The following is a 57671-nucleotide window of genomic DNA, read 5'->3' as shown; positions in this document are numbered from 1 at the left end:
TACGTTGTTATCAGCATGTTCTCCACCGTTTAATATGTTCATCATTGGAACTGGTAATTGTTTAGCATTTACTCCACCTAAGTATTGGAATAAAGGTAGTCCAACTTCTTCAGCAGCAGCTCTAGCTACAGCCATAGAAACACCTAATATAGCATTAGCTCCTAATTTACCTTTGTTTTTAGTTCCATCTAATTCTATTAATAATCGATCTATTCCTGGTTGGTCAGTTGCATCCATACCTTCTAATTCAGGTGCTATTATTTCGTTTACATTATCAACTGCTTTTTCAACACCTTTTCCTAAAAATCTATCTTTATCTCCATCTCTTAACTCAACTGCTTCGAAAGCTCCTGTTGATGCTCCTGATGGAACTATAGCTCTACCAGTTGCTCCACTTTCTAATACTACTTCAACCTCTACAGTTGGGTTTCCTCTTGAATCTAATACTTCTCTAGCGTATACTAAATCGATTAATGACATAATTATGTCTCCTTTCAAGTTTACTATCAAATTTTTAAATTTATTTATATTATATTATATATTTTGGTAAATTATAGTTAATTTAGGCTAAATTTGCCGTATATAATTATTTTTCTATTAATGAAGTTCCAGTCATTTCTTCTGGTTTTTCTAAGTTCATTAAATCAAGTACTGTAGGTGCTATATCAGATAATCTTCCACCTTCTCTTAGTTTAACTGATTTATAATCATCACCTACTACTATAAATGGCACAGGGTTAGTTGAGTGAGCAGTTACAGTAGTTTTAGTTTCAGGGTCTTGCATAAGTTCTGCATTACCGTGGTCTGCAGTTATTAAAGAAACTCCACCTTTTTCTAATATTTTAGCTGTCACTTGACCAACACATTTATCTACTTCCTCTACAGCTTTAACTGCTGCTCCTATAACTCCAGTATGTCCTACCATATCAGGGTTAGCATAGTTAAGTACTATAAAGTCGTATTTATCTTCATCTATAGCTTTTAATATTTTTTCTGTTAATTCATCAGCACTCATTTCTGGTTGAAGGTCATATGTTGCAACTTTTGGAGATGGCACTAATAATCTATCTTCATCTTTATTTGGTTCTTCTACTCCACCATTAAAGAAGAAAGTAACATGAGCGTATTTTTCTGTTTCAGCAGCCCTTAATTGAGTTTTGCCCTTTTCAGCTAAATACTCTCCTAATGTATTTTTTAAACTTTGTGGTTTAAATGCTACATTGACATTTTTTATAGTTATGTCATATGTAGTTAAACAAACAAAGTAAGTTTTCATACAAGGCCTTTCAAATCCAGTAAAGTCATCACATACTAATGCTCTAGTTATTTGTCTTGCTCTATCTGGTCTAAAGTTTCCAAATACTATAGAATCATTTTCTTTTATAAGACCAACTGGCTTATCATTTTCAACTATTACAGTTGGTAATACGAATTCATCTGTTTTATCATCGGCATAAGCTTTTTCTATCGCTTCTTTTGCAGAAGTAGCAGTTTCGCCCTTACCGTCAACCATAGCTTCATAAGCTAATTGAATTCTTTCCCATCTTTTATCTCTATCCATAGCATAGTATCTTCCTGATACTGATGCAAATTTACCCACGCCTACTTCTTTCATGTATTTTTCTACATCTTCGATATAAGTTAAAGCACTTTTTGGTTCAGTGTCTCTACCATCTGTAAATGCATGAACATATACATTTTCAACACCATTTTCTTTAGCCATTTTTATTACAGCTTTTAAATGGTCTATGTGTGAGTGAACTCCACCATCAGATAATAATCCCATTAAATGAAGTGCATGTTCTTTTCCATTTTCCATAGCTTTTAGTAAGACTTCATTTTTAAAGAACTCACCATCTTCTATTGCTTTACTAACTCTAGTTAAATCTTGATATACTATTCTTCCTGCACCAATGTTAGTGTGTCCCACTTCTGAGTTACCCATTTGTCCATCTGGAAGACCTACATCAAGTCCACTAGCTTTTATTAAAGTATGAGGATAGTTTTCATGTAATTTATCTAAGTTAGGAGTCTTTGCACTTGCTACTGCATTTCCTACCTTTATATCACTACATCCAAAACCGTCCATTATTATTAATGCCACTGGTTTTTTCATGTTTTTCACTCCTTAGAAATTAACAAGCTCTACAAAGTCAGCAGGTTTTAAACTAGCTCCACCAACTAAAGCTCCATCTATATCAGTTTGATTCATTATTTCAGATACATTAGCAGGTTTAACACTTCCACCATATTGTATTCTTACTTCTTCAGATATTTCTTCTCCATATAATCCCTTAACTACATCTCTAACGTATGCTATTACATCGTTAGCTTGCTCAGCAGTTGCAGTTTTACCAGTTCCTATAGCCCATATTGGTTCATAAGCTATAACAACTTTTTTCATATCATCTTTAGATACGTTTTCTAAAGCTTTTTCAACTTGTACTTTACATACATCTTTAGTTTTATCAGCTTCTCTTTCTTCTAATGTTTCACCTATACATAATATTGGGTCTATTCCTGATTTTAAAGCTTTTAATACTTTTTTGTTTACTGTTTCATTAGTTTCATTAAAGTATTGTCTTCTTTCAGAATGTCCAAGTACTACATAATCTATGTTTAATTCATTTAACATAGGAGCAGATACTTCTCCTGTGAATGCTCCATTATCTTCATAGTGCATATTTTGAGCACCTATTTTTATATCAGTTCCTTTTGTAGCTTCTTTTAAATCCTTTAGTAAAGTAAAAGGTGCGCATATAACTGCTTCCACATCTGTATTATTTACTTTTCCTTTTATTTCATTAACAAATTCTACAGCTTCAGCTATAGTTTTGTGCATTTTCCAGTTTCCTGCTATTATAGGTTTTCTCATTTTGATTCCTCCATTACTATAAAATCTATATAGTACTTTTTTTAACTATGGTAGTGGTGGTAGTTTTATCACTACCATAGTCATATATTTTAAATTATTGGTAAATACTAATTTTTCTTATTTGTTATCTAAAGCTACTATACCTGGTAATTCTTTACCTTCTAAGAATTCAAGAGAAGCTCCTCCACCAGTTGAAACGTGAGTCATTTTATCTCCAAATCCTAATTGGTTAACAGCTGCAGCAGAGTCTCCTCCACCTATAACTGTTGTAGCATCAGTTAATGCTGCCATAGCTTTAGCAACAGCTAATGTTCCTTTTGCGAAGTTTTCAAATTCGAATACTCCCATTGGTCCATTCCATACTATTGTTTTAGAAGCTTTTACTGTATTTACATATTCTTCTATTGTTTTAGGTCCTATATCTAGTCCCATATATCCAGCTGGTATATTTGCATCTTCAGTTATAACTGGTTTAATATCAGCAAATTTATCAGCTACAGCATTGTCTATTGGTAATAATAATTTAACACCTTTAGCTTTTGCTTTTTCCATCATTTCTTTAGCATATTCAACTTTATCTTCTTCTACTAAAGAAGTTCCTATTTCATATCCTTGAGCTTTTAAGAATGTATAAGCCATTCCTCCACCTATTATTAGGTTGTCTACTTTTTCTAATAATTCATTTATAACAGCTATCTTATCAGAAACTTTAGCTCCACCTAATATAGCAGTAAAAGGTCTTACAGGATTAGCTACTGCTTCTCCTAAGAATTTTAATTCTTTTTGAATTAAGTATCCACAAGCTCTCTCAGCTAAAAATTCTCCAGCACCAACTGTTGAACAGTGAGCTCTATGTGCAGTTCCGAATGCATCATTTACGAATATTTCAGCTAAAGAAGCTAATTCTTTAGAAAAGTTTTCTTCATTTTTAGTTTCTTCTTTTCTATATCTAGTATTTTCAAGTAATACTACATCACCATTTTCCATTTTATCTACAGCAGCTTTTGCATTTTCTCCTACAACGTTTTCGTCAGCTGCAAATATAACTTCTTTACCTAACATTTCAGATAATCTTTTAGCTACTGGTGCTAAAGACAACTCTGGTTTAGCTTCTCCTTTAGGCTTTCCTAAGTGAGAACATAATATTACTTTTGCTCCGTTATCTACTAAGTATTTTATAGTAGGCATTGCCCCGTTTAATCTATTTTCATCAGTTATAACCCCATCTTTTAATGGTACGTTAAAGTCACATCTAACTAAAACTTTCTTACCACACACATCTATATCTTCTATTGTTTTCTTATTAAGCATTGACATAGTCATATCTCCTCTCAAAATAGTTCACACTATTTAGTATATCACATTTGTTGATTTTTGTATAAAAGTATATCACATTGATAGAGATTTGCTTCGCCTAAGCGACGTGTCGACGAAACATTTCATATCATCAATGACTTTATACGTTGCTAAAAAAGTCCGGAGCCCGTAGCGTTAAACTACAAACCCGGACTTTTTTGAAGCCTTTTACTTTTTATTTAAATTACTTAGCTAAATTAGCGAAGTATCCTAAAGTTCTTATTAATTGAGAAGTGTAAGACATTTCATTGTCATACCAAGAAGTAACTTTAACTAATTGTTTTCCATCTACTTCCATAACTCTTGTTTGAGTTGCATCAAATAATGATCCGTATTCTATTCCTATTATATCTGTAGATACTAATGGTTCTTCAGTGTATCCGAAAGATTCATTAGATGCTTCTTTCATTGCATCATTTATTTCTTCTACAGTTACATTTTTATCTAATGTACAAACTAATTCAGTTAAAGAACCAGTTACAACTGGAACTCTTTGAGCTCCTCCGTCTAATTTACCTTTTAATTCTGGTATAACTAAACCTATAGCTTTTGCAGCTCCTGTAGTGTTAGGAACTATATTAGCAGCAGCAGCTCTAGCTCTTCTTAAATCACCCTTAGCATGAGGACCATCTAAAGTATTTTGGTCATTAGTATATGCATGTATAGTAGTCATGAACCCTTTTTGTAATCCGAATTTATCATTTAAAGTTTTAGCCATTGGTGCTAAACAGTTAGTTGTACAAGAAGCCCCTGATATAACTGTTTCGCTACCATCTAATATATCATGGTTAACGTTAAATACTACTGTCTTTAAGTCTCCTTTTGCAGGTGCAGATATAACAACTTTCTTAGCACCAGCTTCTAAGTGAAGACCAGCTTTTTCTTGAGATGTGAAGAATCCAGTACACTCTAATACTATATCAACATTTAATTCTTTCCATGGTAAGTCTTGTGGGTTTCTTTCTGCAGTAACTTTTATTTCTTGACCGTTAACTACGAAAGCTCCTTCTTTAACTTCTATTTCACCGTTGAATCTTCCTTGAGCTGAATCGTATTTGAATAAGTGAGCTAATGTCTTAGCGTCTGTTAAGTCATTTATTGCTACTACTTCAAATTTATCAGTTTGCTCCATTAATCTTCTTAGAGCTAATCTACCTATTCTACCAAATCCATTTATTGCTACTTTAACCATTTTATTTGCCTCCCTAAAATAAATGTGTGTATATTTAGCTAGCTTTAGCTAGTTATTAACTAATTTATTTCTAATATTTTATAAGCACTTTCCTCATCTGTAACAATTACCATATTATCATTTACCTTTGAAATCGCAGTAACTGCTTCTGCTTTACTTGCTCCTGCAAATATAGCTATATTATTTTTTACAGATTTAAATGTTTCTAAATTAATTCCTACAGTATTTAATTCATATACTATTTCACCATCTTTATTAAAATAGTATCCAAAAGCCTCTCCAACTGCTCCCTTAGATAATATTTCTTCTACTTGTTTTTTTGGTAATTTTCTTCTTGTAGCCATTTCATCTGCTCTTCCGATTCCAAACACAAGTATGTCTGTATCTACTATGTAATTTAAAGTTTTCTTTATCTCTGGTTCCAAACTAAGCGTTTTCATAGCCTCTACACCTAGCTCATCTGGTATATGAAGTAACTTATAGTGTGCTCCTAATTTTTTACCTACAATTGCTACAATATTATTTGCTTGAGTTTCTACATCTTTTCCGACTCCTCCTCTAGCAGGAACTATAGTCGTTTGATTGTATTTTTTATCGCCTCTTAAACTATTTGCAAATTCTAACATGGTACTTCCACCAGTTATTGATACAATATTTGTATCCTTTAATATACTTAAAAAATACTCTGCACCTTGTTTTGCAACATCTTTTAGTAAGCTTTCATTTTTTTCATAGTTACCAGGAATTATTATAACTTTCTTTATTCCCAGCTTTTCTTTAACTCTATTTTGTAGCTTAGAAAGACCCATAACCTCATTCATAAGATCTTTTAATTGGTCTAAAAGCTCTAATCCTTCTTGCGTAACTGTCATTCCTGATACAGCTACGTTTATTAGATTTTGTTCTTTTAAAACTTCTGTTTCAGATCTTATTATTCTTTCGCTAATTTCTAGCATATTTGATAATGTACGTCTCCCTATTGGTTCAGTTAAAGATATTTGTCTTAAAATTAAATATCTTCTTTCCATAAGTTCTATTACTTGTGGAATTAATTTTTTTTGTATATTAATTAAATCATTCATTAAAATCTTGCTCCTTCAATATTAATTAATGTTAACGGGACATTTAGTGTCCCTTGTTTAATTTTTAGTCCCACAAGTTAATTTTATTTTATAGGAAATCCTTACTAATTTCAATAGTTTTTAAAATTTTTTTTATAATTTTATTATTAATATTCCCTTCTTTTACTAGATGAAGGTATCTGAAGCTCTTCCCTATACTTGGCTACAGTTCTTCTAGCCACTGAAATTCCACTATCTTTTAATATTTTAGATAATTGTTCATCACTTAAAGGTTTTTTCTTATTTTCCCCTTTTATTGTTTCCTTTATTATCTTTTTTATACTTGTACTAGAGGCCATCTCATTTGAAGTAGTTTCTATGGCGCTACTAAAGAAGTATTTAAATTCATATACTCCAAAAGGTGTTAACATATATTTACCGTTTACCCCTCTGCTTACTGTCGATTCATGACATTCTATCATGTATGCTATATCCTTTAACTTTAGTGGCTTTATAAATTGTGGTCCTTTATTAAAAAACTCTTCTTGGCATGAAACTATAGATTCTGCTATTTTAAGTATAGTATGATTTCTACTTTGTATATTTTTAGCTAAATTTGTTGCAGAATTTAGCTTTGATTTTATAAAATCTTTAGCTTCATTGTCTGTAGAAGAATTTTTCAAAACTTCTTTATAGAAGTTATTTATTTTTAGAACATACGAATCTCTTTCATTTATGTAAATAACAAATTCATTTTCTATTTTTTCAACTATAACATCTGGTTGCACGTATACCGTTTTTTCACTAGAACATAATCTACCTGGTTTTGGATCTAATTTTTTTATCTTATTAACTAAAGTTATACACTTGTCCATAGGCAACTTATGTTTTTTACTAATTTCCTTTATTTTGTTTGATGCTATTAAATATAAATCTTCCTTTATTATTTGTATTAAATCTTCATCATAAATCCCTTGATTTTTAATTTGTATTATTAAACATTCAACTAAATTTCTTGCTCCAACCCCTACAGGATCTAATTGCTGAATCTTTGTTAAACAATTTTCAAACGTAAATTTATCTATCCCTAAATCTCCTAATATATATTGCTCTTCTATTCTTAAATATCCATCTTCATCTAAACTATCTATTATATAATTGCAAATTTCTTTTTCTAATTCTGTAAGTTTATATAATCCAATTTGAAGATTTAAATATTCATATAAGTTAGTTTCTTCCCTAATAATGTTTTCTAAGTTTAAATCATTGTCTGGATTATAAGTTTTTTCTCCTTTATATCCATTATCAATATTATTTATATAAGCTTCCCAATTTATCTCTTCCTTACGCTCAATATCTAATAATGGATTTTCTTCTGATTCTTTTCTTATTTCTTCTTCTAATTCAACCTTACTCATATTAAGGATTGCTAAGGATTGTTTCAACTGAGTTGTCATAACTAGCTTTTGTGATTGAACTAATTCCAACCTATTATTAAAGTTCATAAATTTATTCACCTCGCTTTATATCTATTGTCATATACTAAAAAACCCTTTTGCATTAATATATTCTACCACTTGGTACAACACTTATGCAAAAGGGTTTTATCCAATCTTTTATTATTTATTCATTTTATCTAATATAGCTTTTAATTCATCTTCATTAAATAAATATTTTGTATTACAGAATTGACATCCTATTTCTGCTTGTTTATCTTCTTCTATTATTTCAGATAATTGTTCTTTTCCTATAGATATTAAAACACCTTCAACTCTTTCTTTAGAACATTCACATTCAAATCCTACTTCGCATTTATCTAGTATTTGAGGATTTAAACCTTTAAGTACTATTTCAAGTATATCTTCAGGAGTTTTTCCATCCTTTAGCATGTTAGTTATAGAATCTAATCCTTTAACATTTTCTTCTAATGTTGCTATAGTTTCTTCAACAGCATCTGGCATTAATTGAACTATAAATCCTCCAGCATGCTCTACTTCTTCTTCTTTAGTTAATACACCTAAAGCTACTACTGATGGAGTTTGCTCTGATACTGCAAAGTAATAAGTTAAATCTTGTGCTATTTCTCCACTAACTATAGGATATGATCCATTATATGGCTCTCTTAATCCTAAATCCTTAGTAACTCTAACTGTTCCTTCTGTACCAACAGCAGCTGCAACATTTAATTTTCCATTTGGATAATCTTCAACTACAACATTTGGATTGTCTACATATCCTTTTACCATTCCTTTAGAATTAGCTGTTGCTAATATGCTTCCTATAGGTCCTCCACCTTTTATTATAACTGTTATTTTATCTCCATCATTTTTCATCATAAGACCCATCATAGATGTAGCTGTTAGAGTTCTTCCTAATGCTGCAGTTGCAACTTTAGTAGTTTTATGCATTTCTCTAGCTGTTTCTACCATATTTTTAGTTGTCGCAACAAAAGCTCTTACTTGACCGTCTCCAGCTGTTGCTCTTATTACATAATCTTTCATACGTATTCCTCCAATCAATTTAAGCTAATTAATATCTATTTTTTGCAAACAAAGAATATTCTCTCTGATTCTTCATTTGGTTTGTTAAATGTAAAGTCTCCATATACTTTTATATTCCCAAATCCAGATTCTTGAAGCATCTCTATTATTTCTTCTTCTGTATAGGCTCTTTGTTGATGAACTTCTTCGAATTTATCATATCTTTCATCTTCACCCTTTATAAAGAATGCTAATTCCATTTCTAATAAATTCTCTTCATCATCAAAATAGTTTTGCCATAGATATGAAACATCTTCTCTATTTTCTCCATATATATTTCCACCTAATATATTGGCAAGTTTATAATATGAACTTATATCAAATATGAATATTCCATCATCTTTTAATAGTTCATAAGTTGTATCAAATACATTTTGTAAATCATCATCATAAGTTATATAGTTAAATCCATCGCAAGCACATAATACACAGTCAAGCCCTGTTATATCAAAGTCTAGCTCTGCTATGTCTTGTTGTAGTAAAACTAATTCTATTCCTTGCTTTTCAGCTTTTTCTTTAGCTACACTTAGCATTTCCTCTGATATATCTATACCTGCTATATCATATTCTTTTTTAGCTAAAGGTATAGTTATATTTCCTGTACCACATGCTAGTTCAAGTATATTTTTAACTTTAGCATCTTCATTTTTTATTATATCTTCTATATATTTAACCCATTTGTCATAATCAACATCGTTCATAAGTTCATCATAAACAAATGCAAAATCTTTATACTGATCCATCGCCTTCGTCCTTCTCTATTTTTTTCTTTTTCTTTTTACGGGACGTTAACATACCTCCAATACGCCCTGCTTCCTTGGCAGTTAATCCTCCCCAACCAAGCTCAGAAACCTTGTCCATTAAGCCAAGTTCTGATGCTATCTCATATTTCATTATATCATCATCTGTCAATATTCTTTTTTTCTTTCTAGAAGTTTTAGTTCTTGGTTTATTTATATCAATTTTTTTATCGTTCACAAAAATCACTCCTTCATTTTGTATTCTTATCATATAAGTAAAATTTATACAAAGTAAGGAGTGATTTAGTATTATAGTAAAGACTTTTTATATTTTAGTAGTTTTATATATATATCTAGTGCATTTCCTAAAATGCTTTCATCAAAATTAAAGTTTAAGCTATGAAGTCCATTTACAAATCCTTTTTCTTCATTTCTTGCACCTAACATAAAGAATAATCCTGGTATCACTTGTTGATAATATGAAAAATCTTCAGATATCATTATAGGTTCTAGTTTTATTAACTTATCTTGCCCTATAGCTTTTTCAAATTCTTCATATAAAGCTTCATTATTATTGACAGCTGGATAATCATCTCTTATTTCAACATCTATTTTACAGTTATATGCTACTTCATATCCTTTAGCAAGTTCTCTAATTCTTTCTTTAATAGTTTCATATACTTCTGGTTTAAAAGCTCTTATAGTTCCCTCTATTCTTATATTTTCAGCTATTATATTTCTTCTAGTACCTCCATGCATCTTACCTATTGTAAGTACTGCATTATCTAGGGGACTTATGTTTCTAGATACTATTGTTTGTAAACTTCCTATAAAGCTAGAAGCTAACACTATTCCATCTATACCATTTTGAGGCATAGCTCCATGACCACTTTTTGCTTTTATGTCTATATCTAATTCTCCAACTTGAGCTAAGAAATAATTAGGTCTTGTACCTACATAACCTTCAGGTATTTCTGGATATATGTGAAGCCCATAAATTTCATCTATATTATATTTTTCAACTATCCCTGCTTTTATTAAAGGCTTGGCTCCTCCTGGACCTTCTTCAGCAGGTTGGAATATAAATACTATATTATCTACTAAATTTTCTCTTTGTTCATTTAAGTAAGTTACAAGTCCTAATAAAACACTCATATGACCATCATGCCCACATAAATGCATAGCTGTATCTCCCATAGTAAGAGCATCCATATCAGATCTAAATGCTATAGTTTTTGAAGGATTTTTACCTTTTATTATACCTACTACTGCTGTATCTAAATATTCCTCAAATTCAACACCTATATTTTTTAAATAGTTTTTTATATAATTACTAGTCTTAAATTCTTGGTTTCCAATTTCAGCTAGTACATGTAATTCTTTTCTATTATTTTTCATTGATTCTTTTATATTACATATATTGTTCATATAATTCTCCTTTACAACAATTTATCTTTTTTTAATTATACCCAATATATATTAGCTTTGTATTGCTATTAATGCTTAACTTTATTAAATTTATTGTTTTTAGTGCTATTTTTTTAATTATTATAAAAAAAGAGATTGGATATATCCAATCTCTTTTTATTATCTATCTTCGTTAGTAACATTAAATACGTAAGGTACGTTTCTATAGTAATCTCCGTAATTTAATCCGTATCCAACAACAAATTTGTCTTCTATTTCAAATCCACAGTAGTTAGGTACTAATTCTACCTTTCTTCTACTTGGCTTATCTAAAAGTACACAACATTTTATACTAGCAGGGTTTTTAGTTTTTAAGTGACCCATAACAAAATTCATAGTAAGAGCTGTATCAGTTATATCATCTACAACTAAAACATCATATCCTTCTATATCATCACTTATATCTGCTACCATATTAACTTTACCAGTACTGCTTTCTTCATGACCATAACTTGAAGTAGTCATAAATCCTATCTTAACAGGTACTGTTATGTGTCTTACTAAATCTGCACAGAATATAAAACTCCCTTTTAATAAAGATATAACCATTAGTTTTTTACCTTCATAATCTTTAGATATTTGTGCACCTAATTCTTTTAGTCTTTCTTGTATTTGTTCTTCTGAACATAATACTTCCCATTTCTTAGTTTCTATATCCATGTTACAACCTCCGGTATATAATATTATATCCATTTTATAGGAGTTTTCTTAATTTTGCAACGTATTCAACAAATATTAGTTAGCTTTATTCATATCATCCATTACATTTATTATAACCTTATCAGTTGTAGTCATTCCTTTATCACTTACTCTACCTAAGTTTTGTATACTTTGCTCTGCTCCAGTTCCAACTATTCCGTTCATTGGAGGTACTATACAATCTTGTTTAGCTATTATAGCACTTTGTAATGCTGCTGATGCTGCTGATGCAAGTTTTAAAGCACATCCTGCTTTAGCTCCATCACATATCATACCACTTAAGTTAGCAACCATGTTTTCTATTGCACCTTCTATTTGAGTTTCATTACATCCCATTAACCAAGCTAATCCTGCTGTAGCTCCTATACTTGCTGCTACTCCACATCCACATACTGCAGATAATCTTCCTGTATAGTTTTTAACGTATGCAGTTAATAAGTGAGATATTGCTAATGATCTAGCTAATTTTTCTTCTGTTTGAGGGAACTTATCATTGTATGCAACTATTGGAAGTATAGCTGTTATACCATGGTTACCACTTCCATTTGAACTCATAACTGGTAGTTTTACCCCTGCCATTCTAGCATCTGATGCTGCAGCAGTTATCATCATTGTGTAGTTCATTAAGTCATCACCTAATAATCCTGACTCTATAGATTTTTTGATTCCGTAACCTACACCTACTCCAACTTTTTCATTTAATCCGTACTTAGCTATCTCTTCATTCATAGTTATTCCGTCTAATAAGAATTTTATTTCTTCGAAATCTACAGTTTCCATAGCTTCTACTATCTCTTTTATAGTTATAGTATCTAATATATTTTCTTTAGGCTCAGTTGATGTTGCAGCAACTTCAACTACTTCTTCGTTTACTAAAACATCTTCATTTTTTTGTACAAATACTATATTGTCATGTTTAGTTCTTATAACAACCTTAGCAGTATTATTCTTTCCTTCTAATTCAACTTCTATATAAACTTTTTCAGTTGTATCTATTGGTGATATGTTTATATCATTGTTATCCATGAAATTTTCTGCAACTTTAACATCATCTTTAGTTAATGTTTCTAATACTCTTAATCCATTTTCTGATTTTCCACCTATAAGACCCATAGCAGCAGATATTTTTAATCCTAATCTATCAGTACCTGGTATACCTACACACATACCATTTTTATATACATTTGGGCTAAGTTTTATTGTGCATTTTACAACATCTTCTCCTAATGTTTCTTTAGCTTTTGCACATGCTAATGCTACTGCAACTGGTTCTGTACATCCTAATGCTGGTTTAACCTCAGCTTTTAATATATTAACTAATTTAGTTTGTAAATTTTTCATTTTTGATCTCCTCCTAGATAGCTATAAAATATTTATGTATTTTATTAAAAGCAAGAACCATGCCAAATGAAAATGTTTTTTCAAAGCTTGGAATCACTATATTTAAAATTAAATTTCGACACTTTTTTGTCATTTAATCTCATTTAGAAAAAAAATAGTCTCAAAATGATACTTAATATCATTTTGAGACTATTTTATATTTATCTATTTTCCTATATAATGTAGCTCTAGATATCCCTAAAGCTTTTGCTGCTAAATCTTTATCTTTCTTATAATTTTTATACTTTTCTAAAGCCTTTATTATTTCATTTTTTTCTAACTCATCTAATGTGATAATTTGTTCAGTTGTATTTAAAGTTAATTCATTATTTGAATGACCATATTTTATTCTATTTGGTATATTATCAAGATTTATTGTAATACCTTCACACCTATTAACACTATACTCTATAACATTTTGTAACTCTCTAATGTTACCTGGCCAACTATAATCACAAAGATATTCCATCGCCTGAATATCTATACCTTCTACATTTTTACTTAACTTATTTGAGTATTCTCTTATCATATATTCTATAAGAAGATGTATATCATTTTTTCTTTGTCTTAAGGTTGGCAAAACTACAGGTATTACATTTAATCTATAATATAAATCTTCTCTAAATGTTCCTTTTTTAACCATATCCTCTAAATCCTTATTAGTTGCTGCAATTATTCTAACATCTATAGTTACATTATGTTTAGCACCTATCTTGTCCACTTCTTTTTCTTGCAATACTCTAAGTAATTTAGCTTGTAGATGTAAACTCATATCTCCTATTTCATCTAAAAATATAGTTCCTTTATCAGCTAATTCAAATTTACCTAAACTTCCACCTTTTTTAGCTCCAGTAAATGCTCCTTCTTCATACCCAAATAGTTCACTTTCAAGTAAATTATCAGGAATTGCTGCACAGTTTATTGCTATAAAAGGGTTTCCCGATCTATAACTATGATTGTGTATAGCTCTTGCAAATAGTTCTTTACCTGTACCACTTTCTCCTGTTATTAAAACTGTAGAACTTGTTTTTGATGCCATTAAAGCTTCTTCTTTAGCCTTATTTATTGCATAACTATTTCCAATTATATTATCTAAAAATATTCTATGGTCGTTACTCATTTTATTATAGTTTTTTATAGCATCTACCCTGTCTATAAAGTCTAGGACATATCCTTTAAGTTCATAATTTAATATTATAGGCTTTATATTATAAATCCCCTTAAATTCTTTACTATCTCCTCTATAAATAAAGTTATAAGTTTTATCATTATTTATACTATTAAAGTTATTAAGTTTTATAAATTTTAATACATCTCCTATAGAGCTACCTATTATATCACTTTTTATATCAAATACTTCTTTAAACTTTAAATTATATTTTTCTATATTAGCATTTACATCTAAAGATACTACCGCCTTATCCATATTATCTAATAAGGTTTCTAGTTTTTTCTTTTCTAACTCCACTTCATAAGTCTTTATTTCTGCTTTTAATTTACTAGATATTAAGTCTGCCATTTTATGTAGGAAATTCATTAAATCTTTTTTTCTAAATTTAATTACATCTGCTTGTTCTTTTGTAAATGCAATTAAACCTATTACTCCATAAGACTTATTATCATAAACTATAGGGCAACATACTTCAGCAAATTCTTTACATATTCCACTACTATAACATTCATTACATATTTTATTACTTTTAGGGTCTTCTATTATTAATTCTTTTTTGGTTGTTAATGAATACTTAAATGCTGAATATGCTCTTAACTGTTGACCTATTTTCTTAAAATATGTTCCTGTTCCTGCTATTCTTACTAAGTTTGAATCTACTATAGTTACATCAATTTCTAAAACAGATGATATGGCTTCTGCTATATTTTGTATATCTCTTTTTATAAAGTTTAAATTAATCATATTTTCCATCCCTTAGTCTATCTTTGTACATTAGTAATTTCATTTCATTAAGTGTTTTGTATATCTTATTTAAAGTATACTGTATTGATACTAATATTACAAATAACATAACTACAATTATCATACTATAATGTATTTTCATTAAATTTCCTCCTATAACAAAAGACCAGGTATAACCTAGTCTTTAATAATTTTTCTTCCTATATAAATATATTTATCACTATTTAAATTTTCTAAAACACCTTTAAAGTTTGAATGTTCAAGTTTTTTTACAATCTCTTTAGGAGAATAATATTTTATACGTTCTCCGAATAATCTATGCTTAATACATTTTAATTTTATCTTAAATTTTTCTAAGTTGGGATCTTGCAGTATAACTTCTCCATCTTGGTTTAAAACTCTATGGATTTCTTTTAAAGCTTTATTTTGATTATTAGTGTAGTTAAATTGACTTAATACAATCACTTTATCAAAGAACTGGTCTGAAAAAGGTAATAATTCTAAGCAGCCCTTAACTACGCTACAATTCTCATTGTGCACTAAAGAGTAGCATATATCATGATATGCACTATCTTCAAGTATAGTAACATGGACTCCCATCATCCTTAATCTCTTACCTAAGGTACCTATGTTTCCCACCAGAAGGATTTTTTCTCCTATAGTATATCTTATCGTGTTTAATATGTCTTCTTCGGCATCCTCTGCAGAGTAATTTGATTCGTAACTCCATTGTACTACGCTTTTCACAGTGCTCCCCCTTCTACTTTTCAGTGTTTGTTTTTTACATCATAGAATAGATTATAATAAATCACGAGCAACTATTCAATAACCATTTTTAAATAATTTTTTTAATATGGTTTTCCTAAACGTAATATATTTAGTTTATATTATTTTCATCTAATCTTTTTATTTTTGATATAGAAACTTCATAAGCAACTCTCTTTTCAACATCTCCATTATCAAGTTTCTTTTCATAATCTCTGCTTTGAACCCTACCCCACATTTGTATTCTATCTCCAACTTTTAAATTTTTGGCAAACTTAGCATTTCTTCCCCATACTATAGATGGTATATAGTCAGATTTGTTATATGGTCTATTTATGGCTACAAGTAAATCTGTTATTTCTCTTCCTAAAGGAGTTTTTCTGTAAATAGGATTTTTACATATATATCCATCTAAGAAAATACTATTTGGGTCTTTAGTATCTTCCTCTACAGCTTTTATTTCTCTAGCAAAAACAGTTAATACTAATTTATTTTTACTATCTATGTTTTTATTATATGATCTTAATTGACCAACTACATCAATTAAGTTATTTTCATTTAAATTGATTTCTTGTAATAACCTTTCTGATATAGTTATAGGCAAAATATCATATGTATCACTTAATCTATGTATCTTAATTTTTGTACTATAAAATTTTTCCCCAAATATTTCATGACTAAATGTTAATTCTTCTTCAAGTTCTCCTCTTAAATTTACTATGTTAGTATCTTCCTTTAAATTTATCATATTATTCCCCCCAAAATTGTTAATTACCATATTTTATCTTGAATCTATATAATAAATATATTTATATGTACTTAATTTTATTACTGCTTTGTAAAAAGAAAATACAACAAAACTCCTTTTATATGGCAAAAAATAAAAAATATACCGCATCTTAAAATACGGTACATTTTTTATTTTATCTAATTGTCTTATCTAAGCTCGTTTGCTAGTTAATGCTTTTTTTAACATAGTTATTGAAGTGTATGCTATTACAATTATAACTAACCATCTTAAGATTTCCATAGGCATTGATTTAACAAAGTAAACAGCTATTATTACCCCTATAACCCCACCTATAGATATAAGTAAAGAAGTTTTCTTAGCATATGCTTCTTCTTTTATGAACTTAACACTTGCTATTGGCATTAATAACGCACAAGATCCCATCATTATAGGGAATGCTACTTTAGGAGACATTCCTAAGAAATAAACCATAGCCATACATGGAGAATATAATCCAACTCCAGCAGTCATTAACGCTCCAAATATAAAGTTACCAACAATACCTATAACAAGCTTGTAGCCAGTTAATCCAGTATCATTTCCTCCTCCAGGCATTAATCCTAACTGAGCTAATAACATTAATATTGCTGTTACAGCTAATGCAAGTCCCATAACCATTTGTATTTTTCTTTCATCCATCTTAGCTATTATACCAGCTCCTATATAAGACCCTGCTACTGCAGCTGCTAGTAAACTTATTAAAGTTATTGCATCTACATCTATAACAGTAGTAAATATAAAAGCCTCAACAACAACTGGTATAGTATGACATACATTTAATGTTCCTGGTAATAGTCTATCATGTATATTTACTTTTAACACATTCATCATTGCCACTGTAGGCGCAAAAGAACCTATACCTAAGGCATCAAAAAAATCTGTTACAAATCCTGTTAAAAGAGCTTTCCATGCTGCTACGTTTTCAAACTTGTTTGATGCCTTAGCTTTTAATAAATCTCTAAAGAAATTAAAACTAAATAGAGATATAAAAGCTGCTAATAGAAATCTTACTAAATTTAACATCCTATAATTCCTCCTACTGATATTAATTAAAAATGTCTTGCACAATAAATATGATTAAATACTATAAAAGCATTTAATCATATTTATTATAAGTTAATTTTTAACACTATACTACTTTAATATGAATCCATATTTTACCGGGTCTTCATCGTCAATAACAAAATGGTTAAATCCTGTTATATATGCAGCTCCTGTTATCTCAGGTATTATAGCATCATAATCAGCTACTTTATCAGTTCCTACTACCCTTCCTTTAAATAGCGTTCCTAATATACTTTCATATACAAATAATTCGCCTTCTTTTAATTCCCCTTTTGCATGTAGTGTTGCAAGTTTTGCACTTGTTCCTGTTCCACATGGAGATCTATCCACTTGTCCTTGTCCAAATATAACTACATTTTTATAAGTAGCTTCTGGATGAGTTGGCTCATCATATATTTCAACTAAATCTACAGTTTTTATATGAGATAATTCTGGATGTTGTATTTCTATAGTTTCATTTATTATATCTCTCATTTTTAAACCTATTTCAGTTAATTTTTGAGCATTTTTAGGTTCAACTTTTAATCCTAATTCACTAGCTTTAACTATTGCAAAGAAACTTCCACCGAAAGATATGTCAAAAGTTACTGTTCCTATTTCAGGCATTTCTATTTGAACATCTCTTTTATATAAAAATGCTGGTACGTTTACTATAGAAACTCCTTTAACTTTTCCATTTTCTACTTTAGCTTCACCTTTTACTATACCTGCTGGAGTATCCATTACAACGTGAGTTACAGGCTCTTTCATTTCTACCATACCAGTTTCTACAGCAGCAGTTATAGCTCCTATTGAACCATGTCCACACATGTTTAGATATCCTCCACCATCCATGAAGATTATTCCAAAGTCTGCTTCTTCATGGCAAGGTTGAGTTATTATAGAACCAAACATATCATTATGTCCTCTTGGCTCTAACATTATAGCAGTTCTTAAATGGTCTAGATTGTTTTCTAAGTAAGCTTTTTTCTCAGCCATTGTTTTTCCTTTTATGTTAGGAATTCCACCTGTTACTATTCTTGTTGGTTCGCCCATTGTATGAGAATCTATCGCTTGTATGCTTCTTGAAAATTTCATTGTACAGCCCCCTATGTATTAATTTTTTTTTTCTTATTTTTCATTTTTAATTTTAGAAAAGCTAGTGCTTTTTTTGCATCTAACTCATTTACTGTGTTTTCGCCGACAACTTCAGTTTCTATCCCCTCATCTGATTTATTAAAATCTACTATTGTATCCATATATTTATTAGTAACAACAAACTTAGCTTGTGTTCCATTAAATGTAAGTCCAACTAGTGGGATATCTCTTTTTCCAATTTCCTCAATAGTATTAGCATAATCTACGTGTGAGTTTCCCCACCCATCACAAGAAATTATAACTCCATCAGCTCTCATAGCTTCTAGCCATGCAGCTGTTCTTTGTCCCACAAATTCTTTATCTTTATTATCTTGTGGTGTTCCTACTACTACTATTCCTAAAAGATCTATGTCTTTATCATTCCCTACAATATCTAAAAGTGGATCTCTAAAATGATGTAGAGATGTTTCTTTAGTTGATGGTCCTATTCCCATAATCTCACCTCATTAAGTCATAGCTCTCAAGGCACCATCTCTATATTCATTAGGTGATATTATCATTGGTACATTTTTTATATCTATTATTGATGTACCACTCTCAAAACCACTAGGTTCTTGAGAAAATAGCTGATTATCATACATTGCACCTTGTCCTGCAATTTGTTTTACTATGACAACTTTTTTAGCATTCGGTCTTATTCTGTCAAAATATTCACGAACTTGCGTAGCATCTCTTCCATCTTGTTGTTTTAAATCTTCTCTTATAGTTTGTATAAATTTATCACAAGCTCTAAAAGCTGCTAATGGAAGCTTTCTTTCGTATGGTAAACCGCCTTTAACAGTTACATCAAAATGTATTATATAATCGTTAACAGAAGGGGTTCCTGCTCGTCCAAATATCATCTGTTGTGATAATATTCCTTCAGAAGAACCAAATTCATGCATCTGTCTTCCATCTTCATCTACTCCTGTAAGCATTACATATACACCTGTCAAAGTATGTGTTATACCTTCTCCAAGTCTTCCTAAAACCTTGGTAGATATAGGGATTATGTCCATGATAGTATTAATTTTTCTATCATAATCTCCAGGTTTGATTATATCTACTTTTATATTTGTTATTAATTCTTCCTGTTTAAGAATTTCTTTTATGTAATTGTTATTTATAGATAGAGTACCTTTTTTAATTGAGATTTTATCATTGAATTCAACATTATTTATATGAAATGGTTTAATGACTAATCGTCTAAGTATTTTCTCTTCCACGTATATCACCTTTTATATAAGCCCTCCTCTAATTATAGAGAAGGGCTATGTTATCTATTATACTTGAGCTACGTACTCGTACGGTAATTGTACTATTTTACCAGCAGATGGTATTTTAACTAATTGCTCTAAAGTATCTCTTAATATATGTGTTTGCATTTCTACGTTATTTGGTTCACCAGCGTTAGCACCCATTGGAACTAATGGAGCAACTGCTCTTGGAGTTCCGTTTTGTCTAACTACTGGAGGAAGAGCTGCTATTATTATAGTTGGTATACCAGCTTCTTCTATTGCTCTCTGCACGATCACGGCAGTTCTATGGCAAGTACCTCAGCCAGCTGTTAGAACTACAGCGTCTACTCCCTCTTCTTTTAATCTTTTAGCTATAGCAGGACCAGTTTCTTCAGTGAATTTAGTTTGGTCTCCACCACCACCCATAAATCCTATATGAACTGGAGCTACAGATTTTATGAAACCTTCTTTAGCTAATTCATGTAATCTATCTATAGGGAACATACAGTTTATATCTTTGTTAACGTCAGCGTTATCGTATCCACCATGAGATACCATCATCTCATCAGTAGTTGCTGTATCTGGTATTTCTCTATAAGTAAAGTCACCTGCTAAGTTAAATCTCTTATCAGATTTTAAGTGTACACCTGCTGCTGTAGCTAAAGCTATAGTCATATCCTTTAATTCTTTAGTTACAGGAGTCCAAACTGGAGGAGGTGTTATCGGAACATATATTTCAGATTGAAGTCCTTTTATTGTTGTAAGGCTCATATTTTTCCTCTCCCTTCTATTTATCTAAATCCTCTTGGTTTATTTTTTTATTTCTTTCTATTATGTCAACATATTTTTGATTAGGTTCTGGACTTAATACTTCTGGATAACTTAACATAAATCCAACCTCAAGACCAAGCTTAAGTTCATAGTCAGTTATAAGCATTCTTTTCGGTATTTTAAATTGGCCTAATCTGCCTTTTAAGTCTATAGTGACCCCACCGTCAGTTATCTCTACTATTACTCCTTCATACATTCTTTCAGTTGATATATATTTTAATCTATCCATTTTCATTCATCCTTCCATAATCAATTAACGTCTTTTACTATTTAGCGTCTTTTTCGTATATATTTTTTCTTTTTTCACTCATTGGTAATATTTGCTCGTTTTCAACAAGATCTATTTTCTTACCAGTTTCTTTTTCTATTAATTCAACGTTGTTTAATTTAACGTTAGCATTCCATTTTCTTTCAGGAGCTTTAACTTCTTCTCCACCCATTACTGTTTTTAACATTGCTAAAGATCTTATTGCATCTTCTGGGCATAATGTATTGTTTGATAATATTTCATTTTCAATACCTTGTTTAGATTTATTGTTATCTATCATGTATTTCATGTATTCATTACCAACAACTAGAGCACCTTGAACAGCTGAGAAACTTACACCTACTACAGCTACTCCTCTTTTCCCTATTTGTTCTATGTGAGAAGCAAAGTCTATATGGTTGTTTCCGAATCCTTCAGTTGTTACTATAGCACCATCAACACCCATAGCCTCTATCATCATACCTAATCTCTTAGATACATAGAATTTCTCAGCATTAACTTGAGGAGATCCTACAAATATAACACCTACTAAATCTATTTCTTCATCATGCATAGCTTCTATTACTAATGGTTCTCTCCAATAATGTCTAGAGTTTTCTTTAGATGCAGGTCCTATACAAGTTAATGCATGTATACCACCATCTAATACTTCAAGTGGAGATAACACAACTGGTACGTTTCCTAAGTCAACGTTTGGCTTAGCTCCTAATGTTCCAACTGGCTCTACAGGTAATATTAAGTTATCATGCATTGCCCCTTGTCCCATTATCTCTTTAACTACAACAACTTTTTTCTTACCAGGTCTTCTATATTGAGTTAATTCTTCAGTATCAACTACTAAAGATTCATCAGCTTGTTTTAAAGCTTCTCTTATTTCTTGAGTTATATAATCAGATGCACAGTGAGCAGCTAAAGGTCCTGGTCTTTCCATGTTAGTTCCTGCTTTAACTGTTACTTGAGTTTTGATGAATATATCACCTTTATCAGGAGCACCTGGTCTTCCCCACATTATATTAGTTTCTAGTACACCTTCTGAAGAACCGAATTCACCTATTTGAACTCCATTCTCATCTGTACCAGTTACCATCATTATAACCCCATCTATCACTCTAGTTACACCTTCACCTATTTCTCCTTCTTCTTTAGCAGCTATAGGTTGAACGTCCATTATAGTTTCGCTATATTTGTTATATTCAGCTGGAGTTATTATTTCAAGTTTCATATCAACAACTAATTCTTCTGAATCTACAGCTTCCTTAGTTAACTCTTCTGGTTTTCTTAAATATAAAGTAGTTCCTTCTATTTTAGTTTCTTCAGCAAAAACTACTTTATCTATTTTAAAATGCTTTTTAGTTAAGCTTCTTACTGCTTTAGCTTCTTGAACAGGTTCAGCTTTAACTTCTACAGCTTCTACAGTTTCAGCTACAACTGGTGCTGCTTGTTGTGCTACACCCATACCTTGAGCTACTGATAGAGGTATTTCTAAGTTTATATCTCTACCTTCACCTATATGTATTTTTATAGTTTGTCCACTTGCTGCTACTGGAGCTACAGGTGCTACAGAAGCAACTGGTGCTACTTCCTTAACTTCTTCAACTTCAACTTCTTCTTTAGCTTCTTCAGCTACAACTATACCTTCTACACAATCAGGTGTTAATGGAGTTAAAGCATCAACAGTTTTAGTTAATTTAGCTCCTAAAACTTGTTCTATTTTTAAACAATCATCAGTTATTGTTAATAATCCTGAATCCTCTAAGTCAGCAAATATTGCTGGATCTTCTAAATTTGATGGTTCTAGCACAGTCCCTGCTTCAAATCTACAGCAACAAACCGCTGGATCTTTAGCATGAGCTTTAGCTGTTTCTACAGTTATTGACATTTCTAATACCTCCTAGCATTATTTTTTTCTTCTATATAATCTATGTCCCGAAGCTCTTAATACATGGTCTGTACTATGGTATACAGGCAAACCTAACCTAGGCGCCACTTGCATAACTGTGTTTGTTCAGTCTTCGCAGTTACCTATTAGTACAGCTTCAGCTCCTTGACTCTTTAACTTAAGAACTTTTTCTGCTTGACCTGGGCATATACCTGGTAAATCACATCTAAATCTACCATTTACCTCTGTCATTCTCTTACATTTTTCTTCAGCTACAACTTCAGCACCCATTAATGATGCTATTTGTTTTAGTCTGTCTTCTTGTGCTCCACATTCGCATGCTATTATTCCTAACTTTCTGCTTTCTTGTGGAAGTGGCATTGATACTAAAATTCCTCCTAGGGTCTTAGTGATAGGACTTTCCTCTTCACCATGTCTTCCTGTGAAAGGTCCTCCTAAAACTATTTCTCCATAAGGTTTTATAAATCCACCACATTTTTCTATATATGTTATTACAGGCATTCCTATTGGAACATCCATAAATACCTTGCCATGATTTTCTGCTCCTACAACTCTTCCTCCAACAGTTATATCCTTAGTTATAAAAGGTTTTCTTTCTTCTATTGCTTCTACTATACGCTTTATTGTTTCAACGTTAGAAACTACAGTTTTAGCTTCTATTGGAAGTTGTCCTGGTACAAGAGTTATTCCTAATAATTCTCTTATTATAACTCTTTCATCACCAGCTGGGTACATATCTGGTAAATATTTTAATTCTATATTTGGTTCATCCTTACAAGCTTTTCCTAAAGCTAATATTGCTTTTTTATACTTAGGCTTTACAGCTATATATGCTTTATCTGCTTTAGTTATATCAAGCATATACTTTAATCCTTTTACTATTATTTCAGGATTATTTTCCATAAGTTCTACATTGTGTCCAAGTACTGGTTCACATTCAGCTGCATTTGCTATTATGCAACCTCCTGTAAGATCTACATTAAGTTTTATATGTGTAGGAAAACCAGCTCCTCCTGCACCAACTATACCTGCTTCTTTTATGGCTTCAAGATTATTTTCAGTTTCTTTAATCTTTACAAATTCTTCTGGTTGATTTTCATCAGCTTCTATTAATATAGCAGAGTCTGTTATATCAACTACTTTACCATAAACACTAGAGTGTATGTTAGCACCTAATCCTTGAGGTTCAGCAACAAGTTGTCCTTTTTTAACTTCACTTCCTACCTCAACTATCGGTTTACACGGAGCCCCTACATGTTGTCTTAATTCTATCTTAAGCATCATGGATTCCACCCCCTGACTATTTTATTTAACACCTTTTTATATTAGCAATTACCATGCCAACTTTTTAAAATTATTTATTTTTTTGATAATGAATAATTTATTTGTTTATAAAATAACATTTTTCGACATATTTTTCACTTCTATGTTCATATAAAACATCTATTTCATCTTATTTATCATCAAAAAATTCCAATAAATTACGTTTTCCCATTCATACTGTCTAATTTCTGACACTTTTATAAAATTATTTGCAATAATATTTAGTTATTTTTATCACAGACCTCTATATAACTGTCCCTTAAGTTAACTTTAAATAATGTCAATTTTTCGTCTACTGTCTATTTTTAGACATATTTATGTTGTATTGTTCTATTTTATAATATAAAGTTGTTCTTGGTATATTTAATATTTTAGCAGCTTTAGCTTTGTTTCCATTTGCCATTTCCAATGCTTTTTTTATAGTTTTCGTCTCTAGTTTACTTATCGCTTGATTTAAATCCAGAGGATATTCTTCATTTATATTATTTTCATTGCTTGATTCTACAATGTACATAGGTATATCATCTTTCTCAATTATATCCCCTCTAGATAATACAACTATATTCTCTATAGTATTTTTTAACTCTCTTATATTACCTTTCCAACTATATCTTTGAAGGATGTCCATAGATTCTTTACTTATTTTTAATTTTTTTCTATTATTAGATTTGCAAATTTCTTCTATAAATTCATCTACTAATAATAAGATATCTTCTTTTCTTTCTCTTAGTGGAGGTAAATCTATTTCTACTACATTTAATCTATAGTATAAATCTTCTCTAAATTTACCATCTTCAACTAATTCTTGTAAGTTTTTATTCGTTGCAGATATAATTCTAGCATCTATTTTTATATTTTTTTCTCCACCAATTCTTCTAACTTCTTTTTCTTGTAATACTCTAAGTAGTTTAGCTTGCATACTTAATGGCAAATCTGCTATCTCATCTAAAAATACAGTACCATCTTTAGCAAGTTCAAATATCCCCATCTTACCTTTTTTATTAGCTCCAGTAAAAGCGCCAGCTTCATAACCAAAAAATTCACTTTCAAATAATTCTGATGGTATAGCACTACAGTTTACTGGTATAAATTGGCCTTTTCTTTCACTATAATCATGTATTGCTCTTGCAAAAACTTCTTTTCCTGTTCCACTTTCTCCATATATAAATATACTACTAGTTGTCTTTGATACCCTCTTTGCAACTTCTTTTGCTCTTTCTAACTTATAACTTCTTCCTAAAATATTATCAAAACTTCCTTTTGATAAATTTTTTACTTCATCTTCTAAATATTTTAATCTATCATTTGCTTTATCTAATTTTTGAGAAAGTTTCTTTGCTTCAGTTATATCAACTTCTGTACATACAACTCCTACAAATTCAGAGTTTATAAATATAGGATTTGCATCTACCAATCCGTAAACATCACTATCTTCAATTTTATATATACCACTTTCTCTAGTTTTAGTTTTTAAAACTTTAGATGATACAGTTCCTCTAAGATATTTTTCTATACTCTTACCAACTACACACTCGGATTTTATTTTATATCTATTTTCCATAAACTTATTCCAAAGAACTATTTTTCCATCTGTATTAATAGCACATATACCTTCTTTTATCTCACCTATAATATGCCTAACTGTTATTCCATAATCTTCTAGTTCCATATATAAAAAATCTCTTATATGTCTTTGATTAATTACTCCTATTAATTTTTTATTTTCTAAAACAGGTAATACACCTATATTATTTTTCATCATTATGTTTCTACACTCATCTAATTTTTCATTCATATCTACAAATATTAGATCTTTACTCATAATATTTTTAACTAATTCATTTTTATAATCTTTGTATTTTGCAGACGAATTACATATATCTGTTAAAGATATTATTCCTTTGATGCCCCCATTTCCATCATCAACCATAATCTCTCTTTCGTTTTCTTTTACAATCAAATCTATAGCTTGCCCTAAAGTAATATTCTCATCTACCAATACGAATTTCTTACTCATTACGTCTTTTACAATTTTGGTTTCTGGTACAGAAAACATCATAACCTCCCTAAAAACACTTATTTATAAAGTATATTATACTATATAGATGATATTAAAAAATATTTAAAACCCAAATTTTTACATTTATTTAAGTGTCTAAAAAATCCACATTATCCATGCTTAAAATAAAATTTTTTATTTCTAACTACTTTATTACAAATTTAATTTTTCAAAAAATTACTACTAAATTAATTTTATTAATTGGGAAAATTAATTGTAATACATTATAAAGGTGGTGTTTATATTGAATAATCTAAGAAGTGAATTTGGCGTATTAAAAGGTAAATCTGAAAATAATGAACAAAGAAGTGTAAAGTTAAATAGTACACATTTTAGAAGAGAAGCACATGGTATACAAGAGGGTATAAGAAAAGATAGAAAGATAAAAATCGATACAAAATTTAAATAAAATTTTAAAAATATGAATATAATTTTTATTACTGGTTAAATTAATATCAACGATAACAACACACTTGTTATCGTAAGACATCTAACATTTAAGGAGGAAATTTACTATGTCATCATCATCTAGAAAAGCCGTTCCAGAAGCTAGAGCAGCATTAAATCAAATGAAGTTAGAAATAGCTAATGAGTTAGGTTTATCAAACTATGATTCAATAGACAAAGGTAACTTAACTGCTAGACAAAATGGTTATGTAGGTGGATACATGACTAAAAAGCTAGTAGAAATGGCAGAAAGACAAATGTCTGGAAAGTAAGTAGTAAATTTGACATCAAGGAAAAAGGCTACCTTTATAGGTAGCCTTTTTGAATGATTGCACATAAAAGCCAATTATATACGCTTATGTAATTCTCAATTTTTACTTTTATTTTTATATGTTTTAGTTTAATATAATTATATAGAAACATTACACGGAGGATGATATTATGTTTGAAAACTCATCTGAAGAATTAGCTTACCATAAGTTATTAATTTTATATGTTTTACAAAAAATAAATATGGATTTAACTAATTCTCAAATTACTCAAGTTATTCTTGAGACAGAGGTAATGAATTATTTCTCATTACAACAATTTCTATCACAACTTATGGATTCTAACTTCTTAAAAATATATGAAGATTCAAATAAGGAGTATTATACTTTAACGCAAAAGGGTATCGAAGCTCTAGAATATTTTTTATCTAGAATTCCTACTCAAATTACGGAAAAGATAGATGAATACATTAAATTAAACAAAGAAAACTTATTAGCTGATACTCAAGTTAAATCTAGTTTTGTTAGACAAAGTGATAATGAATACATAGTAAATCTAAGAGTTATTGAAAATCAATCCAACCTAATAGATTTAAATTTAAACGTGTCTTCCGAAAAACAAGCTAAACTAATATGTGATAATTGGAAAAAGAACGCATCTTATATGTATGCTGAAGTAATAGACTTGCTTATTACAAGTAAAAAAGAGCCTACACAAATATAATAGTAGTAGGCTCTTTTCCTACCTTAATTTCATCAATTAATTTATTCTCATTGGTTTTATATACTTTTATGCTATTGTTAGTAGTATCTGTTACAAATAGATATTTGTTATCTTTAGATAACTCTAATCCCTGTGGATTTCCATCAATTTTTATACAGTTTACGTACTTATATGTATTATAATCTAAAATTCTTATAGCTTTATATCCTAAATCTGCTATATATATAAGTTCATTTTCATAGTCTATACAAATTTCAACAGGTATTAATAAGTCATCTATAATATCCACTATATTTAATTCATACTTATCTAAAACTACTATTTTACCTTCTAAAGTGGAAGTATATATTAAATCCTTTTTATTATCTATTCTTATATGCCATGCTTTACAATCTATATTTATCTTTTTTTCTATACACTTTTTTACTATATCTATACATAGTATAGAATCTATACATGGTACATATAATTTATTTGATTTATCATCAAACGCAAACCCATGAGGCATATTATCTACACTAATAACACCTATAGGTTCTAATGTATTTTTATTTAAAACGTATATACTATTAGAATCCTCATTTGCTATAAATAGCTCGTTTTCACAAAGAGATACTTGACTAAGATTTCCACCTATAGATACAGAATCTATAATCTTATCACTTTTCATATCAAAAACATATAATACTCCATCAAAAGAACTAGGTATATATATTATATCCTTTTCTCTATCTATACAAAAATGATGAGGATATATATCTGGCCCTAAGTTTATTTCTTTATCTAAACTAAGAGTTTTATAATCTATGACACTTATGCTTTGTGATAAATAATTAGATGTATATAGCTTCAAAATAAAACCTCCTTACTAATAAGTTGTACTACCATAGTATATTGCTTTAAATACTTGTCTTATTACTAATTTTGTTCTTGAAATACATTGTAATTCTTTGATATTATTTATTTAACACAACTTGGGAGGATATTATAATGAAAGTAAATTTTAAACCATCAGGGGTTTGTTGTAAAGAAATAGAATTTGATATTGATGAGAATAACATCGTGAAAAGTGTTAATTTTGTAGGTGGATGTCCTGGTAATTTAATAGGACTTAAACATTTAATTGAAGGAAGACCAGCAGATGAGATAGCTGAAAAATTAGCAGGAATACCTTGCGGAGGTAAATCTACATCTTGTCCTGATCAATTATCCAAGGCTTTACGCGAGCAATTATCTAAATAATAATAAAAGAGTTTGAAATTGAGGTATTAATTCATTTTCAAACTCTTTTTTGTTACATACTATTAATTATTGTTCTAATAGTTCCTATCATATATAAAGATCCCGCACTTATTATTACATCGTCTTCATTAGAATTATCTAAAGCGTAAATAACTGCATCTTTTATATTTGGTTTACAAATTACTTCTATATTAAATTTATTTATTTTTTCTTTAAGTTTATTAGCATCTATTGCTCTTGGATTATCTGGTATAGTTGTTATAACCTTATTAAATCTAGGTATTAATATCTCTAATACTGAATCTATATCTTTATCTTCAAGCATACCTATTACTAAAATTTTATTTTTACCTTCAAAATATTTATCTATAGATTTTGCTAAAGACATAGCTCCTTCTTCATTATGAGCTCCATCTATTATAAACATAGGGTTTTCTTTAATTTTCTCTATTCGTCCTGGCCACTTAGTTTCAATTAACCCTTTTCTTATACTTTCTTCTGATATATTAATATTTTCATTTTCTTTAATATAATCTATAACATTAAGAGCTAATACAGAATTTTTTATTTGGTGCTCTCCAATTAATTTTATCTCTAGACTTTCATACTTTCTTCCATTTACAACACAATCATATTTTTGATAATTAACATTTGACTCTTTTATATTTATATCATCAAAATTACATTCTATATATTTAGATTGTTTTTCACTACATATATCTTTTATAACTAATTTTGCCTCTTCCTTTTGTGTATATGATATAGTTGTACAATTTTCTTTTATAATTCCACCCTTTTCATAAGCTATTTTTCCTAGGGTGTCTCCTAAAATTCCTGTATGGTCTAAGCTTATCGATGCTATAACACTTACTAATGGTTTATCAATGACATTAGTAGCATCATATCTTCCTCCAAGCCCTACCTCTAAAGCTACAAAATCTACTTTTTCTTGATTATAGTAATAAAATGCCATTGCTGTTACTATTTCAAACTCAGTAGGATACGAATATCCTTCGCTGACCATAACTTCTATCTTTTCTTTTATTATTTTCACTATCTTAGCTACTTCATTTTCAGGGATATTTTCTCCATTAACTCTTATTCTTTCTGTAAAAGTTTCTAAAAATGGAGATGTATATAATCCAACCTTGTATCCACTTTCTTTTAATATCGTTGATATGAATGAGCATGTTGATCCTTTACCATTAGTTCCAGCTACATGTATTATTTTAAGGTTATCTTGAGGATTTCCTAATAGCTCTAATAATTTTTTTATATTGTCTAGACCCAATCTCATTCCAAACTTATGACTTTCATGTATATATTTTAATGCTTCATTATAGTTCATATCATTCCTCCATACTGCGTTAATTAAGTACTTTTATTTATATGATACTTAATTTCGTCAAAACACTTAATTAATCCTCTACAAATACATTGTTTTCACACACTAATTAATAATTTATTCTAAGTCCTTTTGGATAATGATTTTTTAATACTCCATTCGATTCTTTTCCCCATCCAATAGGAACTCCTTCTACTGATACTAAGACCCAACCTCTACTTTTTCCTGTATTTATTGTATTTCCTCTTAAATAGTCTAAAATTTGATTATCATCAACTTTGAATTCTTCTACATTCTTTACATCTTCTAATTTTAGATAATGAGATAGTGCATGAGATGGTTCAAATCTATTTTTCTTTAATACTCCTAAGTGAAGTCCATATCTTAATACTTTCAATTTTTTTGTATCTGGAGATTCTTCTGGAATTAGATATAAGTTTTCTCCCCTTAAATCAAATTTATTTCCTATATTTACATTTAAAAACTTCTTTTCAAAATCTTTATAATCTTTTATTTCTTTATCTAATCTTTTTGTTTTTAATTCTTTAGTATTACAGTCTTCGTTTTCTAGTTTTTGTATTTTAGCTACAAAATGACCTTCTCCTTTTACTTTATGAGGCCATACTCTATCCATTCCTATTAGTTTTGCATTTTCAAATTCTTCTATAAATTCATTTATTATAGTTTCATTTTCTTCTTTTGCAAATGTACATGTTGAATATACTAATATCCCACCATTTTTAAGCATTTCGTATCCATCTCTTATTATTTCTCTTTGTATAGATTGACACTCTAATACTTTTGCATATGACCAATCTTTTATTGCTACTTCATCTTTTCTAAACATACCTTGTCCAGAACAAGGTGCATCAATTACAACTTTATCAAAATATCCTGTAAATACTTTTCTTAAGTTATTAGAATCAGTATTAGTTATGATACAATTTTTAGCTCCAAATCTTTCTAGATTTTCCCCTAGAGCTTTTATTCTTATAGGATTTATTTCATTTGAAACTAAGAGTCCTGTATCATTTAACTTAGATAATATATATGTAGATTTACCACCTGGAGCAGCACACATATCAAGAACTTTATCTCCTTCTTGTACATCTACTTTTGGCACAACACTCATAGCTGATGGTTCTTGTAAGTAATATGCTCCTGCTTCGTGAAGTGGATTTTTTCCCGGTCTATCTATAGTTTCATCATAGTAAAATCCTTCATTAGCCCAAGGAATTTGAGTTAAGTTAAATAAATTTAAATTTAATAATTCTTCTTTACTAATTTTTAGGGTATTAACTCTTAATCCTGTTGTTTTTGGTTCTTCATAACTTTTTATAAAATCATCATACTCATCTTTAAGTATTTCCTTCATATCTTCTAAAAATTTTTGAGGTAATGCTATTGTCAATTTATATCGTCCTTTCTTTAATTCATAATGCTTATTTATACTATATCTATATTAATCATATATATTCTATTTTATGATTTTATACAAACTATAAACATTATAATAGATTATCTACTTTATGTCATCAAACAAGATAAAGGAACTATAATGGATGTATATAATCTTATACAAGAAATTTATATTTTTCTATTTTATAAAAAAAGAAGCTAATCTCTGTTACGAGATAGCTCCTTTAGATTTATTATTTTATTTTAGCTTCTATATTTTCTATTCTTTCAAGAACTGACTTCATCATTTCTTCGAATTTTTCTTTTTTAGCTTTTTCTTCATTAACTAAGCTTTCTGGAGCTTTAGCTAAGAATCCTTGATTAGAAAGTTTTCCGTTAACTCTCTTTATTTCACCTTCTAATTTAGCTTTTTCTTTATTTAATCTTTCTAATTCCTTAGTAAAGTCAACTAATTCATCAAGTGGTATAAATATCTTAACTCCGTCTATAACAACACTTACTGCATCTTCTGGTATGTTAGTTTCATCTTCAACTATATCTACTATAGATGCAGATGCTAATGTTACAAAGTAGTCACGTCCAGCTTCCATAGCTTCTTTCTTTTCAGCTGTTGGAACTATTATAACTTTAGCTTTCTTTGATGGTGGTACGTTCATTTCAGCTCTTACATTTCTTATGTTTCTTATACCATCCATTGTTAAGTTCATCATTTCTTCTTCTTTAGCCATATTATCAGCTTCGTTATAATGAGGGAACTCAGCTACTACTATACTTCCTTCTACAGTTGGAAGATGAGTGTATATCTCCTCTGTTATAAATGGCATATATGGATGAAGAAGTTTTAATATCTTCTCTAATACATAAGTTAATGTATATAGCGCTGTTTGTTTAGCAGCTTTATCATCTGAATATAATCTTGGTTTAACTATTTCTATATACCAGTCGCAGTACTCTGACCAAGCAAAGTCATATATCTTTTGAGCTGCTATTCCTAAGTCAAATTTATCCATGTTATCAGTAACTTCCTTAACAACATTATTAGCTCTAGATATTATCCACTTATCAGCTAAAGTCATATTACCTTCTACTGATTCTCTAGTTACACCTTTCATTATTTCTTCATCTATATTCATGAATACAAATCTTGATGCATTCCATAATTTATTTGCAAAGTTTCTAGCAGCTTCAACTCTTTCCATATAGAATCTCATATCATTTCCTGGAGAGTTTCCAGTAGCTAACATAAATCTTAAAGCGTCAGCTCCGTATTGATCTATAACTTCTAATGGGTCTATTCCATTTCCTAGAGATTTACTCATTTTTCTACCTTCAGAGTCTCTTACAAGTCCATGTATTAATACATGTTCAAATGGAGCTTCTCCCATACAGAACATTCCTGCAAATGCCATTCTTACAACCCAGAAGAATATTATATCGTATCCAGTTACAAGTACGCTTGTTGGATAATAGTAATTTAATTCTTCTGTGTTATGAGGCCATCCTAATGTTGAGAAAGGCCATAATGCAGAACTAAACCATGTATCTAGTACATCTTCATCTTGTTTAAAGTAAGTATGTCCACACTTAGGACAAGCTGTAGGCATTTCTTTAGCTACAACTACTTCACCACACTCTTGACAGTAGTAAGCTGGTATTTGATGTCCCCACCATAACTGTCTTGATATACACCAATCTCTTATATTCTCTAACCATTGTAAGTAAGTTTTATCAAACTTATCAGGTACAAATTTTAATTCTTGTTTCTTTAATATATCTATAGCAGGTTTTGCTAATTCATCCATTTTAACAAACCATTGATCTGATAATCTTGGTTCAACTACAGTTTTACATCTATAACAAGAACCTACATTATGATTATGGTCTTTTATAGCTATTAAGTATCCAGCTTCGTCTAAGTCAGCTATAAGTTGTTTTCTACACTCATATCTGTCCATACCTTCGTATTTACCAGCTAACTTATTCATAGTTCCGTCTTCGTTCATAACATTTATCTTTTCAAGATTATGTCTTTGACCTACTTCAAAGTCATTAGGGTCATGAGCTGGAGTCATCTTAACTGCACCAGTTCCGAACTCTAAATCAACATAGTCATCAGCAACTATTATAAGTTCTCTACCTACTAAAGGAAGTATTGCATGTTTACCTACTAAATGAGTATATCTTTCATCTTCAGGATTTACTGCTATACCTGTATCTCCTAGCATTGTTTCTGGTCTAGTTGTAGCTATTTCTAAAAATTCATCACTACCTGCTATTGGGTATTTTATGTGATAGAATTTTCCATCATGTTCTTCATGCTCAACTTCAGCATCAGATAATGTAGTTTTACAATCTGGACACCAGTTTATTATTCTGTTTCCTCTATATATTTGACCTTTTTCATATAGTTTCACAAAGAACTCAGTAACTGCTTCGTTACATCCTTTATCCATTGTGAATCTTTCTCTATCCCAGTCACAAGAATCTCCTAACTGTTTCATTTGGTCAACTATTTTTCTACCAAATTCATTTCTCCAGTCCATAGCTCTTTTTAAGAACTCTTCTCTTCCTAACTCGTACTTAGTTTTTCCTTCTTGTTCCTTTATTCTTTCAACAACTTTAACTTCTGTTGCTATAGATGCATGGTCTGTTCCTGGTTGCCATAAAGCTTCATAACCGTCCATTCTCTTCCATCTTATAAGTATATCTTGTAAAGTATGGTCAAGAGCATGCCCCATGTGTAATTGTCCTGTTATATTTGGTGGGGGAAGCATTATTGTAAATGGCTTTTTATTTGGGTTTGGCTTAGATTTAAATAATCCTTCTTCTACCCACTTTGAATATAATCTTGATTCAAAGTCTTTCGGATTATACGTTTTTGGTAAATTAGTATTTTCCATATAGATTCCTCCTATTATTTTTATATTTTTTGAAATTTTTCTATAAATTAAAAAAGAGCTTTTACATCCATTTAAGGACGAAAAGCTCGCGTTACCACCTTAATTTTATATAAATTTTTATTTAAAATTTATATAACACTTAATAAATTTAACGATTTTCACCGTCTAAACCTACTACTATTTCAGCCTAGAAACTCCAAAGCTACCTTCTGCAATTCATTTCTTAGAAAGTTTTTCAGCCGATGAACTTTCCTCTCTGTAAGTTGAGTTTGCATACTCCTCTTTTTCTTAGTTTTTAAATTATTTTGTTTATCTTTTAATTATATATAATCCCTATTATTATTGTCAATATTTATAAACATTATATTCAATTAGTTAAGTTTTGTTTCCAGAAATTTTTAGGATTATCTTGTTCTTCTATTGGAAGTATTGTATATCCATTTTCTTTTAATATATTTATCATACCTTGAAGCGCTTTAACACTTTGTTCTTTTTCATGCATAAGTAGAACTACTTCTTTATGTTGTCCTAAATATGTATTTACATTTTTTATTATCTCTTTATCTGTAGCTCTCCAATCTTGTGTATCTAAATTCCAATCCCATATTTTATATCCAGCTTCTACTAGTGCATCATAAGATTCTTTTGGTGCATAAGGCTTACTTCCATATGGTAATCGTATTAACTTCGATGTTTCATTTGTTATTTCTTCTAGACTATTATTGCACTTATCAAACTCAGATACCGTAGTTTTTGGTGTCTTGTATAAAACATTTATGTCATGACTTACGCTATGAAATCCTAAAGAATGTCCATCACTGTCTATTCTTTTTAATTCATTAGAATATCTATTCATATTTTTATCTATCATAAAAAAAGTAGCTTTTATATCATTTTTTTGTAATATATCAAGTATTTCATTAGTATATTTTGATGGACCATCATCAATTGTTATATATGCAACTTTTTCAGGTTTTGGTTTAGGTCCTCTTTCATTTATTTTAGTCACACTAATCATTAGCTGTGTTAATGTCATATTCTCACTATTTAGTAAAACTATTTCTTTTTCATCATAACTTTTAGAAGTTTCAATTATATTATCACATGTAATAAATATTAAAAATAAAAGCACTACTACTATAAATAAATTTAAAAAAATCGGTTTTATTCTTCTATTCATCCCCAGTTCCCCTTCATATTATTAATAAACACTATATTATTAATGATTATTGACATTTACCTTAATGTATATAGCCTTATTTTTTAATTTAATATTATATTTAAATAAATATGTTTATAGCCTTAGAAATATTAATACAAAAAAATAAAACTACTTAATCTTGTAGTTTTATCCAATCTCCACCATATTACCTTTTAAAGCATATATTATCTTTTCACATATATTTGTAGTATGATCTCCTATTCTTTCTAAATACCTACCTACAAATACTATTCTTACACCTTGATCTATATTCATTTCTTTTTCATGCATTACTTTAAGTGTGTGAACTTGCACACATTCATATAAATCATCTACTATATCATCTTTTAATGCTACTTTATAAGCAAGTTCTATATCCCTATTTTCCAAAGCTTGTTTTACACCTTGCAACATATCTATACAAACATCTTTCATCTTAGGAATATCCACTAGTTCTTTTATATACTCTTCACTTCCTATTTTTATAACTTCATCAGCTATGTTAACAGCATAGTCTCCTATACGTTCTAATTCTAAGGATATACTGCCTAAAGAATATATAAATCTTAAATCTTTAGCCATAGGTTGCTTTAATGCCATAAGCTCAATACTTCTATCTCGTATATAATCTCTTAAAATATCTATTTCATCATCTTGATTTGCTATTAATTTAGCACTTTTTATATCTTTATTTATCATACATTTCATAGAGTCTTCTATGATTTCTTCACATTTATCAATCATTTTTAATGTATAGTTAATAAGAGTACTTATATTTAACTCCAAGCTACTGTTGATCATGTTAAAACTCCTTTTTATAGATTGTTTTATATAATAAATCTGATTTTAGCCAAACCTTCCTGTTATATAATCCTCTGTACGCTTATCAGTCGGGCTTGTGAATATAGTTTTAGTTTCATTGAGTTCAATCACCTCACCAGATAAGAAAAATGCAGTTTCATCAGATACACGTGCTGCCTGTTGCATATTATGAGTTACTATTACTATAGTATATTTATCTTTTAGATCATTAATTAATTCTTCTACCTTAGACGTAGATATTGGATCTAGTGCAGATGTTGGCTCATCCATTAATATTACCTCTGGTTTCATAGCAATAGTTCTAGCTATACATATACGTTGCTGTTGACCACCAGATAAACCTAATGCTGACTTATTTAATCTATCTTTCACTTCATCCCAAATAGCAGCTCCTTTTAAACTTTCTTCAACTATTTGATCTAAAATTTCCTTATCTTTTATACCATGTACCCTTGGTCCATATGCTACATTATCATATATACTCATTGGAAATGGATTAGGTTTTTGAAAAACCATACCTACTTTAGTACGTAATTTTATAACATCATCAGATTTATATATATCTTCTCCATCGACAAATATTTCTCCTTCTATATTTACATTCTCTATTAAATCATTCATTCTGTTTAATGTTCTTAAAAATGTTGATTTACCACATCCAGAAGGACCTATTAACGCTGTAACTTTTCTTTCTTTTATTTCCATGTTTATGTTTTTTAAAGCTTGATTATTACCATAAAATAGTTCTAAGTTTTTTACATTTATTTTAATGTTCTCCATCTTAATAAATCTCCTTACTAAATTTTTTAACTATAAACTTAGCTAAAGCATTTAAGCATAATACTATTACTATTAAAACCACTCCTACACTAGCAGCTGCTTGTATATTTCCAGTTTCTTTAGCCAACAAATATGATTGAACTGTTAATGTTCTAGCACTATTAAATATTCCAGTTGGCATCTTCGCAACTGTTCCAGCAGTTAGCAATATTGCTGCTGATTCTCCAACTATACGCCCTATAGATAATATTATTCCTGATAATATTCCAGGCGCTGCACTAGGAATAATAACTTTACATATTGTTTGAAATTTAGTAGCTCCCATGGCTAAAGATGCTTCTCTATAACCTATTGGAACTGTTTTTAATGATTCTTCTGTTGTTCGTATTATTAAAGGTAAAATTATTATAGATACTGTTAATGACCCAGCAAGTATTGAATATCCCATTTTAAGAGTTATAACAAAGAATATCCCTCCAAATAATCCATATACTATAGACGGTATACCTGCTAAACTCTCTGTGGCAAATCTGACAGAGTTAACAAATTTACCTTTTTTAGCATACTCCTGTAAATATATCGAAGCTAATACCCCTATAGGAGTTGCTACTAATATAGATAAAAATACTGTATATAAAGTTGTAATTATCATAGATAATATTCCTCCGCCTTCTCCAGCAGAGTAATCACTTGTTAAATATTTAAAATTAATCCCACTAATACCTTTTATAATTATAAATCCTACTATCACTACTAACACACTTATAGTAAATATTGCTGATAATAAAATTAAAGCTTTTAATACATTTTCTTTTAATCTTCTCATATTACATGCCTTCCTTATTAGAAAGTTTATTTAATAACAAATTGAGTATTAATATAAATGCAAACAAAACTACTCCTGTTGCAAATAACATTTCTTGATGTGTTCCAAATGCATATCCCATTTCTAATGCTATATTCGTAGTTAGGGGTCTTACACTATCCATTATAGAGTTAGGTATAACAGGTGAATTACCTGCAACTAACATAACTGCCATAGTCTCTCCTAATGCTCTTCCTGTTCCCAATACAACTGCCGCTAATATTCCTGATTTTGCTGCTGGCAAAACTACCTTAAAAATAGTTTCTATCTTTGATGCACCTAAAGCTAAAGACCCTTCTCTAAATGAATTTGGTACAGCTTTTATAGCAGTTTGTGAAACAGATATAATTGTAGGCAACATCATTATAGACAGAACTATTATTACAGCCAATAAACTTTGTCCTTTTGGTAAATTAAATAAATCTTGCATTGTTGGAACTATTACTGCTAATCCAAATAAACCATACAAAACAGATGGTATACCAGCAAGTAAATCAACTCCTGAACATATTACTTTAGATACTTTTTTAGGAGCAACTTCAGCAATAAATACAGCTGTAAGGATACCTATAGGTGCTCCTATTAAAAGAGCTCCTATAGTTGAAATTATTGATGCAACTATCATTGGTAAAATTCCAAATTCATTTGCACTTGGTACCCAAGATGTTCCTGTTATAAAATCTATTAACGAATACCCTTTTGCTATAAATGGTGTAAGCCCTTTATAAAAAACAAATCCTATTATAAGTAGCAAACTTATTACTGCTAATAGTGCACTCGCCATAAATACATTCTTTGCTAATTTTTCTATAGTATATTTTGTTTTATTGTCTTTAGAACTAACCAGTTGCTCCTTAGCTAACATAAACACCTCCATTTAACTCTTAAACACTTAGAAATTATTTAACTCTTATCAATCCTTTTTCCTCCACTATCTTTTGTCCATCTTCACTTAATACATAGTCTATAAATTGCTTTCCATTTTCTGATATCGAATCTTCTTTATACACTAATAAAAATGGTCTTGCTAATTTGTATTTTCCACTCTTAGCATTTTCTGCAGTCGGATCTACACCATCTATTTGAGTAGAATTTATACTTTCATCTAAATAGCTAAATGAAGTATATCCTATTGCATTTTCATTTCCTGATACTGTAGATTTTACATTTCCATTTCCATCACTTATTTGAGCTTCTTTTGTCAATTGTGTTGAATCATATCCAACTATTTCTTGGAATGCGTCTCTAGTTCCTGAGCCATCTTCTCTTGAAACTACTACTATTGGAGCATCTTTCCCTCCAACTTCTTTCCAGTTAGTTATTTTTCCTGTATATATATTTTTTAACTGATCTATAGTAAGTGATTTTACATTATTATTTTTATGAGTTATAACTCCTATACCATCAATGGCCATCTCTGATTGTGAAATACCTGAATTCTTTTCTTCATCCTTTAAATCTCTTGATGCCATTCCTATTTCTGCCACTCCATTTATTGCATCTTTTATTCCAGCTGATGAACCTAATTGATTTACTTCTATTGACACATCTGGATTTATTGACTTAAATCCTTCTGCTTCTTTTTCTATAACTGGTCCTATTGAAGTTGATCCTGATATTGCTAATTTAGCTGAATTTGAATCTGATGCTCCACATCCAACTGCTAATAATCCTATAGTTACCGTGCTTAATAATAAAACTCCTATCCTTTTTCTTAACATAATATCTCCTCCAAATTTTTTATATTATTTATGATTGCTTATCATTTTATATCTGATATTTATTATTGTTGTTATCTACCTTATACCTTAATAATAGATATTCAATGTTAAATTCAAATTAGATATATGTTAACTGAAAGTAAATTGGGTTAAATAAAAGTAAATTATTATTAAAAGAAAGTAAAGTGTACTTTTACAATTAAAATTTAATATTTAGTGTTAAATACTAATTGTAAGAAATAAAAAAAGAGAATGTTAATTAACATTCTCTTTCTAATTCTTCTACTAATTCTTTAAATACTCCTAAAGCTTTCTCTATTGATTCTTTCTTTTCCATGTCTACGCCTGCTGCTCTTAGTTGGTTAAGAGGATATTCTGATCCTCCACTTTTTAAGAAGTTTAAGTATTTTTCAACTGCACTTTCGCCTTCATTTAATATTTTTTCACTTAAAGCACTTGCTGCTGAAAATCCTGTTGCATATTTATATACATAGAAATTAGAATAGAAATGAGGTATTCTAGCCCATTCTAATCCTATTTGCTCGTCTACAATACAAGACTTACCATAATACTTTTCATTTAATTCATAATAAATATCCGTAAATTCTTTAGCTGTTAATGGTTCTTTAGCTTCAACTCTTTCATGAGTTATTTTCTCAAATTCTGCAAACATCGTTTGTCTATATACAGTAGTTCTAAATTGTTCTAAGTAATAATTTAATAAGTATATTTTTTCATCTTTAGATGTTGAATTTTCTAGTAAATAATGCACAAGTAGTAACTCATTTAAAGTTGAGGCAACTTCTGCAACAAATATTTTATATGAAGAATATAAATATTCTTGATTAGTTCTAGAATAATAACTATGCATTGAGTGTCCTAATTCATGTATTAATGTAAATAATGAATTTAAGTCATCCTTATAACTCATTAATATATATGGAGATGAATCATAACTTCCCCATGAATACGCTCCGCCTTGTTTACCCTCATTTTCATATACATCTATCCATCTTTCACTAAAAGCTTTTTTTACTATACTTAAATATTCTTCGCCTAAAGGTTTTAATGCTTTTAAAATTATTTCTTGTGCTTGTTCATAAGTTATTTTCATATCAAAATTAGAAGTTATAGGTACATATAAATCATACATGTGCATTTTTTCTAAATTAAGATATTTTTTTCTTATATCTATATATTTATTTAAAGTATCTAAACTTTCATCAACTGCATCTATAAGGTTGTTATATACATCCACACTTATATCATCTTGGAATAAAGAACTTTCTATAGCTGATTTATAGTTTCTCATTTTTGCATAAAAAATTTCACTTTTTATACCACCATATAAGGTAGATGCAAAAGTATTTTTATATTCATCATAAGTTGAGTAAACAGCTTCAAATGCATCTTTTCTTACTCTAGGATCTTTACTTTTTAGAAGTGATGAAAAATTACCATGTGTAATTCTTATAGTTTCTCCATCTTCTCCTTTTATTTCAGGAAATTTTAAATCTGCAAAAGAAAACATTTCATATACATTTTCAGCTACTCCGCTTAAGTCAGATGCTGCTGCTAGAATTTCTTCTTCTTTTTCCGTAAGAGTATGTGGTTTTTCCCTTAAAATTTCATCTATATATTTCTTATAAAAACTTAATTTTTCATCCTTTAAATATTCTTGTAATTTATTTTCATCCATAGCTATTATCTCTGGTACTAAATATGATGTAGCCATAGCTAATTCAGTTGAAAGCATTTCTGTTTTTGTAGCGTTAGCTTGGTTTTCATTTTTTCTAGTATCTTCATGTTGTTTCATATGAGTGTATACATATAAGTTTTGAAGTATTCTAGACGCTTTTTCTGAATCATTAAGAACCTTATAAAGATTTTCTTTGCTGTCTGCAAGTTTACCTTTGTAACTTTTTAACTCAGATATAAACATATCTATCTTTTTAATATCTTCTTTTATTGCCTCTGGGGTTTTATACATATTATCAATATCCCATTTAAATTTATCTTCTATCGAAGCTCTATCTACCATTATTATTTCACTCCTTTTTTTCATCTTATTAAAGTACTGCTATTAATATAGATCCTTCTGATGTGTATGTTCCCATAACTGGACCTATACTTGATATTATTATATCCTTATATTCATAATTTTCTTCTATTTGTTTTGCAATTTTATAAGCTTTTTCTTCACAATTTGAGTGACCTATAACTAATATCTTATTTGTTGTATCGTTAACATTATTTTTAACTATTTCAAGTAATTTTTTTAAACTATTACTTTCTCCTCTAGCTTTATCTATAGGTTTAACTACTCCTTCTGAAATTTCTATAATAACTTTAAAATTAAGTGCATTTATTAATTTACCTGCTATTGGGTTTACTCTTCCACCTTTTATAGCATTGTCAAGTGTATTTAATACTCCATAAAATGCTATGTCTGTTTTTATATCTTCTAGATATTCAGTTACTTCTTTTAACGATTTCCCCTCTTGTATTAATTTATTAGCCTTATAAACCATTAATCCAACACCTATAGATCCACTTAGAGAATCTACAACTGAAATTCTTTTATTTGCCCCTGGGTTATGCTCTAAATATATATTTTTAGCTAGTACTGCACTACTATACGTACTAGATAATTTAGAAGTCAATGTTATAATTAATATTTCTTCTTCTTCACAATCAAACATTTCTATAAATTTCTCAGGTGATGGGCTAGACGTTTTCGGTAACTCCTTGCAGCCTTTCATCTTCTGATAAAACGTTTCCTCGTTAATGTCTACTCCGCCTATATAATTTTCCTCTCCAAATGCTATGTTTATTCCTACAACCTTTACCCCAATTTTATCTAAAAGTTCTTTGGGAAAATCTGTAGATCCTTCTATTATTACTCTTATGTTTGTCTTCAATTCATACACCTCAACTTTTTTATAGCTACCTCTTATTTTATATATTTTAATGTAAATAATCTACACTTATTATACTTTTAAATTCATTTAACTCTAATATTATCTTTTCTACCATAATTCGTCTATCATAAACAACAAAAAAATTGATAATATAACAATAATCATCATTTACTACATCAATATTATTTACTTTTATCTGAGACTTTTCTAATTTATTATAAATTGTAGATATAGCATTGATATTATCTACTTGCATAGTAAGTATATTTTGCTTTTTTCTAAAAACAATTTTATCTATATTCTTTAATATATAAAGAGTTGCCATTACAAAAATCCAAGCAGTTATTCCCAATATATATTGGCCATAACCTATAGCTATACCTATACATGCAGTTGCCCATATACCAGCTGCAGTAGTAAGTCCTCTTATTCCACTTGAATTTTTAATTATTGCTCCCGTACCTAAAAAACCAATTCCAGATAATACTTGTGCTGTCAATCTCGATGGATCTAAACTTGTTTTACTTCCATAATCCATAAATAATATTACAGATGTTACAGATGTAATACACGAACCCATAGATACTAATATATGGGTTCTAAATCCTGCAAATTGATATGATTTTTCTCTTTCAAGTCCTGTTAATCCTCCTATAATAAGAGCTATTAATAATCTTGTTATAATTTCTTTAGCTGATATAATTAATTCCCCCCTCTCATAGATAGATAGATATATTTATTTATATTTGTTTAAGCTAGTCATTATTACGACTAGGATTTAATCGAAATAAAAAAAGAACTATTTAAAATAGTTCTTAACTTTGTTCATATTTGCTATTTTTAATTATATTTACATGAGTAGGATATGCTATGTTTATACCATTTTCTTTAAGTGTAATAAGTATTTGAAGTCTAGCGTCTTTTATAACTTTAAAATACTTATTAGATTGAACAGTTCCCGTTATCGTATATTTTGCACCAATAGGATTTTCTTCTATATCAGTTATCCCATATACCTTAAATGAGCCTAATGCTTCTTTTCCTTTTTTTATAGATAGAATATCCTTATGTCTTTCATTTAATATATCACATACTTGTTCTAAAGCTTTTATAACATTTCTAGGGTCTTCTTCATAAGGTACTCTTACACTTGCAACAACTCTCATTTTAGTTTTACTATAATTTTTAATACTAGATATATTTCCATTTGGAAGAGTTACTCTTCTTAAATCCCAATCCCTTAAACTAACACTTCTTAAACCAATTTCTTCTATTGTTCCTCTGAATTCTTCATTTATTATAACAAAATCTCCAACTTGTATCTGTTTCTCGAAGATAATAAAAAATCCGTTAAATATATCCTTTAATATGCTTTGAGATGCAACTCCAACTATTAACCCTACTATACTTGCTCCTGTTACTAAAGTACCAAACTTTGTAAAATCAACTATACCAAATTCTTTAAGTAAAAGTATTATAGTAAAAATAAATATAATATAATATGCCATAGAGCATAAAAGACTATTTAAAGTATTTTCATATCTAACATCAAATTTTGTGAACTCAAATATTTTCTTTAAAAAATATTTTATCAAATTTAATAAAATATAAGCACAAACAATTATAATAATTGAGTTTATTATTTTTGCTAAAATCATGATTAATACCTTTCTTTCAACAATTAATATGTATCCTCAATCATAAATTATTAACTTAATATTTAAATAATATACTCACTATAAATATTTAACTTAAATAAAAAAAGCCTTCTTATTATTTAGAAGACTCTTCACTTAATTTTATATACTTATTTATTGCCTCATCAATTTTAGCACTGGTACTAACTAATTCTTCTTTAAATATATCTGGGTATTCTATATAGGTATTTATTTCTTCTCTTAATACCTCTATTTCTTTTTTTAGTAAAGCCAATTCATTATTAGTCATATCATCACCACAGTTAAAATTTTATGTATCCACTTATATTTTAACAAGGTTTTCACTACCATGTCAATATTGGTTTTTACCAATATATGGAATCTTGTCTACCATATATTTAGATGTAATTCCAACAAATATTCCAGTTATTACAGATGCAATTAGCATATATGGTAAATATCCAAACATCATAGCATTTTTAATAATCAAACTAGCTACAATTAATTGTCCTATATTATGGCCTATAGCTCCTATTACACTTACCCCTATAAGTGAAAATTTATCTGTTTTTAATGCTATCATCATAAATAATAAGCTTAGATACGCCCCTGCTATACTAAACATTAGATATGAAATAGGTCCTGTAAATATAGATGACATCAACACTCTAACAGAAACAATAACAAAGGTATCTTTTGTACCAAATACCACTAAAGAAGTTAGAGTAATTATATTTGTAAGTCCTAACTTAGCTCCTGGAAAAATTGTTATTAAAGGATTTGGTATATATCCCTCTATTATATATAATATCAAACTGTATCCAACCATCAATGACATATAAGTCATCTTTTTTGTTTTCATTTATATACCTCCCCAATTCGAGATAAACGTTTTAATTATATATTAACATAATAAGATAATTAGATTACTTATTTTTTTATTAAATAACTCACTATTTATTGACTTTTTGAATATTAAATGGTATATTTATAGTATAATTAATTGAGAATGAAACTCATTAGGAGGTGTTAATGATGACTGTTTACGATTTAAAAGTCGGCCAAAAAGGTATAATTGATAATATATATGGAAATGAAAAATTAGCAAAAAGATTATTAGCTCTTGGATGCACCAATAATACTGAAATAGAAGTAAAAAAAATAGCTCCTTTAGGAGATCCTATATTAGTTCGTTTTAGAGGTTTTGATTTAGCAATAAGAAAAAGTGACGCAAAAAATATTAGCTTAAAATAAGGAGGTATTACCTTGATTAATGTTGCATTATTCGGTAACCCAAATGTAGGTAAAACAACAGTATTTAACCTACTTACTGGTTCTAAACAATATGTAGGGAACTGGCCTGGTGTTACTATCGAAAAAAAAGAAGGATTTATAAGTAAAGATATAAAAATTGTTGACCTTCCTGGTATATATGCAATGGATACATTCTCAAATGAAGAGAAAGTTTCTAAGCAATTTTTAGAAAATGAAAACGTAGATTTAATATTAAATATTGTTGATGCATCTAGTTTAGATAGAAACTTATATCTAACTACACAACTTATGCAATACAACAAACCAATTATATTATTACTTAATATGATTGATGTTGCAGAATCTAAAGGTATTCATATAGATTCAAAAAAATTAGAAAAAGAGTTAGGTGTTAAAGTAATACCTATAGTAGCCAAGAAAAAAGAAGGCTTAGAAAATATAGAAAGTGATATAAAATCAACTTTATCATCTAGATTTAGTTATAAAAAAGATTTTGGAAATGAAATTAACACATACAGAGAAATAGAAAAAATATTAAGTAAATCTATGAAATCAGGATTTGAGAATAAAGAAAGATTAAGTAGTAAAATAGATAACATAATATTACATCCTATATTAGCTTATCCTGTATTTGTAGCTGCTTTATTAATATTATTTAAGTTTACTTTTGACTGGGTAGGTGGTCCACTTCAAGAGTTAACAGAAACGTTAATAGACACTTATATAGCTACACCTGCTGATGCTTTATTTGCAAATTCTAGTCCTTGGTTCCATTCTTTAATAGTTGATGGATTAATAGGTGGACTAGGTGGTGCATTACCATTCTTCCCATTAATATTTGTATTATTTTTAGGTATGTCATTCTTTGAAGACAGTGGTTATATGGCTAGAACAGCTTTCTTAATGGATAATATTATGAAAAGAGTTGGATTATCTGGTAAAGCTTTCATACCTATAATAATGGGGTTTGGATGTGCCTCTCCTGCAATTATGGCTACTAGAACTTTAGAAAGTGAAAAAGATAGAAAAATAACTGCACTTATTGCACCTCTTATGACTTGCGGTGCTAAATTACCAGTTTATGCTTTATTTGTTTCTATATTTTTCCGCAAAAATGCACCAATTGTAACTACATCACTTTATTTATTAGGTATAGTAGTTGCTATAATAATAGCATTAGTGTTAAATAAAACAGTTTATAAAACTGAAGCAGAACCTTTTGTTCTTGAACTTCCAGAATATAAAATGCCAACACTTAATGCATTACTTAAAAATACTTGGAATAAAGCTAAAGGTTTCTTAATAAAAGTTTGTACAATAATGTTTGCCATGTCTGTTATTATTTGGGCATTATCACATTTTAATTTCTCAGGATTTACTGAAAATATAAATGAAAGTTTATTGGCTTCATTAGGTCACTTAATAGCTCCTATATTTACTCCTTTAGGATTTGGGGATTGGAGAGCTGGAGTTTCAATATTAACTGGTATAAGTGCAAAAGAAGTAGTTATAAGTACAATGGGAATAGTTTACGGTAATTTAGGTACTACTTTACCTCAATCATTTACAAGTGTAACAGCTTATGGCTTCTTAGTATTCTCTGCATTATACACTCCATGTATAGCAGCTCTTTCTACAATGAAAAAAGAATATGGTAATAAAATGATGTTTATATCTGCAACTTATCAATTTGCAGTAGCTTGGATTGCTGCTTTCATAGTTAAAGTTATAGGTTCATTAATATTTGAAGGTTCATCTATATCTTCAGTATTAGAATTAGTTGTAGGTGGTATAATAATACTTATAGCACTTATAATACTTTATAAAAATATGAAAGCTAAAAGCAATGGATGCTCTGGTTGTTCAGGATGTTCTAGTCAAGGATCTTGTCCTAGCAGCAAAAGTAAAATTGCAGAATAAAAAAGATGGGAATTAATTCCCATCTTTTTTTACATCATTAGAATTTAACATTTACACTTATATCTTTTCCACCTCTGTTTATTGATACCTTTGTAGTATTTCCTACAGAATATTTGTATAAAGCTTTATTTAAATCACTCATTGATGTTATATTTGTATCTCCTACTTTAGTTATAACATCTCCTGCTTGTATCTTAGCTTTTTGAGCTGGTGTATTATCTAAAACTTCTGCTACATATACACCTTCATTTGCTTCTAAATCGGTGCCAGTCATAGCTTCAAATGTTTGAACATCTATTCCTTTGATTCCTAATGTTACTTTTTCAAATTTACCACCTTTTATTATTTGATCTACTATAGGTTTTGCTGTATTTATTGGAATTGCAAATCCTAAACCTTCAGCCCCTGATGCTTTAGCTGTATTTATTCCTATTACTTGTCCTTTATCATTTAATAATGGTCCTCCACTGTTTCCAGGATTTATACTTGCATCAGTTTGTATAAGACCTGTCATACTAGTTCCTTTACCTGTATCAATGCTTCTATCAAGCCCACTTATTATACCTTGAGTTACACTTTTTTGGAATTCTAATCCTAAAGGATTTCCAATAGCTATAGATATATCTCCAATTCTTACCTTATCACTATTTCCTAAATCAGCTGCAGTAAGTCCTGTTTTCTCTACTTTTACAATAGCTAAATCTATAGTTGGGTCATTCCATAAAACTTTACCTTTTGTAGTGGATCCGTCATTAAATAATACATTTACATCAGAAGCTTTTCCATCTGATACAACGTGTGAGTTAGTTAATATATATCCTTTTGAATCTACAATAAATCCAGTTCCTACTCCTTGTGATTCTTGTGGTATTGCAAACATATTGTTAGTATCTACAGTAGTTGTAGTTATTCCCACTACTGAAGGCATGGCTTTATCTGTAACTGCATGATATACATTTTGACTCTTACCACTTTCATTAACAACTATATTTTGTTTGCTAGTTTCACTTTGTTTATTTCCAATTCTATCTCCAAGTACAAATACCGTCATAAAACTTCCGATCATGGCACTTATTATACTCACAATAACAATCAGCGCTATGCTCGTTTTCTTTCCATTTTCGCTCATATACTTCCCTCCTGATTTTTATTTCTTTTAGGTTATACCCAATTTTTAATGATATTATTTGAAAATTATTACTTCAATATACCTAAAATAAAAACACTATATAGGAATTACTCTATATAGTGTTAATTATATTATACTATCCTTAATTAAACCTTAACTATTTTAATCTTTTTTCAAGCTCTTCTTTTTCTTTTTCAAATCCAGGTTTGCCTAAAAGTGCAAACATATTTTTCTTGTATGCTTCTACCCCTGGTTGGTTAAATGGATTTACACCTAATAAATATCCACTTAAAGCACATGCTTTTTCAAAGAAATATACTAAGTATCCAAAATTGTACTCATTTAATTTTGGTATATTTACGATTAAGTTTGGAACTGAACCATCTGTATGTGCTAATAAAGTCCCTTGGAATGCTTTTTTATTTACAAAATCTACTGTTTTATTAGCTAAATAATTTAATCCATCTAAATCTACTTTCTCTTCATTTATAGTTACTTCTCTTCTAGGTTCTTCAACATTTAAAACTGTTTCAAATAATATTCTTTTTCCTTCTTGGATATATTGTCCCATAGAGTGTAAATCTGTTGAAAAATCTACTGAAGCTGGATATATACCTTTGTTATCTTTTCCTTCACTTTCTCCATATAATTGTTTCCACCATTCACCAACATAATGTAAACTTGGTTCATAGTTAACCATTAATTCTACATCTTTACCTTTTCTATGAAGTATATTTCTAGTTACTGCATATTGGTAGCTATAGTTTTCTGATAAATTAGGATTATTAAAATCCACCATAGAATCTTTAGCTCCTTGCATAATAACATCTATATCTATATCCGCTACAGCTATTGGTAATAATCCAACTGGAGTTAACACAGAAAAACGTCCACCTACATCATCAGGTATTATAAATGTTTCATATCCTTCTTCATCAGCTAACATTCTTAATGCCCCTTTTTTAGCATCAGTTGTAGCATATATTCTTTTACTAGCTTCTTCTTTTCCATATTTCTTTTCTAAGAAATCCTTAAATATTCTAAATGCTATTGCAGGTTCTGTAGTAGTTCCTGATTTTGATATAACATTTATAGATACATCTTTATCTTTTATAACATCTAATAAATCAAGCATATAAGTAGAGCTTATATTTTGACCTACAAAATATATTTCTGGAGATTTTCTATCTTCTTTAGTTAAGTTATTTCTAAAAGAATGACCTAACATTTCTATAGCTGCTCTTGCTCCTAGATAAGACCCACCTATACCTATAACTAATAATACATCTGAATCTTCTTTTATTTTTTGAGCAGCAGCTTTAATTCTACTAAACTCTTCTTTATCATAGTCATTAGGTAAATTAACCCATCCTAAGAAATCGTTACCTTCTCCACTTTTATTATGTATCATATTATGTGCAACTTTTACATATTCACTCATACAATCGATTTCTTGTTGATTAAAGAAACCAATAGAATTGCTATAATCAAAACTTAACTTTTTCATAGTATATCCCTTCCTCATTGTTAAAATTTTATTATACAATAGAAATTATATCAAACAATAAAACTTTTTCCAATTAATTGTAAGTATTTTTTATAATATAATTATAATATTTTCATTTAAATAATTATATACAAAACTCCTGTATATTTTTATACAGGAGTTTTGTCGATTACATTATTATTTTAAATCTATTTTATTACTTATAACTTGTTGAGCTATATTAGCAGCATGATCTGAAACTCTTTCTAAGTTAGATATTAAATCTAAGAATATTATTCCAGTTTCGATGCTACATAAATTGTTATTTAATCTATGCATATGATTAGCTCTACATGATTTTTCCATCGTATCAACTTGTTCTTCCATCTTTAAAACTCTATAAGCTAAATCTAAATCATTCTTTTTCATAGCTTCAAGAGCATACGAATACGCTGATATAACTTTATTATATAACTCTTTAACTTCTTCTTTTCCTTGTTCTGATAATTTTAAATCTACATCTATTATATCTTGAGCTAGCTCTGCGATGTTTTCTGCATGATCTCCAATTCTTTCTATATCATTAACTGTATTAAATAGTGAATCTATTAGATCTCTAGAATCATCATCTAAATTAGCTTTTGATAATTTTAATAAATAATTCAGTATACCTTTTTGTAATTCATTTATAGTCTTTTCTCTTTTAAATGATTTATCAATTTTTTCTTGAGATTTTTCCATAATCCCTTGCATTGCATAATCTAAGCTTTCTTTAGCCTTTTTACCCATTCTTAAAGTTTCTTTTAATGTACTTGCAACTGCTATAGATGGAGTTTCAACCATTCTTTCATCAAGATATTTTATAGCCTTATGATCATCATCTTCACCTTGTTTTTCTGGAACAAGTTTTACTGCAAGTTTTATTATAAATTTAGTAAATGGTAATAAAATTATAACTGATATTATGTTAAATAATGTATGTGTATTTGCTATTTGTCTTGCTACATCTCCTGGATTCATACTAGTTACAAAACTAACCACAGGTTTGTTTAATACTATTAAAAATACTACTGTTCCTAAAACATTAAAAATTAAATGCATTACTGCAGCTCTTTTTGCATTACTAGATGCTCCAACACTTGATATTAGTGATGTAACACAAGTTCCTATATTTTGTCCATATAGTATAGGTAATCCTGCACTTAAAGGTATTAAACCTTGAGATGCTAATGCTATAAGCATACCCATAGATGCACTTGAACTTTGAACTATAGCTGTTATTCCAAATCCTAATAAAAGTCCTAGTAATGGATAATCTCCAAAAGTCACTAACATATCTGTGAACCCTTGATATTTTGATAAAGGTTCAACTGCTTGTTTCATAAAATCCATACCAGTAAATAATATACCAAAACCTATAAGTATCTCTGCTATATTCTTAGTTTTTGGCTTAGATGCAAATAAATATAAAATTATACCAATTCCTAGTGCAACTGGTGCCATTCCATCTAAATTAAACGAAACAAGTTGTGCTGTTACAGTTGTACCTATATTAGCACCCATTATAACTCCAATTGCTTGTGTTAAATTCATTATACCTGCATTAACAAATCCAACTACCATTACAGTAGTTGCACTACTACTTTGTATAATAGCCGTAACAAATGCTCCTACAAGTACACCCATAAATATATTACTAGTAAGGAGTTCAACTATCTTTTTAAGTCTAGATCCTGCTGATTTTTCAAGACCTTCTGCCATTAAGTTCATTCCATATAAAAATAAACCTAGCCCTCCCATAAGGCTAATTACTATATCCAATTTCATTTCCTCCTTGAAATATTCATAATATTAGTCTACAAATATAGCGCCTTAACCATTTTATCAAACCATCACCATATTTTTGTTAAATTCATGTTAAATATTAAAAATATATTAAATATTTATTAAATTTTTGTTAAACATTAATTTCAGAATATTGCGCAATTATCTTTTCAGCACACTTTATTCCATCTACTGCTGCTGTTACTATCCCTCCTGCATATCCTGCTCCTTCTCCACTAGGGTAAAAGCCTTTTACATTAACAGACTCTAAAGTTTCATCATCTCTAACTATTCTTACAGGTGCAGATGATCTTGTTTCAACTCCTGTTAAAATTGCATCTTCCATAGCAAATCCTTTTAATTTATTATCTAGTAAAATCAATCCTTCTTTCATAGTTTCACATACAAACTCAGGTAAACATTGTTTTAAATCAACAAATTTATATCCAGGTTTATATGATGGATTTACACTACCTAGTTTAGTACTCACTTTATCATTTAAGAAATCTCCTACCAATTGGATTGGAGCTTTATAATTTCTTCCACCACATTCAAATGCTAATCTTTCATATTTTTCTTGGAAGTAAATACCTGCTAGTGGATGGTCGCTTTTGAAATCTTCTGGAATTACATTTACTAATACAGCACTATTTGCATTTTCTTTGTCTCTTGCATGTTCACTCATACCATTTGTAACAACTTGCCCTTCTTCTGATGCAGAGGCTATTACACTACCTCCTGGGCACATACAAAACGTATATATAGTTCTTCCATTTGAAGTATGTTCTACCAATCTATAATCAGCTGCTCCTAATCTAGGATGATTATAAAATTCTTTATACTGAGATTTATTTATTAAAGTTTGAGGATGTTCAATTCTAGCACCTATTGCAAAAGGTTTTTGAATAACCTTAACACCTCTTTCATAAAGCATTTTATAAGTATCCCTTGCACTATGGCCTATAGCAAGTATAACTACTTCTGTTTCGAGTGTTTCTTTATCATTTATAGTTATAGATTCTATTTTATCATTATTTATACTTATATCTGTAACTTTAGAGTCAAATTTAACTTCTCCTCCTAATCTAACTATTTCTTTTCTTATATTCTTTACTACTTCTTTTAGTATATCAGTTCCTACATGTGGCTTATGTGAATATAATATTTCTTCTGGTGCACCGAAGTTTACAAGTTCCTCAAGAACTTTTCTACATCTAATATCTTTTATTCTAGTTGTTAATTTACCATCAGAAAAAGTTCCTGCTCCACCTTCCCCAAATTGTACATTTGATTTAGGATTAAACTTACCATCCTCCCAAAACTTTCTTATATCTTCAGTTCTTGTATCTACATCTAATCCTCTTTCTAATAAAATAGGATTGTATCCTCTTTGAGCTAATAATAAAGATGCAAATAACCCAGCAGGACCACTCCCTACTATAACTGGTCTATTACATAATTTTTTATCTCCATTTTTAATATCTTTATATTTATTTTGCTTAACTTCAACAACATCTTTTAATCTTGACTTTTTTAATATATTTTTTTCATTTTTTAATTCAACATCTACAGTATAAACAAAATCTATCTTTCCTTTTTTTCTAGCATCTATAGATTCTTTGTATATACTGTAATTTACTAACTCTTTTTCACTTATTTTTAATTTCTTCAATAATAAACCTTTTATATTGTCTAAGCTTTCATTTATATCTAATTTTATATTAGAAACTCTTAACATGTTTATATCCCTTTCATAATTAAAATTTTATTTAAAACAAAAGCTAGGCTTTATAGGGCCTAGCTTTATAGTTAAATTCTAATTTTATTGTTACTTAATCTCTTTGAGTTATTAACCCTCTTATAACCTTCATGTTGTTAAATACTTTTTCTAAGAAATTCTCTGCCTCTTCATTATCTAGTAATGTTATTTGAGTTTGCTCATCATCTTTTATACCTTTTTGTTCACAGTATTTTTTAGCTACATCCACTAACTCAGCCTTGGCACTATCACATAATTCAAACTCTTTATAATCTATTATTATGTATTGCATTGCCTTTTCTAAACTTTTTTCATTATACCCTATCTCAATATGGTATATTACTGCATATAAGTTTTCTGGAATTTCTTCACCCTTATATACTGGTACTGCTGGATTAGATTTTATATAACTTGTTGATACAGCAATTGCTTTTCCTAAATTAAGACCCATGTGTATACCTCTTTCTGTATATTTTAAAAATTAAGTTTTATACTACATTCTTAAGTCTTTATGTCTCTTACCTAAAGTACTTGGACTTATATCATATTTTTTAGATATTTGAGATTGAGTTACAGCTTGTCCATTTTCTTTTTTAACATGATATTCTACAGCTGCAGCCCATCCATTTTCAGAACCTTTTATTTCATTATTATTTGCTTTGTAAGTGTTCCAAAAATCTAAACATTTTTCTAAAATATCACTTTCAACTTGAGATTTAAGTAGAGCTGATACTTTACATTCATCTTCAGATATCATTTCTTTTACTTCTTCTTGTTTTTTAGCACTAGCTTCTTTTTGATTTTTAAGATATTCAGCAATCTTAGGATCTAATAATTGTTGAATATACTTGTATAGTATGTGAGTATGATATATTAAGAAAGTTTTTATATCTTTATATAAATCTTCATATTGATTAAAGAAGTGGTTTATATCATTTACTATTATATCCTTTACAGCTTCTGATATACTTACTGTAACATCTAATAATAAATGTGATCCTCCTACTTCAACTATTCTAGCTATTATGCAATCACCTTGATTAAATCCATTTAATAAATTTATATCTTCAGTGTATATTTCATCACCTGTTATAGCATCTTTTAATAAAATCTTGTCTTCTAATTTTTCTTTTATAACATATACGCTTACATAAGATTCAAATAAACTCTTTAGTATATCTACTTCAGCTTTAGTTAAGTTATTTTTATTTTCTTCAAAAAAGTCAACAGTTATAACTTTTTTGTTTTCCATTATATGATCTTGTATAAAGTATGTATTAAAGAAACTTTCAAACTTGCTATTTATATTTTGATCTTCTAATATATAAAACATTTCTTGTGCTTTTTTATACTCTTCGTTAAATTTTGGCTGTCTTGAATATTCATACAGTTTTGAGTACAGTTGTGAATATTGTTTTTGTGAAAGTACAATTTTTCTACTAGCTCTCTCTGACACAACATCTTTATTTAAACAGCATTTTTTATATTTCTTCCCACTTCCGCATGGGCATAACTCGTTTCTCCCTAACACTGTTACTTTCACTCCTTTATTTCTAAATTTAAATACAATTTATAATTATATCATCTTTTTTTCAATCATTCTATACTATATGTTCATTTTATCGTTTTTCCACGCTTTTTTATTAATTTTCTGCATTATACCATGTAAAATACCTTCATTATATTTATTTATTACATCTTTTTCCATTAATTCTTTAGTACTACTCAGTATTTTATGCCTATCAAACTCAGAATTTATATTTAATAATTTATTTTCAATAACTTCAAGATAATAAATTTCAATATTTTTTATCAATGCTTTTATACTTTCTTTATTTAACTCATTTTCTTTTATAATATTTAAATATTGGTTTATGTGTATATTTTTCTTAAGATTATCATCAGATATTGATTTTACATTGTCATTAAACATAATGTTTTTTATCTCTTTTTCCAACATATAATTATTGTATCCAAATATATGACCTTTTAAGTACGCATATAAAATCAATTTTTTTCTATTTTCTTTAACTAACTCATCTATTTCTTTTGATATTACTTTTATATTATGTATATTTTCACAATTTTTTATTATATTGTCTCTGAATTGATCCATTATATGCAATGTCCAAATATATATACTTATTTTTTCTAAATTAACTCCATAAAATTTTTTACATACATCTATATATTTTGTATCTCCTTCTTTAAGGAAATTTATCTCAATATCATGAATATATTTATTAATACATAATATATTGTTAGTCATTAAAGTCCTCCTTAGGAATCTATAAAATAAATCAATATATAAACTTATTCTACATATATCTCAATAAAACCTTTTAATTGTTAATTCATATTAATCCCTAAATTGCAATCTATATTATTTTCATCTATTCTATTTATTTTCATTTCCTGTAAAAATGTATTTTTATTTAAATCATCTATATTTTTTAATTTTTCCGATATTAAATTTTTATCTCCGGTTACATTTAATTCTATATTTGTAGAAGTTTTATCATTACTTGATTTTATATATTGTACTAAGGATACATCTTTAAAATAGTTTTCTATATTTATAATTAAATCTTTTTTATTTTCATTATGCTCATTATCTTTTAACTTTTCTTCTTGAAGTATATTTATGACTTTTACTTGATTTAATAATCTTTCTTCTTTTTTCTTTAATGGTTTGTATATTAATATTGTATTTGCAAATATAAGTAATATTATTATAACTATATTTATTTTCCACTTATCTATTTTTTTAATTTTCATTATTTACTCCTATATGAGTAGTTATTTCAAACTTATATAATTCATCTTCTCTATTTATAGAATTTATATTCGGTTCCATTTTTAAATCTTCTATGTTTTGTAATAACTTAATATAGTGTTTTATCTCTTGTGAATTATTTACTTTCCCTTTTACTTTTAAAATATTATTACCTATTTCAATATTTTCTATATTATTATTTTGTATTAGTTGAATAATATTATTTACTTTTTTAATATGTAACCCATTAGAGTTTGTTATATTTACATTATCTAAACTATCTACAGCTTTTTTACCTTCATTAACATAAAGTTCTAAGTCATTTAATTTATAAATTTTTATAGCATCTAATAAAAGCATAATTAGTATAGTTACTAATACTGTTAAGTTTAATATATTTATATCTTTCTTAAATTTTTCTTTTTCATTAAATAAATTAATACTTTTTATATTATCCATTAATATACCAATCCTATATTTCCAACAAAATTATTTAAATTTTTATAATTATAACAATCTATATTGCATAAAGACAATTTACTTATATTTATTTCATTACCTAGTGAATTTACAAACTTACCATTATTAGTACCATAATAATAAATATT

At 28.8% G+C, this 57671-nt stretch carries 55 protein-coding genes, 1 pseudogene and 1 other annotated feature (1 of these 57 running past the window's edge); of the genes and pseudogenes, 6 read left to right on the top strand and 50 right to left on the bottom strand.

Going from position 1 to position 57671, the window contains the following annotated elements; genetic code table 11:
* From eno to prdR, 25 genes and pseudogenes are all read right to left on the bottom strand, one after another.
* On the bottom strand, positions 1-480 hold the 5' end (the start) of the coding sequence (eno, locus tag ABFX13_RS09245) for a phosphopyruvate hydratase (protein ID WP_346045221.1). The gene continues 813 nt to the left of window position 1, outside the view; only the first 480 of its 1293 coding nucleotides appear in the window; the start codon lies at positions 478-480; its stop codon lies beyond the left edge, outside the window.
* A 106-nt stretch (positions 481-586) separates the two neighbouring features.
* Positions 587-2116, bottom strand: coding sequence for a 2,3-bisphosphoglycerate-independent phosphoglycerate mutase (gene gpmI / locus ABFX13_RS09240; protein ID WP_346045219.1), 1530 nt, complete (start codon positions 2114-2116; stop codon positions 587-589).
* Between the two features lie 12 nt (positions 2117-2128).
* On the bottom strand, positions 2129-2875 hold the full coding sequence (gene tpiA, locus ABFX13_RS09235; protein ID WP_147546734.1) for a triose-phosphate isomerase: 747 nt from the start codon (positions 2873-2875) through the stop codon (positions 2129-2131).
* Between the two features lie 117 nt (positions 2876-2992).
* Positions 2993-4192 carry a phosphoglycerate kinase gene (locus ABFX13_RS09230; protein WP_346045212.1) on the bottom strand — a complete coding sequence of 400 codons (1200 nt, stop codon included), beginning with the start codon at positions 4190-4192 and terminating at the stop codon, positions 2993-2995.
* Positions 4193-4415: 223 nt separating this feature from the next.
* A complete protein-coding gene (gene gap, locus ABFX13_RS09225; protein WP_346045209.1) occupies positions 4416-5423 on the bottom strand; it encodes a type I glyceraldehyde-3-phosphate dehydrogenase in 1008 nt (335 codons plus the stop codon).
* A gap of 59 nt (positions 5424-5482) precedes the next feature.
* Entirely contained in the window at positions 5483-6505 is a 1023-nt protein-coding gene (locus ABFX13_RS09220) for a sugar-binding transcriptional regulator (RefSeq protein ID WP_346045207.1), read from the bottom strand.
* A 146-nt stretch (positions 6506-6651) separates the two neighbouring features.
* Positions 6652-7989 carry an RNA polymerase factor sigma-54 gene (gene rpoN / locus ABFX13_RS09215; protein WP_346045205.1) on the bottom strand — a complete coding sequence of 446 codons (1338 nt, stop codon included), beginning with the start codon at positions 7987-7989 and terminating at the stop codon, positions 6652-6654.
* 114 nt (positions 7990-8103) lie between these two features.
* Positions 8104-8985 carry an Hsp33 family molecular chaperone HslO gene (gene hslO / locus ABFX13_RS09210; RefSeq protein WP_147546744.1) on the bottom strand — a complete coding sequence of 294 codons (882 nt, stop codon included), beginning with the start codon at positions 8983-8985 and terminating at the stop codon, positions 8104-8106.
* A 35-nt stretch (positions 8986-9020) separates the two neighbouring features.
* The gene (locus tag ABFX13_RS09205) at positions 9021-9767 is read right to left on the bottom strand and encodes a class I SAM-dependent methyltransferase (protein ID WP_187006360.1); all 747 of its coding nucleotides are present in this window, start codon (positions 9765-9767) and stop codon (positions 9021-9023) included.
* Positions 9754-10002: an alpha/beta-type small acid-soluble spore protein gene (locus ABFX13_RS09200; protein WP_428833872.1), complete on the bottom strand. Its 249-nt coding sequence runs from the start codon at positions 10000-10002 to the stop codon at positions 9754-9756. The genes ABFX13_RS09205 and ABFX13_RS09200 overlap by 14 nt, the downstream gene beginning before the upstream one ends.
* Positions 10003-10073: 71 nt before the next feature.
* The gene (locus ABFX13_RS09195; protein ID WP_346045200.1) at positions 10074-11192 is read right to left on the bottom strand and encodes an amidohydrolase; all 1119 of its coding nucleotides are present in this window, start codon (positions 11190-11192) and stop codon (positions 10074-10076) included.
* A gap of 159 nt (positions 11193-11351) precedes the next feature.
* Positions 11352-11891, bottom strand: a complete 540-nt coding sequence (hpt, locus tag ABFX13_RS09190) for a hypoxanthine phosphoribosyltransferase (protein WP_270646624.1) — start codon at positions 11889-11891, stop codon at positions 11352-11354.
* Positions 11892-11966: 75 nt separating this feature from the next.
* The gene (locus ABFX13_RS09185) at positions 11967-13271 is read right to left on the bottom strand and encodes an L-cysteine desulfidase family protein (RefSeq protein ID WP_346045198.1); all 1305 of its coding nucleotides are present in this window, start codon (positions 13269-13271) and stop codon (positions 11967-11969) included.
* A 178-nt stretch (positions 13272-13449) separates the two neighbouring features.
* Positions 13450-15225, bottom strand: a complete 1776-nt coding sequence (locus ABFX13_RS09180; RefSeq protein ID WP_428833871.1) for a sigma-54 interaction domain-containing protein — start codon at positions 15223-15225, stop codon at positions 13450-13452.
* On the bottom strand, positions 15218-15367 hold the full coding sequence (locus tag ABFX13_RS09175; RefSeq protein WP_187527425.1) for a hypothetical protein: 150 nt from the start codon (positions 15365-15367) through the stop codon (positions 15218-15220). Before ABFX13_RS09175 ends, ABFX13_RS09180 begins: the two co-directional genes overlap by 8 nt.
* Positions 15368-15402: 35 nt before the next feature.
* On the bottom strand, positions 15403-15972 hold the full coding sequence (locus ABFX13_RS09170) for a class I SAM-dependent methyltransferase (protein ID WP_270646628.1): 570 nt from the start codon (positions 15970-15972) through the stop codon (positions 15403-15405).
* Between the two features lie 130 nt (positions 15973-16102).
* The gene (locus ABFX13_RS09165; protein WP_346045192.1) at positions 16103-16738 is read right to left on the bottom strand and encodes a single-stranded DNA-binding protein; all 636 of its coding nucleotides are present in this window, start codon (positions 16736-16738) and stop codon (positions 16103-16105) included.
* Positions 16739-16930: 192 nt separating this feature from the next.
* Complete coding sequence (locus ABFX13_RS09160) at positions 16931-17803, bottom strand: sulfite exporter TauE/SafE family protein (RefSeq protein ID WP_187006366.1); 873 nt, start codon at positions 17801-17803, stop codon at positions 16931-16933.
* Between the two features lie 111 nt (positions 17804-17914).
* Entirely contained in the window at positions 17915-18922 is a 1008-nt protein-coding gene (locus tag ABFX13_RS09155) for a proline racemase (protein WP_021130144.1), read from the bottom strand.
* An 11-nt stretch (positions 18923-18933) separates the two neighbouring features.
* Positions 18934-20187 (bottom strand): annotated as a pseudogene (prdD, locus tag ABFX13_RS09150) (proline reductase cluster protein PrdD).
* A 57-nt stretch (positions 20188-20244) separates the two neighbouring features.
* Positions 20245-20970 (bottom strand): D-proline reductase (dithiol) protein PrdB, encoded by a 726-nt coding sequence (gene prdB, locus ABFX13_RS09145; protein ID WP_147546764.1) that lies wholly within the window; start codon positions 20968-20970, stop codon positions 20245-20247.
* Positions 20971-20986: 16 nt separating this feature from the next.
* The gene (locus ABFX13_RS09140; protein ID WP_055340599.1) at positions 20987-21259 is read right to left on the bottom strand and encodes a CBO2463/CBO2479 domain-containing protein; all 273 of its coding nucleotides are present in this window, start codon (positions 21257-21259) and stop codon (positions 20987-20989) included.
* Between the two features lie 37 nt (positions 21260-21296).
* Complete coding sequence (gene prdA / locus ABFX13_RS09135; protein WP_346045187.1) at positions 21297-23177, bottom strand: D-proline reductase (dithiol) proprotein PrdA; 1881 nt, start codon at positions 23175-23177, stop codon at positions 21297-21299.
* Between the two features lie 18 nt (positions 23178-23195).
* Entirely contained in the window at positions 23196-24482 is a 1287-nt protein-coding gene (gene prdC, locus ABFX13_RS09130) for a proline reductase-associated electron transfer protein PrdC (protein ID WP_346045185.1), read from the bottom strand.
* Between the two features lie 331 nt (positions 24483-24813).
* Complete coding sequence (gene prdR, locus ABFX13_RS09125) at positions 24814-26577, bottom strand: sigma-54 dependent transcriptional regulator PrdR (protein WP_346045182.1); 1764 nt, start codon at positions 26575-26577, stop codon at positions 24814-24816.
* 247 nt (positions 26578-26824) lie between these two features.
* Here prdR and ABFX13_RS09120 point away from each other — a divergent pair, with 247 nt between their 5' ends.
* The 3 genes from ABFX13_RS09120 (at position 26825) to ABFX13_RS09110 (ending at position 28020) form a co-directional block, all read left to right on the top strand.
* Entirely contained in the window at positions 26825-26989 is a 165-nt protein-coding gene (locus ABFX13_RS09120) for a hypothetical protein (protein ID WP_346045180.1), read from the top strand.
* Between the two features lie 106 nt (positions 26990-27095).
* Positions 27096-27299, top strand: coding sequence for an alpha/beta-type small acid-soluble spore protein (locus ABFX13_RS09115; protein ID WP_346045178.1), 204 nt, complete (start codon positions 27096-27098; stop codon positions 27297-27299).
* Positions 27300-27468: 169 nt separating this feature from the next.
* Positions 27469-28020 (top strand): DUF4364 family protein, encoded by a 552-nt coding sequence (locus ABFX13_RS09110; RefSeq protein WP_346045175.1) that lies wholly within the window; start codon positions 27469-27471, stop codon positions 28018-28020.
* Here ABFX13_RS09110 and ABFX13_RS09105 read toward each other — a convergent pair.
* Positions 28007-28873 (bottom strand): YncE family protein, encoded by an 867-nt coding sequence (locus tag ABFX13_RS09105; protein WP_346045173.1) that lies wholly within the window; start codon positions 28871-28873, stop codon positions 28007-28009. The genes ABFX13_RS09110 and ABFX13_RS09105 overlap by 14 nt on opposite strands.
* Positions 28874-29010: 137 nt before the next feature.
* Here ABFX13_RS09105 and ABFX13_RS09100 point away from each other — a divergent pair, with 137 nt between their 5' ends.
* Positions 29011-29262, top strand: a complete 252-nt coding sequence (locus ABFX13_RS09100) for a TIGR03905 family TSCPD domain-containing protein (protein WP_346045171.1) — start codon at positions 29011-29013, stop codon at positions 29260-29262.
* A 52-nt stretch (positions 29263-29314) separates the two neighbouring features.
* On the opposite strand, the gene ABFX13_RS09095 is transcribed toward ABFX13_RS09100, so the two are convergent.
* The 15 genes from ABFX13_RS09095 to ABFX13_RS09025 form a co-directional block, all read right to left on the bottom strand.
* Complete coding sequence (locus tag ABFX13_RS09095; RefSeq protein ID WP_346045169.1) at positions 29315-30610, bottom strand: bifunctional folylpolyglutamate synthase/dihydrofolate synthase; 1296 nt, start codon at positions 30608-30610, stop codon at positions 29315-29317.
* A 106-nt stretch (positions 30611-30716) separates the two neighbouring features.
* Positions 30717-32018, bottom strand: coding sequence for an RsmF rRNA methyltransferase first C-terminal domain-containing protein (locus tag ABFX13_RS09090; RefSeq protein WP_346045167.1), 1302 nt, complete (start codon positions 32016-32018; stop codon positions 30717-30719).
* 241 nt (positions 32019-32259) lie between these two features.
* Positions 32260-34926, bottom strand: a complete 2667-nt coding sequence (locus ABFX13_RS09085; RefSeq protein ID WP_346045164.1) for a valine--tRNA ligase — start codon at positions 34924-34926, stop codon at positions 32260-32262.
* A 70-nt stretch (positions 34927-34996) separates the two neighbouring features.
* Positions 34997-35225, bottom strand: a binding site (T-box leader).
* Between the two features lie 68 nt (positions 35226-35293).
* Positions 35294-36106: a polysaccharide deacetylase family protein gene (locus ABFX13_RS09080; protein WP_346045160.1), complete on the bottom strand. Its 813-nt coding sequence runs from the start codon at positions 36104-36106 to the stop codon at positions 35294-35296.
* Between the two features lie 168 nt (positions 36107-36274).
* On the bottom strand, positions 36275-36928 hold the full coding sequence (phoU, locus tag ABFX13_RS09075) for a phosphate signaling complex protein PhoU (protein ID WP_346045158.1): 654 nt from the start codon (positions 36926-36928) through the stop codon (positions 36275-36277).
* 45 nt (positions 36929-36973) lie between these two features.
* Positions 36974-37729 carry a phosphate ABC transporter ATP-binding protein PstB gene (pstB, locus tag ABFX13_RS09070; protein ID WP_346045156.1) on the bottom strand — a complete coding sequence of 252 codons (756 nt, stop codon included), beginning with the start codon at positions 37727-37729 and terminating at the stop codon, positions 36974-36976.
* Between the two features lies 1 nt (position 37730).
* Positions 37731-38555 (bottom strand): phosphate ABC transporter permease PstA, encoded by an 825-nt coding sequence (gene pstA, locus ABFX13_RS09065; RefSeq protein ID WP_346045153.1) that lies wholly within the window; start codon positions 38553-38555, stop codon positions 37731-37733.
* 1 nt (position 38556) lies between these two features.
* Positions 38557-39459, bottom strand: coding sequence for a phosphate ABC transporter permease subunit PstC (gene pstC / locus ABFX13_RS09060; RefSeq protein WP_346045151.1), 903 nt, complete (start codon positions 39457-39459; stop codon positions 38557-38559).
* 34 nt (positions 39460-39493) lie between these two features.
* Complete coding sequence (locus ABFX13_RS09055) at positions 39494-40315, bottom strand: phosphate ABC transporter substrate-binding protein (protein WP_346045149.1); 822 nt, start codon at positions 40313-40315, stop codon at positions 39494-39496.
* A 259-nt stretch (positions 40316-40574) separates the two neighbouring features.
* Positions 40575-42359, bottom strand: coding sequence for an oligoendopeptidase F (pepF, locus tag ABFX13_RS09050; RefSeq protein ID WP_346045346.1), 1785 nt, complete (start codon positions 42357-42359; stop codon positions 40575-40577).
* Between the two features lie 25 nt (positions 42360-42384).
* On the bottom strand, positions 42385-43236 hold the full coding sequence (locus ABFX13_RS09045) for a DegV family protein (protein WP_346045147.1): 852 nt from the start codon (positions 43234-43236) through the stop codon (positions 42385-42387).
* A gap of 46 nt (positions 43237-43282) precedes the next feature.
* Positions 43283-43903, bottom strand: coding sequence for an MgtC/SapB family protein (locus tag ABFX13_RS09040; RefSeq protein ID WP_346045344.1), 621 nt, complete (start codon positions 43901-43903; stop codon positions 43283-43285).
* Between the two features lie 148 nt (positions 43904-44051).
* Positions 44052-44894: a mechanosensitive ion channel family protein gene (locus tag ABFX13_RS09035; protein WP_346045145.1), complete on the bottom strand. Its 843-nt coding sequence runs from the start codon at positions 44892-44894 to the stop codon at positions 44052-44054.
* 115 nt (positions 44895-45009) lie between these two features.
* Positions 45010-45183: an aspartyl-phosphate phosphatase Spo0E family protein gene (locus ABFX13_RS09030; RefSeq protein WP_346045143.1), complete on the bottom strand. Its 174-nt coding sequence runs from the start codon at positions 45181-45183 to the stop codon at positions 45010-45012.
* A gap of 63 nt (positions 45184-45246) precedes the next feature.
* A complete protein-coding gene (locus ABFX13_RS09025; protein ID WP_346045141.1) occupies positions 45247-45756 on the bottom strand; it encodes a Gx transporter family protein in 510 nt (169 codons plus the stop codon).
* 173 nt (positions 45757-45929) lie between these two features.
* Here ABFX13_RS09025 and ABFX13_RS09020 point away from each other — a divergent pair, with 173 nt between their 5' ends.
* Complete coding sequence (locus tag ABFX13_RS09020) at positions 45930-46148, top strand: FeoA family protein (protein ID WP_346045342.1); 219 nt, start codon at positions 45930-45932, stop codon at positions 46146-46148.
* Positions 46149-46160: 12 nt separating this feature from the next.
* Positions 46161-48089 carry a ferrous iron transport protein B gene (gene feoB / locus ABFX13_RS09015; RefSeq protein WP_346045139.1) on the top strand — a complete coding sequence of 643 codons (1929 nt, stop codon included), beginning with the start codon at positions 46161-46163 and terminating at the stop codon, positions 48087-48089.
* A 37-nt stretch (positions 48090-48126) separates the two neighbouring features.
* Here the strand turns inward: feoB and htrA are convergent, their stop codons facing one another.
* The 9 genes from htrA to ABFX13_RS08970 all read right to left on the bottom strand — a co-directional run bounded on the left by htrA (position 48127) and on the right by ABFX13_RS08970 (position 57522).
* Positions 48127-49218, bottom strand: coding sequence for a serine protease HtrA (htrA, locus tag ABFX13_RS09010; RefSeq protein WP_346045137.1), 1092 nt, complete (start codon positions 49216-49218; stop codon positions 48127-48129).
* A 157-nt stretch (positions 49219-49375) separates the two neighbouring features.
* Positions 49376-50725 (bottom strand): glucose-6-phosphate isomerase, encoded by a 1350-nt coding sequence (locus ABFX13_RS09005; RefSeq protein ID WP_346045135.1) that lies wholly within the window; start codon positions 50723-50725, stop codon positions 49376-49378.
* Between the two features lie 177 nt (positions 50726-50902).
* On the bottom strand, positions 50903-52525 hold the full coding sequence (locus tag ABFX13_RS09000; RefSeq protein WP_346045132.1) for a Na/Pi cotransporter family protein: 1623 nt from the start codon (positions 52523-52525) through the stop codon (positions 50903-50905).
* Positions 52526-52661: 136 nt separating this feature from the next.
* Positions 52662-54266, bottom strand: coding sequence for an NAD(P)/FAD-dependent oxidoreductase (locus ABFX13_RS08995; RefSeq protein ID WP_346045129.1), 1605 nt, complete (start codon positions 54264-54266; stop codon positions 52662-52664).
* Between the two features lie 94 nt (positions 54267-54360).
* Positions 54361-54738, bottom strand: a complete 378-nt coding sequence (locus ABFX13_RS08990; protein ID WP_346045127.1) for a hypothetical protein — start codon at positions 54736-54738, stop codon at positions 54361-54363.
* 42 nt (positions 54739-54780) lie between these two features.
* Positions 54781-55818 (bottom strand): SEC-C domain-containing protein, encoded by a 1038-nt coding sequence (locus tag ABFX13_RS08985; protein WP_346045125.1) that lies wholly within the window; start codon positions 55816-55818, stop codon positions 54781-54783.
* A gap of 75 nt (positions 55819-55893) precedes the next feature.
* Entirely contained in the window at positions 55894-56556 is a 663-nt protein-coding gene (locus tag ABFX13_RS08980; RefSeq protein ID WP_346045123.1) for a hypothetical protein, read from the bottom strand.
* 80 nt (positions 56557-56636) lie between these two features.
* The gene (locus ABFX13_RS08975) at positions 56637-57065 is read right to left on the bottom strand and encodes a hypothetical protein (protein ID WP_346045120.1); all 429 of its coding nucleotides are present in this window, start codon (positions 57063-57065) and stop codon (positions 56637-56639) included.
* On the bottom strand, positions 57055-57522 hold the full coding sequence (locus ABFX13_RS08970) for a hypothetical protein (RefSeq protein WP_346045118.1): 468 nt from the start codon (positions 57520-57522) through the stop codon (positions 57055-57057). Before ABFX13_RS08970 ends, ABFX13_RS08975 begins: the two co-directional genes overlap by 11 nt.
* Positions 57523-57671: the final 149 nt, after the last annotated feature.

Source organism: Paraclostridium tenue, from assembly GCF_039521565.1.
GTDB lineage: Bacteria > Bacillota > Clostridia > Peptostreptococcales > Peptostreptococcaceae > Paraclostridium > Paraclostridium tenue.
The sequence above is the reverse complement of the archived record's forward strand: the minus strand, read 5'-3'. Positions and strand labels throughout refer to the sequence as shown.

Excerpts from the sequence above, each read along its gene's own strand:
- gpmI (WP_346045219.1), bottom strand. The coding sequence starts at position 2,116 with ATGAAAAAACCAGTGGCATTAATAATAATGGACGGTTTTGGATGTAGT.
- tpiA (WP_147546734.1), bottom strand. The coding sequence starts at position 2,875 with ATGAGAAAACCTATAATAGCAGGAAACTGGAAAATGCACAAAACTATA.
- ABFX13_RS09230 (WP_346045212.1), bottom strand. The coding sequence starts at position 4,192 with ATGTCAATGCTTAATAAGAAAACAATAGAAGATATAGATGTGTGTGGT.
- gap (WP_346045209.1), bottom strand. The coding sequence starts at position 5,423 with ATGGTTAAAGTAGCAATAAATGGATTTGGTAGAATAGGTAGATTAGCT.
- ABFX13_RS09220 (WP_346045207.1), bottom strand. The coding sequence starts at position 6,505 with ATGAATGATTTAATTAATATACAAAAAAAATTAATTCCACAAGTAATA.
- rpoN (WP_346045205.1), bottom strand. The coding sequence starts at position 7,989 with ATGAACTTTAATAATAGGTTGGAATTAGTTCAATCACAAAAGCTAGTT.
- hslO (WP_147546744.1), bottom strand. The coding sequence starts at position 8,985 with ATGAAAGATTATGTAATAAGAGCAACAGCTGGAGACGGTCAAGTAAGA.
- ABFX13_RS09205 (WP_187006360.1), bottom strand. The coding sequence starts at position 9,767 with ATGGATCAGTATAAAGATTTTGCATTTGTTTATGATGAACTTATGAAC.
- ABFX13_RS09195 (WP_346045200.1), bottom strand. The coding sequence starts at position 11,192 with ATGAACAATATATGTAATATAAAAGAATCAATGAAAAATAATAGAAAA.
- hpt (WP_270646624.1), bottom strand. The coding sequence starts at position 11,891 with ATGGATATAGAAACTAAGAAATGGGAAGTATTATGTTCAGAAGAACAA.
- ABFX13_RS09185 (WP_346045198.1), bottom strand. The coding sequence starts at position 13,271 with ATGAAAAATTTACAAACTAAATTAGTTAATATATTAAAAGCTGAGGTT.
- ABFX13_RS09180 (WP_428833871.1), bottom strand. The coding sequence starts at position 15,225 with ATGATTAATTTAAACTTTATAAAAAGAGATATACAAAATATAGCAGAA.
- ABFX13_RS09175 (WP_187527425.1), bottom strand. The coding sequence starts at position 15,367 with ATGAAAATACATTATAGTATGATAATTGTAGTTATGTTATTTGTAATA.
- ABFX13_RS09165 (WP_346045192.1), bottom strand. The coding sequence starts at position 16,738 with ATGATAAATTTAAAGGAAGATACTAACATAGTAAATTTAAGAGGAGAA.
- ABFX13_RS09160 (WP_187006366.1), bottom strand. The coding sequence starts at position 17,803 with ATGTTAAATTTAGTAAGATTTCTATTAGCAGCTTTTATATCTCTATTT.
- ABFX13_RS09155 (WP_021130144.1), bottom strand. The coding sequence starts at position 18,922 with ATGAAATTTTCAAGAAGCATACAAGCGATAGATTCTCATACAATGGGC.
- ABFX13_RS09140 (WP_055340599.1), bottom strand. The coding sequence starts at position 21,259 with ATGGATAGATTAAAATATATATCAACTGAAAGAATGTATGAAGGAGTA.
- prdA (WP_346045187.1), bottom strand. The coding sequence starts at position 23,177 with ATGTCAATAACTGTAGAAACAGCTAAAGCTCATGCTAAAGATCCAGCG.
- prdR (WP_346045182.1), bottom strand. The coding sequence starts at position 26,577 with ATGTTTTCTGTACCAGAAACCAAAATTGTAAAAGACGTAATGAGTAAG.
- ABFX13_RS09115 (WP_346045178.1), top strand. The coding sequence starts at position 27,096 with ATGTCATCATCATCTAGAAAAGCCGTTCCAGAAGCTAGAGCAGCATTA.
- ABFX13_RS09110 (WP_346045175.1), top strand. The coding sequence starts at position 27,469 with ATGTTTGAAAACTCATCTGAAGAATTAGCTTACCATAAGTTATTAATT.
- ABFX13_RS09100 (WP_346045171.1), top strand. The coding sequence starts at position 29,011 with ATGAAAGTAAATTTTAAACCATCAGGGGTTTGTTGTAAAGAAATAGAA.
- ABFX13_RS09095 (WP_346045169.1), bottom strand. The coding sequence starts at position 30,610 with ATGAACTATAATGAAGCATTAAAATATATACATGAAAGTCATAAGTTT.
- ABFX13_RS09085 (WP_346045164.1), bottom strand. The coding sequence starts at position 34,926 with ATGGAAAATACTAATTTACCAAAAACGTATAATCCGAAAGACTTTGAA.
- ABFX13_RS09080 (WP_346045160.1), bottom strand. The coding sequence starts at position 36,106 with ATGAATAGAAGAATAAAACCGATTTTTTTAAATTTATTTATAGTAGTA.
- phoU (WP_346045158.1), bottom strand. The coding sequence starts at position 36,928 with ATGATCAACAGTAGCTTGGAGTTAAATATAAGTACTCTTATTAACTAT.
- pstB (WP_346045156.1), bottom strand. The coding sequence starts at position 37,729 with ATGGAGAACATTAAAATAAATGTAAAAAACTTAGAACTATTTTATGGT.
- pstA (WP_346045153.1), bottom strand. The coding sequence starts at position 38,555 with ATGAGAAGATTAAAAGAAAATGTATTAAAAGCTTTAATTTTATTATCA.
- pstC (WP_346045151.1), bottom strand. The coding sequence starts at position 39,459 with ATGTTAGCTAAGGAGCAACTGGTTAGTTCTAAAGACAATAAAACAAAA.
- ABFX13_RS09055 (WP_346045149.1), bottom strand. The coding sequence starts at position 40,315 with ATGTTAAGAAAAAGGATAGGAGTTTTATTATTAAGCACGGTAACTATA.
- ABFX13_RS09035 (WP_346045145.1), bottom strand. The coding sequence starts at position 44,894 with ATGATTTTAGCAAAAATAATAAACTCAATTATTATAATTGTTTGTGCT.
- ABFX13_RS09030 (WP_346045143.1), bottom strand. The coding sequence starts at position 45,183 with ATGACTAATAATGAATTGGCTTTACTAAAAAAAGAAATAGAGGTATTA.
- ABFX13_RS09025 (WP_346045141.1), bottom strand. The coding sequence starts at position 45,756 with ATGAAAACAAAAAAGATGACTTATATGTCATTGATGGTTGGATACAGT.
- ABFX13_RS09020 (WP_346045342.1), top strand. The coding sequence starts at position 45,930 with ATGACTGTTTACGATTTAAAAGTCGGCCAAAAAGGTATAATTGATAAT.
- htrA (WP_346045137.1), bottom strand. The coding sequence starts at position 49,218 with ATGAGCGAAAATGGAAAGAAAACGAGCATAGCGCTGATTGTTATTGTG.
- ABFX13_RS09005 (WP_346045135.1), bottom strand. The coding sequence starts at position 50,725 with ATGAAAAAGTTAAGTTTTGATTATAGCAATTCTATTGGTTTCTTTAAT.
- ABFX13_RS08995 (WP_346045129.1), bottom strand. The coding sequence starts at position 54,266 with ATGTTAAGAGTTTCTAATATAAAATTAGATATAAATGAAAGCTTAGAC.
- ABFX13_RS08990 (WP_346045127.1), bottom strand. The coding sequence starts at position 54,738 with ATGGGTCTTAATTTAGGAAAAGCAATTGCTGTATCAACAAGTTATATA.
- ABFX13_RS08980 (WP_346045123.1), bottom strand. The coding sequence starts at position 56,556 with ATGACTAACAATATATTATGTATTAATAAATATATTCATGATATTGAG.
- ABFX13_RS08975 (WP_346045120.1), bottom strand. The coding sequence starts at position 57,065 with ATGAAAATTAAAAAAATAGATAAGTGGAAAATAAATATAGTTATAATA.
- ABFX13_RS08970 (WP_346045118.1), bottom strand. The coding sequence starts at position 57,522 with ATGGATAATATAAAAAGTATTAATTTATTTAATGAAAAAGAAAAATTT.